This is a genomic window from Clostridium sp. C8 (assembly GCF_001010885.1).
GTDB lineage: Bacteria > Bacillota > Clostridia > Clostridiales > Clostridiaceae > Clostridium > Clostridium sartagoforme.
Genome location: NZ_LBMX01000103.1, coordinates 1 through 57,671, shown reverse-complemented (window position 1 = coordinate 57,671; position 57,671 = coordinate 1). Strand labels below are relative to the sequence as shown.

Sequence of the window (57,671 nt, the reverse complement as noted above, 5' to 3'; positions counted from 1 at the left end):
CAAACATTAAATTGGCACTGGAAAGTTTGAAAGTAAAAATAGATAATGATGTATTTAGAGAATGGATAGATGCAGTAATTGCCTGTCAGGAAGATAAAAATTTGAAAAATACTTTAACACCTATTGTATCTAAGCTTTCAGATATGAGAATAGTAGGAGCAGAGCTAGATTATCTTCTTTATGAGCCAATGAAAGAATTTATAACTATGACTATTCTTTTGATAGGAAATATACCATTAATGTATTTTCTAAATAAAGAATGGTACCAGACTTTGATGTTTACAAGTTTTGGTAAAGCAATACTTGCTATTTGTACTACTGTAATATTTGTATCATTAGCAGCTGTAATAAAGTTGACCAAGCCTGTAGAGTACAGGAGATAAAACATTGACTGATGTTATCATATATGATAACATATAATTAATAAATGCATATATTAAATAAGAGGGAGATATAAATGTGGATTGGAAGGTTGAATTCTACCAAAGAGAAAATGGTAACATCCCTGTAATGGAGTTTTTATCGTCACTCTCACCTAAAATGAGAGCAAAAGCATATAGTGAAATAGAACTTTTACAAGAGCATGGCATTTATTTAAAAGAACCTTATGTAAAACCGATTAAAGGGGAACAATACAAGGGAATATATGAATTAAGAATAAAATTGGGATCAGATGCATCAAGAATATTTTACTTCACTTATCATAGAGATACTTTTGTATTGCTGAATGGATTTCTTAAAAAGACAGATAAAACGCCAAAGCTAGAACTTGAAAAAGCAAAAAGATATAAAGAAGATTTTGAAAAGAGGTGTGAAGATGAGTAAAGCAAGTGTTGATTTCTCTATTATTAAAGAAGAGCTTATGGAGGATAGCGAATTCAAAGAAGAATATAATAAGCTAAAGCCACGATATGAGTTGATTTCTGAAGTAATAAGAGCAAGAAGAGAATTAAATTTAACACAAGAAGAATTAGCTTCCAGAATGGGAACTCAAAAATCAAATATTAGCAGGCTTGAAAGTGGAAATTACAATCCTTCTTTAGATTTTTTAAGTAAGCTTGCAAAAGGGCTAGGAAAAGAAATTCATATAGAACTAAGATAATATTTAATAATTTTACACGCAGAGCAAAAGCACTGCGTGTTTTTGCGAGGTGAAAAAATGTTAACTATATTTTTTATATTCTCCTGTCTATTTTCTTTTGGAATTTACATGATAATTGCAGATATATTAAAGTTTCCAGAGATTAAAGCTTCAAGGGCAATATTAAGTATTAGCAGGAGAGAAAAGAAAAAAACTCATAATTTTGAAGTATACATTCTCAGGATGTCAGTAAAGCTTTCAAAAATGATAAAGCTTAATGATTACAAAAGAAGAAAGATTATAGCAACACTAAAGTCAGCAGAAATAAATCTTACACCAGAAACATATATAGCAAAAGCTTATGTTAAAGCAGGTTTAGTACTTTTGAGTATTATTCCTGCTTTATTTATTTTTCCAATAATAGCACCAGTAACAGTGTTTCTATCAGTTGCGGTATATTTTAAAGAAATAAAAACCGCTGAGGATAAGGTTAAAAATAAAAGAGAAGAAATAGAATACGAACTTCCAAGGTTTGCAGCTACTCTTACTCAAGAATTGAAGGCAAGTAGAGATATACTATCGATTCTTGAATCCTACAAACAAAATGCAGGAGCTTCAATGAAAAGAGAACTTGAGATAACTGTAGCAGATATGAAATCAGGAAGTTTTGAGGGAGCTTTGACAAGATTTGAAACAAGATTAGGAAGTTCGGCATTGTCTGAAGTTGTAAGAGGTCTTATAAGTGTGCTTCGTGGTGATGATGGGGTTGTATATTTTCAAATGCTAGCTCATGATTTAAAGCAATTAGAACTTCAAAGACTTAAAACCATAGCAGCAAAACAGCCAGCTAAAATAAGAAAATATTCATTTGCAATGCTTATGTGTTTTGTTTTTATGTATTTAGCAGTAATGGGAATTCAGATAATGAATACAATGGGAAAATTGTTCTAGGGGGTGGTAGCAGTGAGATTATTAAAAGAGAAGAAAGGTGAAGGTTATGTGGATACAGTAGTAATTGTTTTAGCTGCTATGCTTGTAATTGCCTTTGCAGTTAAATTATTTCCTGTATTTGTAGCTAAAAATCAATTAAATACTTATGCCACGGAAATTATGAGAACAGCAGAAATAACAGGAAGGGTTGGAACAGAAATTAGTGTAAAGGCAGAAAGCTTAAATGAACAAACTGGTATAAGCCCTAAAATAACATGGCAAGCAGATTACATTAGTGGAACAAATAAAGTGCAGTTAAATGATGAAATGACTGTCAATGTATCAAGTACAGTTGATATAGGATTTTTTAGTTTTGGATCTTTTCCTATAGAGATCAATTCAAAGGCTACAGGAAGGAGTGAAGTGTATTGGAAGTAAAAAGGATATTGAAAGAAAAAAGAGGAAATGCACTACCACTTGCTTGTGCATTGGTTTTAGCTCTTATGATAATATTTAGTGCTGTATCAGAATATATGAGGCTACAGCTTATAGCTAAGGGAGTTCGTGATGCACTTCAAACTTCTATAATATCTATAGCCTCTCAAAACTATGATGAAATTTACAATGGACTACGTGAAGGATATAGCGGAGATTATACTTTATCTTCTTCGAATTTATGGGAAAGTAAGATTGATACAGGAGATGTTTATGGATATCTTGATAAGCTTTTAGGATTAGAAAAGCAAGGAGATTACCATACTAAATACACTTCAAAGGAAGAGGAGTATAAGCTTTCAAATTTAAAGATAAGTTTTGTAAATGCTCCATTAGCACCATCAGATCCAGAGAATGCTAAAAAGTTTAAAGCTCAGGCTATAATTGATTTAGAGGTACCTTCATCTTTTGGATGGAATAAACTGCCTACATTGCAAATCACATTAAAAGTTGATGCAGGTTATACGGAAAAATTCTAAGTTATAAACATATCCACAAAAGAGCGTGTGGGTAAAATGTGGATAAAATTTTATAAAAAATATCTGGACAAAGTACAAAAAATATGTTTATTTTTTAACAAGCGTAAAAAAACTGCTTATGTAAAAAAATTAAGGGAGGAAACGAGAATGAGAAAACTTAATTTTAATTTAAAGAAGAATATGACAGTATCAGTATTGCTTATTATTGCCTTAGGACTTGGAATAGGATTAATAGCTTATACTAATAAAGGCAGTGTAGCGAAAGATAATAAAGTTTTAACAGAGGAAAATAAAAAAGTTAATGTTAATGAGGTTACAAATGCTGATGATAAAAAAGAAGTAACTCCTGCTATTGATGATAGTGCAGAAAAGAAAACTCAAAATAATTCGGATGCTATAAGTCCACAGGTTGTAAGCAATGAATCAGCAAAAAAAGAAGAAACACCTAAAAAGCCAGATCCCCCAAAAGAAAAACCTAAAACGCAAGATAATATTACAGATAAAAATAAAGTACCAACATACACAGAAAAGGAAGTAAAGCCCAATGCTGATACAACACCAAAGGGTGGGGAGAAAAATAGCAGTGGTCAGGTATATGTCCCAGGTTTTGGATGGGTAAAGGATAGTGGCTCTAATAGTAGTGTTAAAGTAAACTCATCAGGAGATATAAATAAACAAGTAGGAAAAATGGATTAAATAAAACTGAATATTTTAATTTGTGAAGAGAGTATAGATAAAACTGTACTCTCTAATTTTTTGGAGGTGAAACTAAATGAAGAAAATAACAGCATTTCTAATTTGTTTGCTTATGGTGTTGTTTTCAATTCCTAGCAATGCTTATGCAGTAGGAGATGGAAATTTTGATGGTGGAGGAGGCGGAATGGGAAATGGCTCTTCTCAAAATTTCTGGAATCCAGGTAATGATGGAGTTAGAGTAACTATAATAAGAACAAAGGATCAAATGCCAGTTACAGAACCGATTGATTTTTCTAATCAGAATCAGCCATCATCTATTGTGCATTTTGGCAAAGTATCTAAAATTCAATATAGAAATGGAGATAGTCTAAGTCCACAAGTAAATAGATACGTTTCATATCAACCTTCAGAACCTTTGCCTAGAATAATTGCTTCAAGCAGTTATTCAATAAATATAGAAGCAACTAAAAAATATTTCTGTTCAGAATATGCATTAAAATTGATTTCTGATATAACAGGAATGAGCTATGAAAATCTTATAAATGGAGATTATAAAGTTTTACTTGAACCTATAGCTTATTTCACTTTTCAAGGTGCATATATGGCAATGACTGCACATGAAGCAGCTTTATACGATGAAGCTTTAGGAGGACAGCTTAGAGCTTATATGGTAAGTTTAACTCATAAAAATTTACCTTTAGCTTTATATTTACAAACTTCTGATATGGGATTTCCAGCATGGTCAGGAGGAAGTGATCAAAAGGTATCTGATGAAGAGATAAAAAGTTATCTAGGAATTGGAATTGTAAGATTTTCTGATGCGGATAAAGGTGTAGATGTTGATAGTAATACCTATGAATATAGATGCGATACAGATGTTATCAGTTCAATAACTGTAAAAACGGATAAGAGAAGAACACCTGATAATCCTATTTCAGTAACCTTTAGTGTAAACGGACAAAACTATACATTAAATAATATTTATATTCCTGAAGGAGAATCACAAAAAGTTTGGTTTAAATGGCATACGCCTAAAACACCACAAACATTAAGTATTGCAGTAAGTGTAAGCGGAGCAGCTGCAAAAAGTTCTTCTATTACTGCTAATATTGTTGAATTAAAAGAAAAAACGCCACCAAATCCAACAGCAAACGATAAAAATAATAATTTTTCTCAATCAAATATTCCAAGTAAAGTAGAAAAAACATCTGCAACTTGGGGAGAATGGGATTGCTATTGGGAGCCAAAATGGGTGTGGGAATCTGATTGGGATTGGGTCAGTGATGGTGATGATTCAGGGCATTGGGAAGATAATGGAGAGTGGGTTGACAGGGGAGATTGGAAATACAGGTGGATAGCATACTATGCTAATTTTTCAGCTACTATGAATGTTAAGCCAGATAGTAAAGCTCCTACCGCCTATTCAAAAACTATGAAGTCAGGATATGGGATAAATTTGAATGTAGTTACTAATTTAAATTCAAATGCACCAGCTTCAGCAATAACTGGAGCTCAAAATGTAATATCTTATTATCCAGAGTTTAATTATCAAACTTATGATAGAGTACTTGATATGATAAATAGCGGCTATTATTCAAGTTTTCAGCTTAGAAAAAATAAGTACTCTACTTACAACAATAGAACACATTTCACGCCAATATGGTATCCAGATGGAACATATTCTGTATATGCAGAAGTTATAGATGTATGGACACCAGATGGAATGCTTTCAACAAATGTAAATGATTATGTAAATATAAAGGGAAGCTTATATGATGATTGGCATATAGGCCCACAATTTTAAAGAGGGAGTTGAAAAAATATGAGAGTATTAATAGTACCACCTAAAGCAAGACCTTATGTTGCTGAAATAGAAAGTGGGTTGGAACCCATGCAGGAATTAGTTGGCGGTTCAATAGAAATGGTAGATTTAGATGATAATACAAGTCTTGTTTGTAATGAAGAAGGTAAAATACAAGGGCTTGAAGGAAATAGGCGTATCGGCAGAGATATAATTGCTGGTACGTTTTTTCTTTACGGATTTAATGAGGAAGGGGAATCAGTGTCATTAAGTGATGAACAGATTTCAAAGTACTATGAAAGGTTTAGGGAACCAGAGCATTATTCGCAGGAAGAAGTAGAGGATTCAGCTTTTATGGATGTCTATATACCAGACTATGAAGATGAAATGGGATTATAGGAGGGCTTTAAAATGCAGCGTATTATACCTATTCTAATAATATTACTTTGTTTAGTAGTTGGTGGGATAATATTATTTTTTCTAAAGAAAAGCAGTAGGAAGGCTAAAAATGCAGAAGATGAAGAACAAAAAACTGCTAATGAGTTTGTAAATGTAAAAGATATTAAAGAACGATATTTATATACACGAGATAGTCACATTATCATGTATATAAAAATTAATCCTATAAGTATTGATTTGTTATCAGAAAGAGAAAAAAAGCTTTTATGCAAAACTCTTACAGCAGAACTTTCAAGTGAACAAAAGTCTTACAAGTTTTTAGCGGTATCAAGACCAGTAGATATTTCCCCACTTATAAATGAGTATACTGGCATTATTTCAAATAGCGCAGATCAAAAGCAAAAGGATTTGCTAAGAAATGAAATGCTTGTAATGAGTAATTATGCTCTATCGGGAGAAGTTGTTGAAAGGCAGTTTTATATAATGCTTTGGGAAAAGTATGAAGAAGATATTGAAAGAGAAATATCTAAAAGATGCTATGAATTTAAGTCAAAGCTTGAAAGTGGAAATATACAATGTGAAATATTAAAGCAGCAGGATATAGTAAGGCTATGTAATCTTATTAATAATCCAGCTTATACAAATATTGAGGATAGTGAGTTTGAAGCCACTATCCCTATTTTTTAAGAGAAAAGGGCGAGTTATAAATGGCAAAGAAACAGTATTATGGGAAGATTGAATTTTACTCCATGACAGGTAAGGTTATGGAGACAATTTATTATGAAACAGAAGAAGCTTATAGAAAAGAAATAATGGATAGCTACGAGATAGGAAGGCCTATTAATCCTCAGAGATTGCCTGAAAATCAGTTTATAAAGGATGAATTTGAAGATGAAATGGAGATGTGAAAATGATAAAAAATAAAAATAACTTAAATCAAGAAATTTTGTTAAATAAATCCTTGCTAAATATAATTACTCCAATGGGGCTAGAAATAAAAAGAAACAGCTTAGTTATAGGTGAAAATACGGGAAAAGTATATGGAATAGTTAAATATCCTCAAAAAGTTGATTATGGGTGGCTTTCTAAAATTACCAATATACCAAGTACAATTGTCAGTATAACCTTTAAGCCAATTGATAATTCTTCTTTTATCGAAAGTCTTTCAAGAAATGTAATACAAAGTCGTGGAGCAGCTGAAAGTGCTAAAGATCCACTAGCTCAGAAAAGGGCAGAAAGGTCAGCTTTAGATGGAGAAAAGATAATGGTGCAAATAGACCAAAATGGTGAAACAGTTGGATTTATGGGAATTACTATTATGCCAATATCAAGAGAAGATGAAAGTTTTAATAAGGTTTGCAGAAAAACGGAAAGTACCTGTGCCATGAGTAAATGTAAGCCAAGAAACCTATCGAACTTGCAAGAACATGCATTTAAAAACTGTTCACCTTTTTATACTTCAGATGAAAATATTGAGCAGATTGTAAGCAGAATAGTTCCTCTATCCACCTTTGTAGGTGGATTTCCTTTTTCATCGAGCGGTTATAATGATGGAACAGGTTACTATTTTGCAAGAGATTCTAGTGGAGGATTAATTATACTGGATACTTGGAAAAGAGGAAATGATAGAACCAATACTAACATGGTTATAATGGGCGTAGCAGGAGTTGGAAAGTCTACAGCAGTTAAGCATATAGCCTTATCTGAATATATGAAAGGCAGTAAAATTATATTTGTAGATCCAGAAAGAGAATACAAAGAGCTATGCGAAGCTTTGAATGGAGATTGGATTAATGCTGGTGGAGGAAGTAATGGAAGAATAAATCCACTGCAAATAAGACCTACACCTGTAGATGAGGATGATGAACTTTACAAAGATGAAGGTTATGGCATGGGAGATATGGCAATCTATATTAAAAACTTAGAAATCTTCTTTAGCCTTTACCTTCCGTCACTTACAGACAGAGAAAGAGCTATACTTAAAAACAGCATTATAGAGCTTTACAACAATTTTAATATTAGCTGGGATACTGACATAACAAAGTTAAATAATGAAGATTTCCCAGTCTTTTATGACCTATTTAAATTAATTGAGAAGAAGGCAAAGAATAAAGAAAAAACACGCAAGGAAAGTGAACAAAACATATTTGCTGACATTGCTTTACTTTTAAAAGATATTGCTATGGGCAGCGATTCTTTTTTATGGAATGGACACAGCTCTATAAAAACAAATACTAGATGTATATGTCTTGATACTCATGATTTACAAAATACCAATGATAATATCAAAAGAACTCAGTACTTTAATATACTTACTTGGTGCTGGCAGGAGATGAGTAAAGATAGAAATGAAAGGGTGCTGCTTATATGTGATGAAGCGTACCTAATGATTGACCCTAATGTACCTCAAAGTCTAGTGTTTTTAAGAAACGTAGAAAAGCGTGCAAGAAAATATGAAGCTGGCATTGCTATAATAAGCCATTCAGTAGTAGACTTTCTAGACCCGCAAATCAAAATGTATGGACAGGCATTACTCGATATACCATGCTTTAAAATAATTATGGGTACTGATGGGCGAAATTTACAAGAAACTAAAGAGCTTTACAATCTTACAGATGCCGAAGAGGAACTACTTGCAAGCAAAAAGAGAGGAAATGCTCTAGTTATGATTGGTTCTAAAAGGCTGCATGTAGTATTTGAAATACCAGAGTACAAATTTGCTTATATGGGTAAAGCAGGAGGAAGATAATAAGGGGTGGTCTAATGGCAATTGATCCTAAAACAGCAGCAACTATAGCAAAGATTGCACTGCAGTCTGTAAAAGATGAAGAACAAAGACATAAAACATTATTAATTATTTTGGCACCGTTAATAGCGGTGCTTTTAATTTTGTCCTTTTTAGTTTATATACTGACTAATCCTTTTCAAGCAATATCTCACTTTTTTATAGGCAATGAATTAAACTACGTTCAAGACATAACAAGCAGTTACAGCTATGAACAGCTTGTAAATCCAAATGATGAGAGCTATATAGAAAGCAGTGGGTTAGACTTTTCTGGAGTTTCATTTAAAGATGGTAAAACAGAAGTTGTTTATTATAATCAAGCAGATTCAAGATGGAAAGATACACCCTACGGAAAAACAGGAACTATAGGAAGAAGTGGCTGCGGACCAACTTCACTTTCAATAGTAGTTTCAAGTCTTACAGATAAAAAAGTTGACCCTGTTCAAATGAGCAAATGGGCTTATGAAAATGGATATTACTTAGAAGGTGCAGGTTCTTTTCACAGCTTAATTCCAGATGGTGCAAAACATTTTGGCTTAAAGGTTGAAGGAGTTAAGCAAAATGAGCCTCAAAAATTAGTAGATGAACTATCACAAGGAAAACTCATAATTGCAATTATGGCAAAAGGGCATTTTACAAGCTCAGGTCATTTCATAGTGCTAAGAGGAGTAACACAGGATGGAAAGATATTAGTTGCTGATCCTGTAAGCAGAAAAAGAAGTGAACAAGTGTGGGATTTATCTATCATCTTAAACGAAACAAATAAAGGAGCTTCGGCAGGCGGCCCATTTTGGATTATCAGCAAATAGGATGGAGGAAAACAATGAAAAAGAAATTATTAATTGAGCTATTTGTTTACGTTATTATTGTGGTTATAGGCATAGTACTGTTATTTACTTATAAGCCACAAAGAGAGCCAATAACATTGCCATCAGATTTTAAAATTACTCAAGGGAGTGAGAGAAATGCTTCTTTACCTATCAAGTAACCAGAATATAGGCATATTTGATTTTCTAATAAAAGAAAAAGAATTTATAATAAAGAAATTAACTGGAGAGTTTTATCTTAAGAAGTTTGTTATTCATGATATGAGAAGCTTAAGCCATTATAGTTATGTAGCTGTAGATTTAAAATCTATTAAAGATAATGAAAATGAACTTATAGAAGCCTTAGTTGCATTTAAAACTATGTATGATATAAGAATAATCATCTTTGCTGAAGGATTACAGATAGAAGATAATCTTATACAAAAACTTACTAAGGAAAAAGTTTATAACATTATAATAGCAACAACAGTTTTAAAAATAAAAGAACAAATTTTAAAATGTGTTAGTGAACAGGGTATGACAATTGAAGATTACAGGGTAGCTGATGATACAAACTGCTTATCAAAATATATATTTAAACATAAGAATATAAAAATAGCAGTTGCAGGTGTACAAAGTAGAGTTGGTACAACCACAACTGCTTTTAACTTAGCTAATTATTTGCATGGGATAGGTGCTATGGTAAGTTACACAGAAGCAAATAATAATGAGCATTTAAAAGAAATAGCAGTATATCATGACCTTTCAAAGGAAACAGATAATTGTTTTAAACATAAAGGTATAGAGTACTATTTGAATAAGCAGTTTCCTGATGATTATAATTTTAATATATTTGACTTAGGAGTACTAAACATTTCTAGCCTATCAATATTTAAAGCTTGTGATGTAAAAATTTTATGTAGTGGAAGTAAACCTTATGAATTGTCATATCTAAATAGAGGATTAAAATTAATAATAGATGAAAAGATAAGCACACTTTTCACCTTTTCAAATGAAACAGGAAGAATTAATTTAAAGAAGCTTACCTCAAGTGAAGATAATAGAGTTTACTTTTTAGAATACAATTCTAATCTTTTTGACGGTAGTGCTAATGATAAAATATATAAAGATATTTTAATCGATTATATTATAGAAATTTAATTAAGTGAGGTGGTTTCAGAGAAAGAAAATGAATGCTGCAAGAGGTCTATAAATCAAAACTACCAAGTATGAAAAAAATACATTTTATCTTATAATCTTCTCAAAAATATTCCTCAAACAAAAACTTTCTAGATTATATATTGCTTCAACTTCTACCGCTATTCAATAGAAAAATGAAAGTGTATATGATAGAAAAAAGTGGACAATAGTATTAATATACAATTGAGTTTATAGAAGTTACTTTATATATATAGTATAATTATTTTGTATATTATTGTAGATAAATTTATTTTGATATATATGGGATAATAAACAATTAATAATTGTTTAATTAATTGGAGAAATACAGGAGGGTTATTATGAATCAAAATCCAGAACAGATTGCAAGAGATAAAATAGATAACATGCTAAAAGAATGTGGCTGGATAATTCAAAGTAAAAAGAAAATAAATATATATGCGGGATTAGGTGTAGCTGTAAGAGAATATCAGACAGATGCAGGTCCTGCAGACTATATACTTTTCATAGATAAAAAACCTGTGGGGGTTATTGAGGCAAAGAAAGAGGAAGATGGTTATAAGCTTACTGCAGTTGAAGAGCAATCAGGGGAATATGCTCACAGCAAATTAAAATACTTAGATAATGAGCCTCTCCCCTTTGTGTATGAAAGTACAGGAACCCTGACTAGATTTACTGATTATAGAGATCCAAAGCCAAGATCAAGGGAAGTGTTTACATTTCATAGGCCCGAAAATTTTAGGGATATGCTGAAAAAGCATAAAAATTTGCGAGCTAGGTTATTGGACTTGCCTAAACTGGCCTTAGATGGTTTAAGAGATTGTCAGATTAATGCTATAACAAACCTTGAAAAATCCTTTAAGGAAAATAGACCTAGAGCCTTAATTCAAATGGCAACTGGTTCAGGCAAGACTTTTACTGCGATAACTTTTATTTATAGACTGCTTAAGTTTGCGGGAGCTAAAAGAGTGCTGTTTTTAGTAGACACAAAGAACTTAGGTGAACAAGCTGAGCAAGAGTTTATGGCGTATATGCCTAACGACGATAATAGGAAGTTTACTGAACTTTATAATGTTCAGAGGCTTAAGTCAAGCTATATATCATCGGATAGTCAGGTATGTATTAGTACTATACAAAGACTTTATTCCATATTAAAAGGGGAAGACTTAGATGAGTCTTCAGAGGAAACAAATCCGGGAGAATATAGCTTTGTACCTAAGGAGCCCAACCCTGTAGTTTATAATAAGAAGATACCAATAGAATATTTTGATTTTATTGTTATAGATGAATGTCATAGAAGCATTTACAACCTTTGGAAACAAGTACTGGATTACTTTGATAGCTATTTAATAGGATTAACAGCAACTCCTGATAATAGGACCTTTGGTTTTTTTAATCAAAATGTTGTTAGTGAATATTCCCATGAAGATGCAGTAGCTGATGGAGTTAATGTTGGCTATAACATATTTGTAATTGATACTGAAATTACTAAAAAAGGATCGGTTATTTGGAAAGGCCAATATGTTGACCACAGAGAAAAGCTTTCAAGGAAAAAACGATGGGAGCAGCTTGATGAAGATATTCAATATACTTCTCAAAAGCTTGATGATGAAGTTGTAAATCCAAGTCAAATTAGAGCAGTTATCAAAACTTTTAAAGAAAGATTGCCTGAAATATTTCCCGGCAGAAAAGAGGTTCCTAAAACACTTATATTTGCAAAGACTGATAGTCATGCTGATGATATTATTCAAATTGTAAGAGAAGAGTTTGCAGAAAGTAATAATTTTTGTAAGAAGATTACTTACAAAGCTGAAGAAGATCCTAAATCTGTTCTAGCGCAATTTAGAAATAACTATAATCCTAGAATAGCTGTAACTGTAGACATGATTGCTACAGGAACTGATGTTAAGCCTCTGGAATGTTTAATTTTTATGAGAGGTGTAAGAAGTAAAAATTATTTTGAGCAGATGAAGGGTAGAGGCACAAGAACTATTAATTTAGATGATTTGAAAAAGGTAACTCCATCAGCAAACTTTGCAAAAGATCACTTTGTAATAGTTGATGCTATAGGTGTAACTAAAAGCTTAAAAACAGATAGCAGGCCGCTTGATAAAAAGCCTTCGGTACCTCTTAAGGACTTATTGAATGCAGTGACAGTTGGCGCAAAGGGTGAGGAACTTTATTCAACTTTAGCAAGCAGATTATCGAGGCTTGATAAACAGCTAACTGAAAAAGAGCAGAAAAAATTATTGGAAAAGACTGATGGGGTAACACTAAATCAGATTGTAAAGAACTTACTGAATGCTTATGATCCTGATAAAATAGAGAAACAGGCTAGAGCTGAATTTGATATAAAGGATAATGATGAACCAACCAGTGAACAGCTTAAAGAAGTTAAGGAAAAGCTAGTAGATGCAGCTGCTAGTGTGTTCAATGGAGAATTAAATGAATTTATAGAGAATGTAAGAAAAGCACATGAACAGATTATAGACAGTATAAATATTGATAAAGTTGAATTTGCAGGCTGGGATAAACAGGCCAAAGATAAATCAATTGAATTAGTAGAAAGTTTTAAAGCATATATACAGGAAAACAAAGATGAAATAACTGCACTTCAAATCTTTTATAATCAGCCTTATAGGAGAAGAGAAGTAACCTTTTCGATGGTGAAGGAGCTGCTTGAAAAGATTAAGGAAGATAAGCCAAGTTTAGCACCACTAAGAGTATGGCAGGCATATGAGGCACTGGAAAAAGTAAATGGAGACAGCCCTAAGGATGAGCTGGTTGCTTTGGTTTCTTTGATTCGTAGAATAACCAATATAGATGAAGTATTAACTCCTTATGATAAAGTAGTTAATAAAAACTTTCAGGATTGGGTATTTAAGAAGCAGGCTGGGGTATTAAAGTTTACTGAGGAGCAGATGGAATGGCTTCGTATGGTCAAGGATCAAATTGCTACTTCCTTTCATATGGATGTAGATGATTTTGACTACGAGCCTTTTGATGCTAAAGGTGGTTTGGGTAAGATGTGGCAGTTATTTGGGAAAAAAATGCATGAAATAGTTGATGAACTTAATGAAGGATTGGTGTCGTAGGATGAATGAAGACTTAATAAATGCATTACCTAGTGGATGGAAGGTTATTAAACTAGGTGATTATGCAATTACTCAAAAGGGTAAGAAGCCTAAGAAGCTTTCTAAAGTTAAAACAGATGAATTTAATATTCCCTATGTTAATATAAAAGCCTTTGAAAAGAATGAAATTGACGAATACACAGACGGAGAAAATTGTGTATTTTGTGAAGACGGAGACTTCTTGATGGTGTGGGATGGCTCTAGGTCGGGCTATGTTGGAAAAGCTATAAAAGGTGCTGTTGGAAGTACCTTAGTTAAATTGAATTTTCCTGGCATACTCAATGAATATGCCTACTATTTTTTACAATCCAAGTTTCTAGAGATAAACACTAGAGCAAAAGGAACGGGAACACCTCATGTAGACCCAAGCTTATTGTGGAATTATGATTTCCCTATACCTCCGATAGATGAACAACAACGTATTGTTGATAAAATTTCAGAGCTTTTTAGTGAAATTGAAAAGGGGTTAGATGGTTTAGCCGTTATATATAAGCAACTTGAGGTGTATCATTATGCTATTCTAAAAAGTGCTTATGAAGGGGGTTTTACTAAAAACTGGAGAAGTCAACATAATATAAGTCCATCTTTTGAAAATTTGTTAATTAAATATAGAGGAGATAAAAAAGATTTATCATTGGAAAGTTTAAGTATAAATGATTTAATAGAAGTACCTAAGCTTCCAGAGCAGTGGATGCTAGTAAGGATGGAGGAGTGTATTGAACAGCCTAAATATGGTACTTCTAAAAAGTGCAATTATGAAGTTACAAAAACACCAGTGCTAAGAATACCTAATATAGGCGATATTTATATAGACACCAATGATTTAAAGTATGCAGAGTTTGATGAAGAAGATTTTGATAAATACCAGCTCAGGGAAGGGGATGTACTCACAATTAGATCAAATGGAAGTATAAGTTTAGTTGGAAAGAGTGCATTGGTTAGAAAAGTTGATGAGCACTTATTTTACGCTGGATATTTAATAAGATTGAGACCAAAGACTAATATAGTTAATCCAAAATATTTACTATATGCTCTAAATTCAGGATTTCTTAGAAAGCAAATAGAGGATAAGGCTAAATCAACAAGTGGAGTTAACAATATAAATTCTAATGAGTTGAAGGATTTAATTATTCCTATATGTTCTGTACAAGAACAAGAAGTGGTAATAGAGGCGATAGAATCGAGGCTATCTCAATGTGATAATATACAATATGTTATAGATGAAAGTGTTAGAAAAGCGGAAGCATTGAAGCAGAGTATATTAAAGAAGGCTTTTGAAGGTAAACTTGTTCTTCAAGATTCTAATGATGAATCAAAAAACTAATTGAAGGATAACTAATAATTGCTTAAAAATCTATAATATTAAAGAAAGTAAAGGATGGAACTACAATGACTGAAAATAATACATCAAGCATAATTAGCAAGGTTTGGGGATTTTGTACCGTTTTAAAAGATGATGGCGTAAGCTATGGAGATTATTTGGAGCAGCTAACATATCTATTGTTTTTAAAGCTTGCAGATGAGTTTTCAAAACCTCCATATAATAGAGCACTTACTATACCTGATAAATACAAATGGGAAACCTTAACTGATAAAAGTGGAGCAGAGCTTGAAACTCATTATAATGAACTTCTTCGAAGCCTTGGTGTTTCTAAGGGAATTCTGGGACAAATATTTACAAAGTCACAAAATAAGATACAGGACCCTGCGAAGCTCTACAGATTGATAGACATGATAGATAAAGAGCAGTGGAGCATAATGGGTACTGATATAAAGGGACAGATTTATGAAGGTCTTTTAGAAAAGAATGCAGAGGATACAAAAAGCGGGGCTGGACAGTACTTTACTCCGAGAGCACTTATTAAGGCAATAGTTGAATGTGTAAATCCACTGCCAATGAAGACAATTAGTGACCCTGCTTGCGGTACTGGTGGATTTCTTCTAGCAGCTTATGATCACATTGCAAAGAATAAATTGAATAAAGATGAGAAGCATTTTCTTAAATATAAAACTTTCTTCGGCAATGAAATAGTTGCCAATACAAGAAGATTGGCTTTGATGAATATGTTTCTTCATAATATAGGTGATATAGATAGTGATAACTTTATATCTCCAGCAGATGCACTTATATCTGATACAGGTCTTAGAGTTGATTATGTTCTTGCAAATCCACCCTTTGGTAAAAAGAGCAGTATGACTTTTACTAACGAAGAGGGGGAACAGGAGAAGGATGACCTAACCTATAATCGTCAGGACTTCTGGGTTACTACAAGCAACAAGCAGCTTAACTTTGTTCAGCATATAAGAACATTGCTTAAAATTGATGGAAAAGCAGCTGTAGTTGTTCCGGATAATGTTTTATTTGAAGGTGGAGCTGGTGAAACTATTAGAAAGAAACTTCTTGAAACAACAGATCTGCATACAATATTAAGACTTCCAACAGGCATATTCTATAAGCCAGGCGTAAAGGCTAATGTTATTTTCTTTGATAACAAGCCTGCGAGTAAGGACCCATGGACTAGAGAAATATGGGTATATGATTTTAGAACTAATATACATTTTACTTTAAAGAAAAATCCGTTAAGGCTTGAGGATTTAAGTGATTTTATAAAATGCTATAATACTGAAAATAGATATAACAGAGTAGAGCTCTGGGATGCTGAAAAGAATCAAGAAGGAAGATGGAGAAAGTTTACCTACGAGCAGATTATTGAGAGAGATAAAACTAACCTTGATATAACTTGGATAAAGGATAAGAGCTTAGCTGACTTAGATAATTTGCCTGATCCAGATGTATTAGCTAATGATATTATAGAGAATTTAGAGGCTGCACTGGAGAACTTTAAGGCTATTATGGAGAATTTATAATTACCTGAGAAAAATACTTTTATCTAAATCATAGTATATTTGAAAGAGTATCTACTATCCATATAAAGATAAGAAATCTTTATATATTCTACATATTTTATTGATACAATACTTAGATAAGTAAACTAATAATATATAGGTGTGTCCTTATATAATTAGATAGTTTAGATATTGTATTTGGGGGTGTCAAATATTACTATTGAAGTTGTAATAACTATTATTTTAGTTGGGGTTGCCGCTTATACTCTTTTTAATAGCTTTAGGAAAAAGTCATCAGGTAAATGTGATTGCTGCAGCGATGGAAAGTCTAAAAGAAAGTTCAGTAGATAATTAAACTGAAGAACTTATGGATTAGATAGAAAACAATAAAAGGAATATTATAAACATATAAAATGATATTAAGAGTGCAGAGAAAGATTTAAAAGAAGAACAAGAAATATTTAGTTAGAGAATGAGAGCAAGGTATATAAATAGTGTTGGGGGGATATGTAGATAAGAGACAGATTTAAATCTGTTTCTTATTTTTTTGTTTTTAGACAATATTCACAAATATATATTATAAATCTTCATATTATCTTTAAATTAAGTTGCTATAATAACACCATAATTAAAAACAAATGATAAATTACTTTGATATTTTAAATACTAACAATATCTAGTAAGAGGTGATATAGTGATGAACAATATACTTATTATTGAGGATGAGCAAAGCGTTTCAGATGTGTTGAAAGCATATCTAGAAAAGGAAGGTTATAAGGTTTATTCTTCTACCAAAGGATTAAAAGGTATAGAAATATTCAAATCAATGGATTTTGATTTAGTTATTTTGGATTTGATGCTTCCAGATATAAGTGGGGAGGAAGTATGCAGAATAATACGTCAAACATCGAACGTGCATATTTTTATGCTCACAGCAAAAGCAGCTTTAGATGACAGGATAGAAGGTTTGAATATTGGTGCTGATGAATACCTCATTAAACCTTTTAGTCCAAGGGAGTTGACAGCAAGAGTTAATGCTTTATTTAGAAGGTTAAATGTAGAAAATGAGTCTTCTGATTGCATTTTTGATGATGGAAATTTAACTATAGACTATGAAAAAAGAATAGTAAAAGTAAAAGGTGAAGAAGTACCTTTTACCCCTAACGAATTTGATTTATTATACTTTCTTATAGTAAACAAAGGTAAAGTATTATCAAGAGAACAGATAATAGATAAGGTTTTTGGAATGGATTTTGAAGGATATGATAGAACTATTGATGTTCATATAAAAAATATCCGTAAGAAGATAGAGGAGGATACAAAGAACCCTAAGTATATAATTACGGTAATGAAGGTAGGCTATAAATTTGGTGGTGAGAATTAATTGCAGACAATAAGAAGAAGGTTAAGTATTCTATTTTTCACATGCTCTATTGCAGCGATTTTATTAATTACCTTGTTCGTGAATATAACAATAAGCAATAAATTTAATCAATACATGATAGATACTCAAAATAAGAGATATGAAAGAATAGTTGTCTATTTTGAAGAGGTTTATAAAAGACAAGGAAAATGGACTGAGGATTCAGGTGTTGAACTGATGCATGAAGCCTATATGGGGAATTATTGCTTAACTCTAATGGATAACAATAAAAAAACTATCTGGGGAATGGACCATAATGAAATAAAAAACAATCTACATTTAAATACGATGATTAAAAAAGATATAGGAATATATAATGCTAAAACTTTTGAGATTAAATCTGATGGCAAGATAGTAGGTTATGTAGAAATAGGTCAGTATTCATCTGTTCTCCTATCTGAAGAAGATATAAACTTCAAAGTATCTATAAATAAAAGCATTATTGCAAGTGGTGTATTAACACTTGTTATTATAGTTACAATTAGTCTTTATTTTTCAAAACAATTTTCAATTCCGATAAAGGAGGTGTCAAGTATGTCTGTTAATCTATCAAAAGGTAACTTTAATGCAAAATCTAGCACGAAAAGCAATATTGAGGAACTTGAAGATTTGAGAAAAAGTGTAAATATCCTTGCTGAGAAATTAAAGTACCAAGATAGTCTTAGAAAAAGGTTAGTTTCTGATATCTCTCATGAAATTAGAACGCCATTAAATGTACTGCAGAATAACTTAGAGGCTATGTTAGATGGAGTTTTTCCAGTTACTCAAGAAAGATTAAACTATCTCAATGAAGAAGTAATTAGATTTGGTAGACTATTAAATAATCTAAATGTGTTAAAAGAGTTTGAGTCTGAGAGCATAAAACTAAATTTTGAATCAGTGTTCTTAGATGAAATAATTGATGATATAAGCAAAGAATTTTATGTGTCTGCAAAAAATAAAAAGGTTAAATTAACTTATAAAGCAGAGCCAAATGAAAAATATCTTATAACTGGAGATAAGGATAAGTTAAAACAAGTATTTATTAATCTGCTATCCAACGCAATTAAATTTACTGGAGAGAATGGTACAGTTTATGTGAATCTTTCTAGTACCGATAAAAAATTTATAGTAGAAATAAAAGATAGTGGTATAGGTATTAAGGAAGAAGATTTACCTTTTATATTTGAAAGACTTTATAGAGGAGATAAGAGCCGACAGCAAATTGAAGGTAGTGGTATTGGATTAACAATTGTAAAAAATATTTTACAACTTCACTATGCGACTATTGATGTAAAAAGTGAAGAAGGTAAAGGCAGCATTTTTATTATTAGTTTTGATAAAGAAATAAATAATTGATGAAAGGAAGTTAAGTGATGAAAGAACTTATTAGTTTTGGACCAATTCATATATACTTTTTTGGAGTAATGATAGCCTTAGGTATAATTGCAGGCAGTATATTTGCAATTAAGCAAGCAGAAAAACGAGGAATAAATGAAGACACAATGCTAAATTTAATAATGATAGTTGTAGTATCTGGGGTTATAGGAGCAAGACTCTTCTATATCTTATTCTATAATCCATCCTACTATTTTAATAACCCTTCTGAAATTATAAAAATAGATGAAGGAGGATTATCTATACATGGAGGTATTTTTGCAGCAATTTTAGCAGGGTATATATACTCAAGAAAAAGTAAGATATCATTTTTAAAACTTGCAGATATTACAGTTATGGCTCTTCCGCTTGCACAAGGTATAGGTAGAGTAGGATGTGATGTTTTCGGTAAACCTATGGCTAATATAATGCCATGGGCTATCAATTACAATGGACAAGTATTGCATCCAGCACAAGTATATGAGTTTGTTTTGGATTATATATTATTTGTAATACTATGGAAGAGAAGTTATAAGAAGAGGTTTGAGGGAGAGCTATTCATAATTTATTTAATTGCTTTTCCAATAATAAGAGGTATAGTTGAATTCTTCAGAATAAATCCTGTTGTATGGGGTCCATTTTCGATTTCACACATATTAAGTCTGATTTTAATAGTTATTGCATTAATCGTGTATAAAGTGCTTCTAGGTAGAAATAGAGATATAGTTGAGAAGCTAGAAGTAAACGAAATAAAATCAAGCACTTTGGCAGTATATTTAATTACTCTAATTGCTATTTCTGTATTTGTATTTTATTTTGTACAAGGTTAATAGTAAGAAACTTTAACTAGAAATTGTATGAAGAAATAAAAAATATTTGAATTTATTTATTTCTTCATACAGTCTTCATAAGATTTGATTATTATTGTATGTGTAAAGCAATAAAATACATACAAGGGGGGGATATAATTTTATGAATAGTAAAAAGAAAATACTTGCATTAACTATTTCTACAGCAATGCTGATATCTTTTGCTGGATGCAGCAGAAAAGTAACTGGAAGTAAAGAAGCCGATAATGCACTTAACGCTATAAATGAAATAGTTAAGGCTTATCCTGATAAAAAGGGGTTTCATGAGTCACTTAAACATTGGGGATTTGAGCTTCCTACAGGAGAAAAGTTTGAATGGAGCAAGGATATGTCCGCAAACAAAGCAGACTTTGCTATGGTAATGCTTGCAGATCCGTTAGTTAAAGCAGGATTAGATGTGAACAAGTTAGATAAAAGTGAATGGCTGTATGAGCCAGCAGGAAAAGATGATATGGGAAAAGAACTTCCTAATCGTTTGATAAAGCCATACAATGTTAGTGATAAAAAAGAAACCTCAAGCGGATCAGAGGATTCTATGAGAAGACTTCTTAAAGCAAATTCAGAAATGATAAAGTATCATGAGGATCAGAAACACTTTGGCTTAAAACTGGGTGATGGTAATGAAGTACAATGGACTGAGAAGCTAGGTTTAAATGATGCTGACATGATATTCGTTTTAAAGGCTGAACCATTAGTTAAAGCAGGATTAGATCTAAACAAGCTTGAAGGTAGTGGTTGGGTTTTTAAAGAAGCAAGTAGTGATGATATGGGAATGGGAGCAAATCCAGATCAAATAGTAAAGATATATGACATTAAGAAATAAGTTCTTTTTTATTTATTATTTAACCTCCCCCGCCATGTGGGGTGGTTAAATAATAAATTATTAAATTCTCTAATAATAGGTAAAATATTTTTATAATTACAATAGCGAAACTAGTAAAGGAGAAATTATGAACGAAGAAAGAAATAAAGCTTTGGTGTCACTTAAAACCTCAAAAGGTCAAATTGAAGGTATTATCAAGATGATTGAAGAAGGGCGATACTGTGTCGATATATCAAATCAAATTATTGCAGCACAAGCCCTTTTAAAGAAAGCCAATATGCTAATACTAAAACAGCATATACACCATTGTGTAAAAGAAGCTGTAATACACGATAAAGGTGAAGAAAAAATAGATGAAATAATAGATATTTTAGAAAAGATTATTCATAAATAGATTTAAAAGAGGCGATTATATGTTTAAGTTTCTAAAAAAGCTTATTAAAAAAATTGAAGAAGAAAATAATAAAACCTTTGGCGCTGGTAAACTTGATTGTTGCGATTTAAATAAAACTACAAACATTAGTAACAAAGGTTTTAATAAAAATAAATAATTTATTTTAGGAGGCGTAAAGATTAATAATCTTTACGTACTATTAAAGAATACAGGAGGGATTAAGATTGGAAAAGAGTCTTAAGATAGAGGGGATGACCTGTGCTGCTTGTGCAAAGGCAGTGGAGAGAGCATCCAAGAAACTTCAAGGAGTTACTGAGGCAAATGTTAATTTTGCTACTGAAAAACTTAATATAAACTTTGATGAAACAAAGGTATCCTTAGGAGATATTCAGACTGCTATTGAAAAAGCAGGATATAAGGCTATAGTTGAGTCTAGTGCTAAAACGCTTAAAATACAAGGTATGACTTGTGCAGCCTGTGCTAAAACTATTGAGAGAGTTACTAAGAAGCTTGATGGTGTTATGGAGTCTAATGTTAACTTTGCAACTGAAAAATTAAATATCAGCTATGACCCTTTAAAAGTAAGAATATCAGATATAAAGAAAGCCGTAGAAAAGGCAGGTTATAAGGCTTTAGAGGAAGAAACTACCGTAGATGCTGATAAGGAAAGAAAAGAAAGAGAAATAAAGACTCTTTGGAAGAAGTTTGTTATATCAGCAATTTTCACAGTTCCACTTTTAGTTATAACTATGGGACATATGTTTGGTGAACCGTTAGGCTTCCATTTACCTGATATTATAGACCCTATGAAAAATTCTAGAAATTTTGGGATGATACAATTAATCCTTGTATTACCTGTTATAGTAGCTGGATATAAGTTCTTTACAGTAGGATTTAAGTCTTTGTTTAAAGGTAGTCCTAATATGGATTCTCTTATAGCCATAGGTACTTCAGCAGCATTTTTATATGGTATTTTTGCTATAATACAAATATATGGCGGTAACGTAGACTATGCCTATGATTTATACTTTGAAGCAGCAGGTGTTATTATTACACTTATACTTCTAGGAAAGTATTTAGAAGCAGTTACAAAGGGGAAAACTTCTGAGGCAATTAAGAAACTAATGGGACTCGCTCCTAAGACAGCTATCATTATAAGAGATGGTAAAGAAGTTGAAACTCCTATAGAAGAAGTTGAAGTAGGAGATATAATCGTAGTTAAGCCAGGTGAAAAGATGCCTGTAGATGGTGAAGTAGTAGAAGGTATCACTTCTGTTGATGAATCTATGCTTACAGGAGAAAGTATGCCAGTAGAGAAGAATATTGGCGATAAGATTATCGGTGCAAGTATAAATAAAAATGGTTCTATAAAGTATAAAGCAACTAGAGTTGGTAAAGATACTGCCTTAGCACAGATTATAAAACTAGTAGAAGATGCTCAAGGTTCTAAAGCTCCAATTGCTAAAATGGCAGATATTATTTCAGGTTACTTTGTTCCAGTGGTTATATCAATTGCTGTTCTTTCAGCAGCTGCCTGGTATTGGTTTGGTGGAGAAACAGGAGTATTTTCTTTAACAATATTTATATCGGTGCTTGTTATTGCCTGCCCATGCGCTTTAGGACTTGCAACACCAACAGCAATTATGGTTGGTACAGGAAAGGGTGCAGAGTATGGTGTTTTAATAAAGAGTGGTGTGGCACTTGAAACTGCTCATAAGGTAAAGACAATAGTATTTGATAAAACAGGTACAATCACAGAAGGAAAACCAAAGGTAACAGATATAGTAGTTACAAATGGTATAACAGAAAATGAATTATTGCAATTAGCCGCATCAGCAGAAAAGGGGTCGGAACATCCTCTTGGAGAAGCTATAGTTAAAGGTGCTGAAGAAAAAGAGCTTGAGTTTAAGAAACTTGATTTCTTTAAGGCTATACCAGGGCATGGAATAGAAGTTAAAATAGATAGTAAAGATATTCTATTAGGTAACAGAAAACTTATGGTTGAAAGCAATATATCACTGGAAAATCTAGAAGAGACTTCACATAAACTTGCAGGAGAAGGCAAGACTCCAATGTACGTAGCTATAGACAATAAGATAGCTGGTATAATAGCTGTTGCAGATACTGTTAAAGAAAACAGCAAGAAAGCAATTGAACAGCTGCACAAGATGGGTATAGAAGTTGCCATGATTACTGGTGATAATAAGAGAACTGCAGAAGCTATAGCTAAGCAGGTTGGAATAGACAGAATTTTAGCAGAAGTCCTTCCACAGGATAAAGCAAATGAAGTTAAAAAACTTCAAGCAGAAGGCAAGAAGGTTGCCATGGTTGGTGATGGTATAAACGATGCGCCAGCACTTGCTCAAGCAGATATTGGTATAGCAATAGGTTCAGGTACAGACGTTGCTATGGAATCAGCAGATATAGTTCTTATGAGAAGTGATTTAATGGATGTGCCAACTGCAATTCAACTAAGTAAGAAGACTATATTAAATATAAAAGAAAACTTATTCTGGGCATTTGCTTACAATACCCTTGGAATACCGGTAGCAATGGGAATACTGTACATCTTTGGCGGTCCAAGATTAAATCCAATTATTGCAGCAGCTGCCATGAGCTTTAGCTCAGTTTCAGTTTTATTAAATGCTTTAAGATTGAAGGGCTTTAAACCTGCGAAGTAATTATATAAATAATTGACTATATAAGAAGATAACTTCTTATCTTCTTATATAGTTGTTTTAAATAAATATAACTAAATGGAGGGAACCAAAATGAAAAAGAAGATATTAATTGAAGGAATGAGCTGTGGACATTGCGTAAATCATGTTAAGGAGGCATTGAGTGAACTTAATGGAGTAACTAATGTTGAGGTTAACTTGGCATCAAAAACAGCAATAATAGAAGCAACTGTAGATATTGAAGATAAGGATATTAAATTTGCAATAGATGATGCAGGCTATGAGGTTGTAGGAATAGAAATACTATAATTTTTGAGAGCATTGATAGTGATATCAGTGCTCTTTTTATGGTTTTATAATAATTCTATCCTCTTTAAAGCTTTAGCTTTTGGAACTTTTCTTCATTTTAAAATAATATTTAAATACAAGGAATAGCATGAATACTAACATCCCTGCAAATAGAGTGTAGCTTTTTATATATGCTAAAATTGCATCTCCAAATATGTATATAAGAATACCTTGGGGTAAGTACCTTATAACTCTACTTAAAATTGAGGCAGTCATAAATACTGATAAATTAATATTGAACGCACCAGCAGATATAACATAGGCTTCATAGGGTATTGGTGTAAAGGATGAAGTCAAAATAGTTAAGAATGCATTTTTAGAGTACATTTCTTTAATTTTATTAAACTTATCCTTATAAATTAACTTATTTAATAGAGGAGTGCCTAACAATTTTCCTGCATAGTATCCAGCTATGGAACCGAAGGCAGAAAATACTATTAATGTAATAGAGTGTAAAAGTGCTTTAGATGTATCTAATAAAACAATAGGTATAAATATAAATTCCATAGGCATTGGTAACAAAACGGCTTCGGAAAATCCAGCAATTGCAATTCCAAGTATACCGTATTTAATGAGTATATTTGTTATAATCTGCATTTCATCAATCTCCAGTTTTATATTCTACAAATACTAAAATAATCCTAGCAATAAAAATAACTAGGATTATTATTTACTATATATCTATATTTATTTTCCTGCTGCTTTTAATACAGCAGCCTGATGCTGAGAATCTTCTTGTCCATCTTTATGACGTGTACTATTTAAAAAATGTATGTCAAAATGTCCATCCATGCCATTTCCTTTTATAACATCAAGATTTTCACCTCTGCCATATCCATCAGAACGGTTATTAACTACAGCATAAGCTGGCTGTGAATCTAAACCAGCATGGGGCATAGCACTCATAGAAGCAGCATATCTCTTACCATTTATAGTTAGGATTACAGGTCTTCTAGCCCATGAAAATCCACCCCATATGCTTTTTATTATATCACTATCTGCCTTAGTTAAAGTTTCGGTATCGGCATGGTTAGTGCCCATAGTTCTTTTAGCCATAAAAGTTTTTCCTGTATAAACGTCTTTAATTTCAGCTACTGTTCCAACAGAGAAAACAGTTCGTCCACTTTTCCACCAATCAACAAGCTCTACATTTGAAGAATATGTACTTTGTTTCTTTTGAGCAGTGCTATTGCTTACAGTAGTTTGTTTAACAGGCTGCTTTTTTTCTGCAGGTTTTTCAGTGGTTTTACTTTGAGCTTGAGGCTTAGTTAAGCCTGTGCCTCCTCTTGATAAAGAAGGTGTAGTTTTAACTTCTTTATTTGTAGAAACTGAGTTTACAGCTACTGTGGCGAGGGTAGATTCCTTCACATTAGTTTCTTCTTGTTTCTTTTCCTCTAATATTTTTTGTTGCTGAGTTAATAATAAATTATCCTCAATCATCTGAGTATCCTGTTTAGCTGATACGTACTCAACTGGTTTGGTTTCAGAAACAGTTTGAAGATTTCTTAACGCTAATTGGGAAGGTACAGTTAAGCTCAGCGTTAATAAATAATAGGTAATAAATCTTTTGTTCATATGTTTTTCCTCCTTTGAGCCTGCGAAGTTAGTTGACGGGTTCGGGAAGAGGATTTCCCTACATAAATATGATTCACCCCAAGTATATATCCTCCGCTGCAAAAGCATTAGGCTTTTATAGTTTAATATTATTAATGAGATACTTTGAAAATAAATCTCAACGATAATAGAATTATAAACTAGAATTATGTAGACAATATGAAGAGAGGGATTTTTATACTAGGATTTTACTGGAAATGAGTACTATGAAAATAAAAGAAGTCTGTTTTGTGAAACAGACTTCTTTAAATAAAATTGGGTTTGGGGATATATCTTTGAAAAAAACAATTTTCAATTAGTTAATGTAAGGATGGGTGATTAACTAACTGACTGTACTTATAGTATAATATCGAATTGTGGAGGAATTATGAAGACAATATAAATATAGAACGAATACGTATATCTAAATAATATAAAAAGCCTGATACCTCAGGCTTTTTATATTATTTAATTGTTATCACCTCACTTAAAATAGGCTTTTTGCTCTACAGTTAAATTAACTAAGGATGTGTGTGTATTGTGCATTTTGTGTATGTTTGTTTTAGTATATTTATTGACTATTATAAGATATATTTATGTAGATAATGTGAAGATGACTTAGGTAAAGTTACCCATCACAGGGATGAGTATTTTAAAAATAAAGTTGAAAAGACATGCATATCTTACAAATCAATACATGTCTTTTTAGAAATATTTATTTAAATATTTATGGGGATCTTCATCTTATATACTTGTTTCTAACTTCTTCAAGATTCACAGTTTTTATGTCATCAACAGCTTCAACTACTCCTAATAAATCTTGATTAACTAATAGTGCATATACTCCTGAACTATTTATAGTAAAGTCAATATCAACTATACCTTTCTTTCCGGTAAACTCCTTTACAATAGCTCCAGTATTTGCATCTACTATAGAAAAGTCGCTATCATAATAATCAAAAGAAGTTAAGTCCAGGGACATCTTAGTATTTATTCCCTTATTAACTACAATTATCAGAGGTTCTAATTCATAACCAGTTCCTTTTATTTTTATGATTTGATTATTTTTTGAAACTTGTGCTTTTTTTACTAATCTATCAGTAGGCACCTTACTAATATCATTGCCATAAATACTTGGCTTAGATTGCTCAGATGGTCCATCAGAAGAACTGCTGCTTGAAGAAGCCACGGAGCCGAGATCATCTACAACCTTAATAGTACCACGTATCATTCCCATCCAGCAGCTAAAACTTAGATCCTTATCTCCAGGAGTAAACTCTATTATATTTTCACCACTCTTAAGCTTTTGTTGTTTCTTTAGAGAAGGAATTACTATAGCATTATTACATGAAGTTAGCTGAGTTGCATTAACTACCCATTTAACAGGGACTCCTTTTTGTACATATAAAACATTAGGGGTGTATCCTCTACCACTAGCAGTCATATTCAAAACTTGTACACCATCTTTTAGGATTGCTTTATTTGCATTTGAAGAAGAGGATGAAGTTTTATTATTCTCTGTAGTTCCTGTATTATCTGAACTAGCTAAATAGTTAGATATATAAGTTAATGGATTAATACTCATTCCCGTTAGAGCTAGGCCTCTATTTCCCATAATAAGACCAAGAACTATAATAAGTACACCGCTAAATTTAAGAATTTTTTTTGTATAACCTTTACTTAATATCCCTGAAATAGCTCCAAAGGTAAGCATTAATGGTGCTGTTCCTATAGCAAACATGAACATAGACAACGCACCTTTAACAGCACTGCCTGTACCTAATGCAAACAGCTGCATTGTTTGAAGCGGTCCACAAGGCATAAGCCCATTTAAAAGTCCAACTATAAAAGGAGAACCAGATTTATTTTTAACTTTGCATGCGGCATGTGGAAGTTTAATGCTAAATTTTCTAAATATACTGAATCCAGCCATATTAAAGCCCATCATTATCATAAATACTGCTGCAAATATTTGCATACCTGCTTGGGCGGTAATTGAAAGAGTAAACACTGATCCAAGGGCACCAATTATACCACCTAATATAGTGTAAGATACAACTCTTCCTATATTATATAAAATTGCGGGTTCCATGGCTTCAAACTTATTCTTGCTTTCCTTTGATAAGCTTTGTGAAAGCATTATACCGCCGCACATACCCACGCAATGAATTGATGTAAGCATACCAACTACAAACAAAACAGCATAAGAAGCGTTTTTCAGTTTTGCTTCCATATCAAAACCACTAGTGTTTATACCAAGAAGTACAATAGCAGCGACTACTATAAGTATTCCCATAAACTTATAGTCATTTGAACTTTCTGTAGTGTATCCAGCAGACTTAATCGCAGTTTTAATTTTATTTATACTGCATAATTCATCATCGTATTCAACTTCTGCAAATTGTCCACTATAGCTAGCCTTTGCATTTAGCACACCACCTACCTTTTTACAAGCTTTTTCAACCCGATTTTCACAAGATGTACAGGTCATTTCGTACACTTTAAATTTTTCTTTCCTAATGCTCATAGACAACCTCCCAATATGTAACTGATAGTTAAAAAGGTTTATTTTTATAGACAATAATAAAAGTATATAAAATAGATATGTGGATTATATGAAGAGAATTGAGAAAAAGGTAAATAAATTGTTAACATATTATGGAAGTAAATTGAGTTTGATTATGGATTATTAATTATACATAAATAAGTATTGTAGAAACGATCATTGATTAATTTGAAAAATAGAAAAGTGAACATAAAAATAAAATATATTTTTATAGCTTCATAATTACTCCACAATTCTAGACTACTATATAAGCACAGAGACAAACAAATGAAAGGAGATAGATAAAATGATGGGATACGGATATGGAAATATGATGGGGGGATATGGTTACAATATGATGGGAGGAGGCGTATTTGGATTTATATCCATCGTAGTAATGGTTTTGGCTGCTTTTGCTGTTTATAAAATTATCACTAATGATAGCTCAATTAAAAATGGTGATTCATTACAATTGTTAAACAAGCGATTTGCATCTGGTGAAATAAATGAGGAGCAATATAAAGCAATGAGAAATACTTTAACAATGAAATAGTTTAAGATAGATAAAAAAGACCAATATTAAAAATCTAATTTAAAATTATAGGAGGAAATGTTATGAAAAATTCAATATTAGCTGTGCTGAGTGCAGTAGTAATCTCTGCAGGAACAATAGGAGGAGTTGCCTTTGCAAAAGGTGTTGATGATAGCTTTAAGGCAAATCAGCAAATTGCAGCAGTAAATACTAATGATAATACTAACCCAGTAATTATAGATAATGGGAATATATCACTTAAAAATGATGGACAGACAAGTAGTAATACCAGCACCGTTAAAGTAAATGATCAAGCTAAGGAAAAAGAAAATATTATTAATACAGTCTCAAAAACAGTGGACAGTAGTGCTGTAAAAATAAATAGTAATATCGATACTGCTAAGTATAATGAAAATAGCGCCAATAACCAATCTAAAGATGTTTATAAGAATATGACTAATATAATGAGAGATAATGGTTTTAAAGATGCAGCTAGATATATGCAAACTGGGGATTTTGATGCAATGAATGACTATATGAATACTCTATCACAGGAAGATTATGATAAGATGATTGAAATTATGAAAAATAATGGATATGGTTATATGGCTCAAATGATGGAGTCCATAGGTAGAGAAGGTATGGTTGAGATGCATAATTCAATGGGGTCCATACCTGGTAGGGGAGCAAACAGTAGAACTTACAATAATATGATGGGTGGTTTCTAAATAAAATAATACCTAATTTTAAAAACACAATGTTCTAGTGTTAAAGCTAGGATATTGTGTTTTTGTAATGGAAAAAATAAATATCTTCTATTACTTATCAATTTAAGGCATAACTAAAACCAATATATTAAGGTGTCTATAAAACCAATTGCTAAAAGAATCAAACCACCCAAAATTCTCAAGAAGTTCTGAAGTTTTCTTACTAGCTTTACTGAGGATTTACCATCACCTTTACCTAAAAGCAATAAAAAGATTATTATAAGCATTGGTATTGTTGTACCTACAGCAAAGATTACAGGCAATAAAAATCCACCGGAGGCTTTTATGGTAATTGGCACTGCTAATCCAAAGAACAACCAAAATAGTGTTGGGCAAAATGCAAGCGAGAAAACAACACCTAGAATAAAAGAAGAATTAAATTTATTATTGTTATTAAGGTACTTTTCAATTCTATAGGATAAAGAATTACCTAAGGAACCTCTTAAATGAATAACACCTAGAATATATAGACCAATAAGAATAACCAAAGGGCCTATAAACTTCCTTGTGAATTTAAATACTGGTATAGAGGTTTGCTGTAACTGAATATTAAATACCGCTATTAAAATACCATATAACAAGAACATAACTAGTTTACCAGAAATATACCATACGGTATTGTTAATAATTTTCTTTTTATCATTTGAATCTTTTGAAAGATAACCTATAGCTCCTAAGTTAGTAGTGATTTGGCAGGGAGCTGTAGAGCCTAAAACACCAAGTAAGAATACTGATATCATAGGAATACTTGTATCCTTACTTAATTCAATTAAAGGTGTACTAATACTTTGACTTAAAATATTAAGAATTTGATAAAATCGAATTGTAAAATCGCTTATTATAATCAACTCCTTCATTAAAGAGATATTAATTATTAAATAATATTATCACTTATATGTAAAGATTATATGAAGAAAAAAAGAGTATCTACTCTTAAGTAAACACTCCATAGAAGGGGGGGATTTATTTATAAAATTAATATTTAACTATTTAATATGGATCTTCTCTTTAAATACTCATCTTCAGAGATTTCCCCATTAGCGTATTTTCTGCCTAAAATGTCTAATGCACTATCAGACCTTCTGACTTTTCTGTAGTTTAGATTATTCTCAGAAGGACTTACATAAAGAACTATAAAAATAGTTAGAATTACTAACGGTAAAAACATCATTATTATCATCTCTCCTCTCAGTGACTTTATTATATTTTAAGATTGTGAAGGAAATATGAAGAATAATTTATAAATTTATATACAATAGGATTCTGTACCAATGATTTATAATCTAACATATAATAATAAATGAAAATAATATTTAGGAGAGTTGATTAATGGTCATAACGCCTGATCTTCATAACCTTCCTTATAAGGAGATAAAAGGAGTTAAGTATTTTGAGTTAGTGGCTGAAGAAGTTGAGAGAGAACTGCTCCCAGGATTATTTATAAAAGCTTGGGGATACAATGGAAGCACACCAGGACCAACTATTCAAGTTTGTCCCGGTGATTATGTTAACTTTAGGGTTTATAATAAACTATCTGAACCAACTAGTGTTCATTGGCACGGGTTAGATGTACCTGTTGTTATGGATGGTGTGCCAGATGTACAGCCATCACCCAAAATTGAACCTGGACGCTATTTTGATTACAGATTTAAAATAGTTAATCCACCTGGAACTCATATGTATCATACCCATCATATATCACATACTCAACAGATGATGGGACTGATGGGAGGCTTAATAATATTAGACCCTTATGATTTAAAAACAGATAGAGATTATTTTATTATGCTTCAGGAATTTAAAGTTGAAGGATTGCCTATGGGAGTAGTAAAACCGGGTAAATATGAAATAGATCCCCATTCACATGACTTCAATTTCTTTACAATGAACGGCAGAGCATTTCCTTTTACCACTCCATTAGAAGTAAAATGCGGTGAAAATATAAAGATAAGACTAGGAAATGCTATGGAAAATGGTCATCCTATTCATATTCATGGTCATCAATTTATGGTATCCGCAGCTGACGGAAATACTATAGAGCCACGTAATAGGATGATAAAAAATACAATACACGTAGCATCTGGGGAAACATGGGATATTGAATTCTTTACTAATAATCCGGGAATATGGCCATTCCACTGCCATATACCTCATCATATGACTAATAATATGACGAAACCTACAGGAGGTATGTTTACTACTATTGTATATAAAGATGTTCAAATGAAATGATTGTTAAATACAATTCAATAAATCTTGGGGGAGTTTATAATGGACCCCGATTAGAAAGTAAACTCCTATAAAACATAAAGAAATACACTGAAATTATTCTGAATATAGTATTTTAAAAATAAGCCTAACATTTATTTGTTGAGCTTATTTTTTTAGCTACAATATAATACCATATATACTTTCATAATTCCTTCATAATTTGAAGATAAGATATTAGGCGAAAAGATAAACTTTTTGAATTATACATTCTACCCTCAATAGTTTTAAACAAACTTAAAATTATATAATAAAACCTTTATAAATGAAGGATAATACATCCATATAGCAGGGTTACTGATTACTAGCTTATATAAATTATAATTAAAGAAAATTACTATAAATTATAGTTGGAGGAACTTATATGAAGGAATTAACAACTAATGAAACTAAGGTAATAATAAATAGATTGTCAAGAATTTCAGGTCAGGTTGAAGCAATTAAACGTATGACAGAGAATCATAGAGATTGTAATGATATACTTACTCAAATATCAGCTGCGAAATCTGCACTTGATAGTACGGCTAAAATAATTTTACAAAATCATATTAATTCTTGTATAGAAGATATCATAAAAAGAAATGATGAAACTGCAATAGACGATTTAAACAGCACTTTAAACAAACTTTTCAAGTAGAGGATATAAATAATTAAATGTTAAAAATAAGAATTAAGCCACAGCAACATGCACTAATTAAAAATAACATGTTGCTGTGGTTTTTCTATTAACTTGATTATATTTAGAAAATTATCGTCTTACATAATTCCTCCACAATTTATTTGTAGTATATATCCATAGCAATTAAATCAAGCAAAACAAAAAGAGGTGTAATTATGAAATCAAGAAAATTTTTATGGTCTGGGGTGCTAATCCTTTCAGTATTGCTATTTGCAACTTATCTAGTGCCTAATATTTATTTAGGTGGAAACAAAGTATTAAGAGAAACTAATATCAATAGCATTTACAGAAGTGATAACTATAATTATAGCAATAGATGGGGTAGTGGTTATGGGATGATGGGCTCCTACAGAGGAAGAGGAATGATGGGGGGATATGGTGGAATGATGGGCAGAAACTTTAGGTAAAAATCAAATTAATACCTAAAGAATTAAATTACTCTAAAGGTGATGCTTATATTAACATGCTAGATAATTTTATATATTAAAATCTAAAGGAGATAAGTCTATTATGTCAATTATAAAAGCAAAATAGAAGATCCAAGGAAAATTTATATTTATCTCTAACTGAAGCAAATGAATAGTTCAGAACGAAAAGTAGATAATAAAGACTATGGAAATGATTGCACAGGGAATATTATATCTACAGGAGATGATTTTATGGAAAATATTAAATATGAAGTAGTAACAAATAAATCCTTTGATGAAGCTGTTAACAGTATAGTAAAGAGCCTTGAAGAGCAAAAATTTGGTGTGCTTTGGAAGTTGAATTTTAAAGATAAGTTAAAAGAAAAAGGTATAGATTTTGATAGCAATTTTATGATATTAGAAGTTTGTAATCCTCATAAAGCCAAAGAGGTACTTACACAACATATTGATGTAGGCTATTTTCTACCCTGCAAATTAGTGGTTTATGAGGAAAACAGTGAAGTAAAAATTGGTATGATGAGTCCAGATAAACTTATTGGATTGCTTAACCACAAGGATTTAGAAGATACAGCAAAGGAAGTTCAAAATATATTAGTTACTGCAATAAACAATGCAAAATAAGAAATATGGTAAGAATGCTAAAAGGATAGAAAAACTCTATCCTTTTTTATAATAAAAACAAATGGAGAGGTATAAATGGATATTAATTCAGAAAAAATACGTAAAAGATACAATAGAGCATCAAGATTTTATGATATATTGGAAAGTCCTATGGAAATGATGTCATTAAAAGAGTGGAGAATTAATTTAATGAAGGAGCTTAAAGGAAAGGTATTAGAGGTAGGAGTTGGTACAGGTAAAAATATAGAATATTATCCAGATACTATTGATATAACAGCCATAGACTTTAGTGAAAAAATGCTTGAAAAAGCTAGAGAAAAGGCTCAAAGATATAATAAGCAAGTTACACTTCTACAAATGGATGCACAAGATATGGATTTTCAGGATAATACCTTTGATATGGTATTTACAACTTGTGTTTATTGCTCAGTTCCCGATCCTATAAAGGGATTGAAGGAAATGAAAAGAGTTTGTAAGCCAAATGGCAAAATAATAATGATCGAACATGTTAGAAGTGAAAAGAAGATACTAGGTCTTATAATGGATATTTTAAATCCTATTGTAGTAAACACTTATGGTGCAAATATAAATAGAAAAACAGTTCAAAATGTGCATAATGCAGGATTTAGTAGTATAAAGGTAAAAGACATATATAGCGATATTGTTAAAAATATAGTAATTATAAACGATAAGTAAGGTATAGTAGTTTATATTTTGCATTTAGAAATTACACAGGGATTAGCCTTATAGGAAATACATCCCTGTGTAATAAGTTGTTTATATCCATAGCTATTATGTAAGAAAGCCTACAGCAACATAAGCAATTGTGGTGATTATTGCACCTGCTATGACAAATGGAAATGATGTAGTCAGATGCTTCCCAAAAGATGTATCCGCCATTTGGGCAGAAAGAGGAGATATTATATCTGTTACTGCACCACCTGCCCAAACTGTACCTATCATTATGGAAATTGAAACTCCTGAGTTAATTGAAAAATTAACAGCAAGAGGCATCATAAGTGCCCAAGTTGCCCATGATGAACCAATGGTATAGGAAATAATCCCGCTTATTAAAAATAAAATTGCTGGTATAAGAAATTTTGGTATACTTTTAATTAAGCTTTCACTAATTAAATTATTAAATCCCATATCTTGAGTAACTGAGGTTAGTGCCCAGCTGAGAATAAGAATAATAACAAGTGAAAGTATCTTTTCTCCGCCTTTAACTATATGAACTTCAATTTCAGCCAGACTTATTTTTTGTATCATAAAATAAGCAGTAGTTATAAAAAGGGTAAATATTACACCTGAGAATATGGAAACGCTGAATTGAGCAGCACTTAATGCCCCCCAAAAGCTAGTAGCTTTGCTTTTTCCTGTCCACCAGAAAAAGAAAATAGTGCTTATAAGCAATATTATAACAGGAACTATTAAATTCTTACTGTTTTTAGGATATTCTTCAACTGATTTTCCTAGTAGCTCTTCCTTTTCAATGTGTCCTTTTGTAAATTCTTCTTTTTCTTCTGTAGCTTTTCCTATTTTAAATTTACCAAAGCCTAATCCAAATAAAGTAACTCCAACAGCTATAACAATCATAATCCAGGAGAATAAATTCCAAAAGACACTTTTAACAACAAGGGTATATGCATTTTCAGTTATTCCTGTATCCTTAATATTATTTGTAACTAGTGTTACCATATAGCCTAAATAAGCTGTGGCTATTGGAATTAGCAAAATAAGTTGAAGGCTTGTTACAGATAAAATAAAGGCAAACTTTTCTTTTGATCCCTTAACTTTGTTTACAAGGGGAGTCAGTACAGTTCCAACTGCAATAGTATGAAACGAACTGTCAAAGAAGGTTATAATACTTAATAGCCAAGCCCATCCTAGAACACCTTTTTCACTTTTAGCCCACTTGCTTACTTTCTCACTAAAGCCTGAAATCCCTCCGCCCATTTCAATTAATTCTGCCAGAGAACCAAATGCAATCAAAAAGGATAAAGTATAGGCACTTTCCTTATCTGCAACAGCATCCATCATATATTCCCCAACTGCTGTAATGCCGCCTATTAGACCCTTACTAATTAGAGTACCTGCCAAAACTCCTGCAAATAAAGAAACTATAAGTTTTTTTGTCTTAAATGTTAAAATTATTGTTACTACAGCAGGAATTAATGATAACCAAATCAAGATATCAACCTCCCTTAAGAATATTTTTTATCAATGATCCTAAAATATATGTAAAAAACCAGCTATCAAAGCTAATTGATAGCTGGTTTTGGTAGCAATTACATATTAGCCATTTTTCTGCACTCGTCAGCACACATTCTGCATACGTCAGCACATTTTTGGCAGTGTTCGTCTTTGAACATGCTGCAATCTTTTGCACATGCATCACAAATATCAGCACACATCTTGCAATGCTGTTTTGCATAGTGAGAATTCATAGACATTAATCCTGCAGACATTTCACACATCTTTGCACATTCAATAAGCATTTTCACACAATGATTTCTTGCAGTTAAGTCAGGCTCGTTAAGACAAGCTTCAAAGCATTCATAACATGCTTGTGCGCATTTATTGCAAGCATCTATACATGATTGCATATTATTTGTTACCATTGTTGCTACTCCCATTTAAATCACTCCTCGTATAAATTTATTCACGATTTTTATTATGTACTTTAAATTTTGTATTATACCAATTTAGAATAAGTAATTAAACCTCATTAAATTATTTATAAGAGTTTTTTATTTTAAATTATGTTTATATTGAAATAATTCATTTAACATTAAATCTACATAATGTCTTCATAGTTATAAGATATATTAAAAGTACAATATCATTTAATAACTAGGAGGAGTACTTATGCAAATAACAAGAAGCAATATCTTATCAAACCTGCAGACAGCCTATGGAACAAGACAAGCTGGGGAAAACATATCTAAAAGTCATTCAAATCATAACATGACTAAAATGAGTAATCAAAATCAAATGGACCCAAACTGCAATATGAAGGGTATGCACAATCAGACAGGCTCTATAGATTCAAAGAATACAGCAAAGGATAGTAATTTAGGTTCAAAAATCGATATTAAAGCATAGTTAATTTAGAGATATGATTTTTATAAATTGTATCTCTTTTTTATTACCATTAACAATAGTATTCTTCATATTTCCTTCATAATGATAAAGTATAATTATTATTAATTAGTATTAATAATTCATGGAGGAATAAAAATGAATAAGAATAAACATATGTTATTAGGTATTGGACTTACAGTGGGATTAACTGCAGTTGGATATATTACACTTTTAGAACCAATGATAAGTTATTTTAAAATAAACAAGAGTGCAGTTAATATAGATATTCAAACAAGCAAAACAAAAAGTACACTTCCTATACCACAGCTATTAGAGGATAAAAATCCAGATCCCAATATTGCGGATTTTACTTTAGAACCCCAAGAAGGAGAAACTTCATTTTTACCAAATACCAAGACACGAACTATGGGTTACAACGGAAGCTTCTTAGGCCCTGTCATCAGAGTAAGTAAAGGTGAGCAAGTAAATGTGCACGTAAATAACAAGCTAAAAGAAGCAACAACAGTTCACTGGCATGGACTAGAGGTAGAAGGAGAAAAAGATGGGGGTCCTCATCAAGGAATTGAACCAGGAACAACTTGGGAGCCTAGTTTTACAGTAAATCAACAGGCTGCAACATTGTGGTATCATCCGCACTTTGGAGGAAATACAGCTACCCAAGTTTATAAAGGTTTAGCAGGACTATTCTATGTGGATGATGAAGTATCAAAAAACTTAAATATTCCTAAGGAATATGGAGTAAATGATATACCTTTAGTAATTCAAGATAGAAGCTTTAGTAGGGATGGCAGTTTTATTTATAATACAAATATGATGGATGGAGCAACAGGGGATACTATCATAGTTAACGGAGCTATTAAACCTAATTTAGAGGTTAATAGAGTCAAGATGAGATTTAGAATAGTTAATGGTGCTAATGCAAGTAACTTTAATTTAAAGTTAGATAATAGAGATGTATTCTATCAAATAGCATCTGACGGTGGATTTTTAGAAAAACCGGTTAGCCAGAGGAATATTATGTTATCACCTGGGGAAAGAGCAGAGATAATTGTAGACTTTTCAAAGTATGAAAAGGGAACGCAGCTATCACTTATGAGTGATAAGGAAGCCATTATGACCTTTAATGTTAAAGGTGATGGGAAAGATGATACTGAAGTACCTAGCACTTTAACGAATATAGAAAGAATGTCAGAAGCACAAGCTACTAAGATAAGAAGCTTTGAGCTTCAAGGTATGGGTCATATGGTATCAATAAACGGTAAAAAGTTTGATATGAATAGAATTGATGAAACAGTAAAACTTGGAGATACAGAGATTTGGGAAATTACAAACCCAGGGTCTATGATGCATCAAATGGGGCACCCCTTCCATATTCATGGCACACAGGTTCAAATTTTATCAAGAAACGGTAATGCTCCTTCTCCAGAGGAGAGCGGATGGAAAGATACTGTATATATTGAGCCTAACGAAAAAGTAAGACTTATAGTTAAGTTTAATAAGAAAGGTACTTATATGTACCACTGTCACATTCTTGAACATGAAGAAGCAGGTATGATGGGACAAATTAGAGTAGAATAATAAATAATATTTTATATCTTCATAATGCTCCCACAATTTAAGTGTAAGATTCTAATATAGAAATTACGAGGAGAGGATAAGGATATGAGAATATTAAAAATGTTGTTCAGTAAAAAATTTAAAGAAGAATACTCAAGAAAAATTGCAAATGATTATAATGAGATAAATAATAGAATTGAAGAAATATATACAGAAGCTATTACTGAATATAATAAATTAAAAGAACAAGCTGCTTAAACTTAGTAGAATATATGAATTGATATTAACTAGAGATATGGTTTTAAAGATCATATCTCTTTTTGTATTAATTTTTTAGTGTGATAAAAGTTACAGAAACAATAAAGTTTATGATTTATAATAACTTATAAGATAAAGAATAAGCCTATCAAAATGAAATATTGATATCTAAAAATAATATTAATATCTTTTTAATATCATATATTAAAAAATAAAGTTTCTTCATATCATCTTCATAACTATATAATACAATAATCATTGTCAGATGAAGATGAACATCAAAAGGAGGAAACATATGTTTAAATCAAAATATTTCAAGCTTATAGGAAGTTCTGTGGTACTAACTTTGACTCTTGCAGCCTGCAGCAATTCTGTAAAAAATACTCAAACGCCTGTGGCAGCACCTGAGCAAAATAAAGCTGAGACTAAGGTAGAACAAAAATCTCCATCTTATATATACACAGCCAATGAAAGTGGAAGCATATCTAAAATAGATGCTGCTACAAATAAAGTAGTTGAGACCTTTAAGGATGAAGGCTCTCCACATAACGTTCAAGTATCACCAGATGGCAAGGTGTTTGCTTATACATCAGCAGTTAAAATGGAAAAAGGGCAAACAGACCATGGTTCCATGAGTATGAATGGATCAGCCATATTTTATGATGTAGAAACAGGAAAGCAAATTAAAAAAGTTGAAGTAGGCAAGCATCCAGCTCATATAGTATTTACTGAAGACGGAAAGTATGCCGTAGTTACAAACAATGAAGATAATAATATATCTATAATAGATGCAAAAACTTATAAATTAATAAATAACGTAAAAGTTGGAAAAGGTCCACATGGTTTTAGAATATCTGCTGATAGCAAGTTTGCTTATGTAGCAAATATGGGAGAAGATACAGTAAGTGTTGTTGATATTGCAAGTAACAAAGAAATTAAGAAAATAAAGGTTGGAAAAACACCTGTAACCACAGCGATAACTAAAGATGGTAAGACTTTAGTTGCAACAGTAAATGCTGAAAATTACTTAGCTGTAGTAGACCTAGCTACAGATAAAATTGAAAAGGTAGCGGTAGGGGTAGGACCAGCTCAAGTATATCTATCAACTGATGATAAATATGCCTTCGTTGCAAATCAAGGAACAGAGAAAAATTCTTCTAACACTGTTTCAAAAGTTGACTTAACTACAAAGCAGGTTGTAGCTACAATAGAAACAGGCAAGGGAGCTCATGGAGTAGTAGTAAGTCCAGATAACAAGTTTGTATATGTAACTAATATGTATGAAGCAACAGTTAGTGTAATAGACAATGAAACAAATAAAGTAATTGCAACAATACCAGTAGATGAAGAGCCAAATGGTATAAGCTTCAAAAAGTAATATATAACTAACAATATTAATGACTATATTTCTAAGACTAATTTTAATCTAGAAATATGGTCATTATTTTTTTCTTGCTTTAACATCATATTTTCTTCATATTTTATTGATATAGTAAAGTGTGGTTACTCATATTAAAAAAAGAACTAGTGGAGGATTTTAATGAAAATATTAAAGCTAAAAATATTAGATAAAATAGTTATTATAGTACTTCTAATATTAAGCATCTTACCTACAGGAATTGTGATGCTCGCGAAGTCAAATAAGGAAAATAGTAATATAGTTATTAAGGTAGACAATAAAGTTGCGAAGAATATTCCATTAAATACAACAAGTAAAAGTAAAACTTATGAATTTGAGTTTAATGGAAATATAGGTTATCTTGAAGTTAAAGATGGAAAGGTAAGAATGCTTGAAATGGATAAGGAAATATGTCCAAATGCTATTTGCTCAGATACAGGTTGGATAGATAAAGGCTACCAGAGCATAGTATGCCTTCCTAATAATATTATTGTCACAATTGAGGGAAGTAAAGATGATGTTATAGATGCACAAACATAGTAAGAGCCTACCTGTAATTTTATCAGGTAGGTTTTTATCATCTTTTTTTATTTAAATATATCTTTCATAATTCCCCCACAATTTAAAGTTATTATATATACATAGAAACGAACTAAATAAAAATCAAACAAAAAAGGGAGAGATTCTAAATGAAGAAGAAAGTTTTAGTAATAATGACAACAGCTATATTAACTATAGGAGCAGTAACTGCTGTATATGCAAAGGAGAATAATACTCAAAACAACTTTGGTTTTGGCAGAGGGATGATGTATCAAAACAATATAAACTCAAACGGAACTTATAACCAAATGATTGACTTAATGAAAAACAATGGATTCGAAGATGCTGCTAAAGCTATGGAAAATAGGGATTTTGATTCTATGAACAACTTTATGAATAATATTACAGATGAGCAATATAATCAAATGACAGATATTATGAAAAATAATGGTTACGAAGGCATGGCTAAAATGATGGGTTCAGTAAGCAGACAAGAAATGGTTGATATACACAATTCTATGATGGGAAGATAACTTCCTGCAAAGAAGAACTAGCATAGCAGTCTAGTTCTTCTTTGCTATAAAGAATAATAGAGGAGGAAAAAACTATGCCACAAAATAATAGTTTATATGGCAAGAATAAAAATACAATATATATTTATCTTTCTATGTTTTTTACTGCAATGTCTCTTTTTATATATGAGACGCTGCTAACTAGATTATTCTCAGCAATATTAAGTTACAGCTTAGTTTTTATAGTAGTATCCTTTGCAATTCTTGGAGGTGGTATTGGGGCCATAATAAGTTATAAATTATCTAAGAAACAGAAAAGCATGGAAAAAATACTGGCATGGACTTCTGTACTTTTACCTGTAAGCTTTATTTTATCTATAGCCTTAATGTACTTCCTGCCCTTTACCCCTACCTTTTTGTTATACATCCCTGCTGCTCTTTTTCCGTTTATTTTGGGAGGTATAATAACCTCAATTATATTTAAAGAAAGAACAGGCAGCAGCAATAAACTTTATTTAATGGATTTACTAGGCGCTGGACTCGGAAGTCTTCTTATCATTAAACTCATGAACTCTTTTGGATTCTTAGGAAGTGTTATTATAGTTACTGCATTTGGAATTGTTTCAGCCATAGGGATTAGTCTGTATTATAGAATAATAAAAACTACTATTATATCCTCAATTGGTTTCATAGTAATGAGTATACTGCTTATAAGCGGAAATTTAATAGATATTGTAGGAAAGAATTTTAGCTCTTATTATACAAGCCCTGTTACAGTAATAGGAAGTTATAAAAACTCAAAGAACCCTGCTGAAATTGTATTTTCAAAATGGGATGCTATATCGAAGACAGATGTAATTGATATTAAAAGTGATAATGAAAAGCTTATAGTTACTGATGGCGGTGCAGCTGCTCCAATTGTAAAGTTTAATGGGAACTTAGATTCAGTTAAAGAATTAAAATCAGAAGTTAATTATATTCCTTTCTCCTTTGGGAAGAATGAAAAATCACTTGTTATTGGTTCAGGCGGAGGAAAAGACGTTCTTTTTGCACTGCTTGGAGGAAATATAAAAATTGATGCAGTAGAAATAAATCCTTCTACTATAGCAGCTGTAAATGAGTTTAAAGAATTTAGCGGTAACATATATAACTATCCAGGAGTTAATTTGTATAACCAGGATGGAAGATATTTTATAGAAAACAGCAAGGATAAGTACGATAATATATATTTATCTATGGTAATGACAAATTCCGTGGAAAATACTATGTATTCTTTAGCTGAATATTATATATTTACAGAAGAAGCATTAAATCAGTATTTAAACCACTTATCAGAAGATGGCAAGCTAACCTTTATGGTTCATGACTCAAAGGACCTTATAAAGGTAGTGAATACAGGTATTAAAGTATTATTAGACAAAGGAATAAAACAAAAGGATGTTACAAACTATTTTACTATAATAAATGGAGTTACAAAAACAGAAAGTGAAGTTCATGGAAGTGGAATAGCTATGCCATTAGTTATATTTAGAAATAAGCCTTTTACTCAAGAGGATATTAATTCAATAGTGAATACTGCAAGTATACAAAATAGAGACATGATTCACTTTCCTGGAAATGAAATAGAGCCATATAAATCTTTAAAAACTGAAAAAATGACTTATGAGCAGCTTATAGACAACATAAGCTTTAATTCCAAGCCAATTGCTGATAATAGTCCATTTTTCTATAATAATTCTAAATTTATTCCTGTGGAAATGATTTTCATATTAGCTTTAATCTTAACTATAGTATTAGTAGTTAAGAAGAAATTTTTAACTACGGCTGAATATAAAAAGACATCATTGTATTTTGCATCTTTAGGAGTGGCTTATATGCTGGTTGAAATTCCTCTTATACAGAAGATGGTGTTATACTTTGGAAGTTCTTCTATAGCCTTTAGTTTTATAGTATTCAGCTTACTTATTTCAAGTGGCATAGGAAGCCTTATTAGTGGAAATAGAATAGTTGAAAAATATGTTTCAAAATCACCTTATTATATTCTAGCTGCTGGAATTATGATTTTAGTAAATCAGATGGGGTTAAGCTCTATTTTAAATCTTACAAAAGATTGGCAAACAACGTATAAATTTATAGTTGTATTTTTGGATTTATTACCTATGGGACTTCTTATGGGAATGGCTTTTCCTTCAGGACTTAAAAAACTTGGCAGCCTCAAAGGGGAAGAGGGTATAGTTCCTCTTATGATTGGGATAAACGGTATTTTCTCTGTGTTAGGTTCAACTTTAGCTGTTATTATATCCATGAAACTTGGGTTTAGCATAACTATATATATTGGTGCAGCTATTTATATTACATTATTTATATTTAATCCATTGGCTATTCTTTCTAAGAGTAAGTGAAAATAAAAGCTAATTTAACTTAGGAGGCTTTAGTGATTTAAGCCTCCTAAGCATTATACAAAAGCTTTTATATTACAACATACTTACAATTTGTTTCATAATTTCTACATATAGAATTGATATAATCTAATTAGGTACATAAGCGTGATTTAATGCTAAAAGTAATTTGGAGGGTACTGATTTATGAAGTATCGTATAGAGGTTATTTTATTTATCTCAATGATATCAACAGGTTTTATATATGGAGTAGCTTATCATTTTATGATTATGCCTTTATTTGGTGGAATAGCACTTCACTGCATTTCCACGGGGATACTGTTCCAAGCTGTAAATTATCTTATAGTGCTGTTCTTCTACAAAAAATATGCTGCCTTGAAACAAACAAATAAATTATTGCATACAAACTTGGAAACCGATAAGCTGACCGAACTTTATAATAGAAGAGCATTTGACAATCACATTAAGTCATTAGAAGAACATAAAAAGTTTTCAATAATATTTATAGATATAGATAATTTTAGAGATTTTAATAATAAATATGGACATCAAACAGGGGATATTGTACTCAAGGATGTAAGCACAGTAATTAAGTCTACAGTTGATAGTGAAGGTGATGTTTATAGATATGGAGGTGAAGAGATAGTAGTATTACTAAAGGATTGCTCCAAAGATAAGGCAGAGAAAATAGCTGAGAATATCAGAATAGGAATGAATAAATTACATACTAACTCATTTTTAAGAATAACACTATCATTAGGAGTAGCAAGTTATCCAGAAGACGGATGTGATGTTTATGAAACGATAAAAGCATCTGATAGTGCATTGCTGCAGGCTAAGTCTAAAGGAAAAAATTGTGTTGTAGCTTGTTAAAAACAAAGAAGAACTAGCATATTTATTCTAGTTCTTCTTTGTTTTGGTTGTCTATTTTTAAGAAAGCGTCCACAACTAATCCATCAAATTGTATGTTTTTAAACTTTATTAACTCAGAAATAGCTATATCTTGAGAAAGCCCTCTTCTATAAGGTCTATCGGAAACCATAGCATCGTAAGAATCCGCAACTGCTATTATTCTAGCTTCTAAAGGTGTTTCATAACCTTTTATTCCTAATGGGTACCCACAACCATCAAATCTTTCATGATGATGAAGTATAAAGGGGACAGCATTTTTAAGAAAGTCTATATCTTTTAAAATGTTCACACCTATAGAAGGATGCTCTTTAATCTTTTCATATTCATACTCATTAAGCCTGCCTGTCTTATGTAATATATCATCAGATATTCCTATTTTGCCAATATCATGTAACAACGCTGCTATTTCTAACATATCTAATTTATCCTTATTTAAGCCTAGCTCCTTACCAATATCTAATGAAAGACGCGCTACACGTTCAGAATGACCAGCAGTGTAGGGATCTCTTGCATCAATAGAGTTAGATAGAGCAATTATAGTATGTTTATAAGATTCATTAAGTTTTGAATATGCTAATTCAGTCTCCAATTTACTTACTACTAAATCCTGATTTTGCTTTATTAAGGTTTTTGAGCTATTGTTTATAACTCTTATTAAAAGAAAATATAGTAATATTAATCCTAAAAATATGCTTAAAGAAATAATGATTGTTAATTCTCTAATATGAAATTTTATATCACTGTAGGATTTTACTACTTCATATGTAGCCACAGTTTTATTATTGTAATTGATGGGCAAATAAAATTTAATAACTTTACCACTGTCATTAGTTATCATGTAGGTTATGTTATTTTTTAAGGCTTTTTCTAAACTATTATTATCAATATTAGTTTTTTTATCATTAGAAGAATAAATAAGCCTTTTTTCTCTATTCCATATCCGAACATAAGAAATAGTTCCATCCTCTATAAGTGGCTGTAACTTACTATCTAAAAGGTTACTCTTTGGCTCTGATATATAGGCTTGAAAATCTTCAACATTTAGTTCAGGTTCAACTATATAATGTAAAGTTAAATGAATCATTTTTTGTTCAGAAGATATCTTGTCCTTTTTTACATGAAAACTTATAAATGCTATTAACATGATGGCAGTAATAAAACATGCTATAAAGCTGTAAGCTATAAAATTTTTTGTTAAATAATGTACTTTCTTCATAGTCTATATTTTACCTCGTATATAAATTCAGCATCTCACTACTAATAATAGGAAATTATTATGTAGATAGTATGAAGAAAACTGTTAGTTTTAAATAGATGTTAAAAACAACTTTCATAATGTGCTTTTATAATTTCTTAATTGATAATATTTGAGTGTAAAAATGTAAAAACTACTTTTATCAAGAATGAAAGTAGGGATGAGAATTGAAAACCAAAAATAAGTGGATAACTGTCTTAATAACTTCTGTTTTCCTACTAGTTGGATACAGTGTATTGGCCATAACAAGAATAAGAGCAGGAGTAAATTTTCAAAATACTATTAAAGGAAGTATTTCAAGTACTAGCGAAGAAAATAAGCTTCCAATTCCACCTATACTTGAGGATTTAAACCCTGGAGACAACATAGCGGATTTCAGATTAAATGTTCAAAAATCATCTAAGGAATTTATTAAGGGGAAATCTTCAGAGACTTATGGGTACAATGGTGATTTTTTAGGACCAGTTATTAGAGTTAAAAGAGGCGACCAGGTAAATGTATCAGTTTCAAATTCTTTAGATGAAGCAACTACACTACATTGGCATGGTTTAGAACTTCCTGGAAGAGTAGATGGCAATGTGCAGCAGTCTTTTATGCCCAGCGAGACTTATAATGCAACTTTTGTTATAGATCAGCCAGCTGCAACACTTTGGTATCATCCTCATTTATTACATAAAACAGGTGAACAAGTATATAAAGGGTTAGCTGGGTTATTTCTTATAGAGGATGATGTGTCAAATAATTTAGATATTCCTAAAAAATATGGAGAGAACGATATTCCAATAGTTGTTCAAGATAGGAGATTTTCAAGTGATGGAAGCTTAGTATATGCAAATAGTATGGCTGATATGATGAATGGTATGATAGGTGATGTAGTTCTTATCAATGGAGCTATAAATCCTACCTTAGATGTGAAAACTGAAAAAGTAAGATTAAGATTACTTAATGGATCAAATGCAAGAGTTTATCAGTTTAGCTTTAGTGATAACAACAAGTTTTATCAAATTGCTACTGATGGAGGATTTTTAGAAGCACCAGTTGAAACGAATGAACTTATTTTAGCACCTGCAGAAAGAGCAGAAATTATAGTAGATTTTTCAAAATATAAAGTAGGAGATAAAATTACCCTTAAGAGTAATAATGCTAATCTTATGAATTTCAAGGTTACTGAAAGTAGCAATGATACGAGTATACTACCCAAGCAATTAACAAAGATAAGTAAAATTCCAACTGAAAGTGCAACTGTAACTAGAACCTTCTCTTTTCAAGGAATGGGAAGAGGTGTAAATATTAATGGAAAACAAATGAATATGGATAGAATTGATGAAAGAGTAAGATATGGAGCTACAGAAATCTGGCAAATAAAAAATGACACTATGCATATGATGCACCCGTTTCATGCTCATGGAGTTCAGTTTTTAATTTTAGATAGAAACGGTAAAAAGCCACCTGCTAATGAACAAGGGTTTAAAGATACAATAGCTGTTGCTCCAGGAGAAACAGTAAAGGCTATTACTACTTTTAGATATAAGGGCATTTTTATGTATCACTGCCATATACTTGAGCACGAAGATTTAGGAATGATGGGGCAGTTTTTAGTTGAATAGTATAACGATATTCTTATTATAGAAAGGATGATATAAATTATGATGGGATATAGATATGGACGTGGATATGACATGATGTCATGGGGAGGTTTGTTTTGGCTTATTCCTTTAGTTCTTATTATTATAATTGCTATAGCAGCATACAAAATAACTACCAGTGGAAAAAGAAATTCCAATATAACAATTAACGATAATTCAATTGAAATATTGAAACAGAGATACGCAAGGGGAGAAATTGATGAAGAGCAATATAGAAAAATGAGGGATACTATAGAAAGTAAATAAAATAGTAAAGAGAAGATTGGTTTGGGAGAAACTAATCTTCTCTTTACTATGAAGTAAATGTTTATCAAACTGAGGTCTATATAAGGTTGTATTATAACTTAATAACCTTATACACATATATTATCACCAAATTGTGTAGGAAATATGAAAAAGACTATTTTGAAATAATAATTTTTTACATAACTCCTATACTTGGAAGTTCAACAGTAAATGTAGTACCTTCATTTACCTTGCTTTCTACATATATTTTTCCGCCATGTACTTCAACAAAAGCCTTTGTAATAGTAAGACCTATGCCAGAGCCTCCAGTATTTTTATTTCTTGATAAGTCGCTTCTATAAAAACGTTCAAATATAAAGGGCAGATCTTTCCCTGGTATTCCTATACCATTATCTATAACTTTGATTACTATATTACTATTTTTCTTTTCTAGTATTACATGTACTTTTCCCATTGGTTTTAGATATTTATAAGAATTTGAGAGTAGATTGTTCATTATTTGTTTGAATTTATCTTTATCTACCATTGAAGTTATTTCAGGGGTTATGCTGCTAGTTAACTCATAATTTTCTTTAATATAAAGAGGCTTAAAAGTATCTATAATTTTTTCTAACTCCTCTGATAGGTTAATTTTGCTCTTATTTAAATTTAGATTAGTCTGCTCAAGCTTTGCTAAGTTACGAAGATTGTCTACCATTTTTGTTAGTCTTTCAATTTCTTCATAAAAAGCTTCAAACCTTTCAGTAGTTGGTTCCCAGATACCATCCATAAAAGCTTCAATGTGAGTCTTAAGGGTAGTAAGCGGAGTTCTAAGTTCATGAGCCATATCAGAAGTTAATCTTTTTCTGAGCATCTCTTGAGTTTTTAAAGTTTCTGCTAAATAGTTAATGGAATTTGATAGCTCATCTATTTCTTTAGTATTTGTATTTACGTTAGCTCTTACTTCTAGGTCTCCAGTTCTCATTTTATTTGCCGTATCTGTAATTTCAACAAGAGGTTTTGAAAGTTGTTTAGAGATAATTACACTGATAGCAAAACCGAAAGCCAATGCTGCAATAGCTGAGAGTATAAAGGAATGATTTAAGGTGCTTATAAATGTAACTGATGCAGAAGATAAATAAGAGGTTCCAAAATAGCCAATGATTATAGTACCTATATTTTCATTATTTACAATCAAAGGATGCTTTTCCTCATTATATTCACCTATATTCATTTCAGAAAAATTATGCATCATACCTCTCATCATATTTTCCATCATGGGGTTATGCTGCAAATGAGAATTTCCTGAAGTGTATATTGTATTGTTATTTAAGTCTTTAACTTCAATATACATTTCCTGAAGCTGAGCATACCTTTGTATTTCATCAGTATCAATATCTGTCGGATTATTTTTATTACTATATACATCATCTATTATTTTTACAGCATTATTTACTTTTGTCTTATGTTCATCTACTAAGTAATCTTTAAACTTTTTTCCTACCGTATAATTTGATATAAGGCTTGCCAAAATGATTGAGCCTAAAACAGCAATGAGAAAACCTAAAGACAGCTTTTTCATTAAGGATGCTTTCATTATTTCCCTCCATTTCATTTTTCTAATCTAGCCTAGATAGACAGCTTAGCTTGGAATAAACTTATATCCCATTCCATAAACAGTTGTTATATATATAGGGTCTTTAGGATTATCTTCTACCTTTTGGCGAATGTTTTTTATATAAGTGTCTACAGTTCTATCAAAGCCCTCATAATCCATTCCAAAAGCCTTTTCCACAAGTTGATCTCTTGAAAACACTTGACCAGGGTTAGTTAAGAGTATTGTTAAGACCTTAAACTCATTTGTTGTTAAACCTACAGCTTTACCTTGTTTTTTTACTATCATTTTTTTTATATCAACTTCTAAATCTCCGTGATTAAAGGTTAGAATGTCTGCCATAGGGGTAACATCTCTGTAGGCTCTTCTTAAGAGAGCCCTAACTCTTACTACAAGTTCTCGTGCACTAAAAGGTTTAGTTAAATAGTCATCTGCTCCAATAGATATTCCTTCTATTCTTTCATCTTCCTCGGCTTTTGCAGTAAGCATAATGATAGGTACACTGGAAGTGGTTCTTATCTTACTGCACACTTCTTCACCAGTTATTTTAGGCATCATTAAATCTAAAACTATAAGATGAATATCTTCATTATTAAATATGTTTAAAGCTTCTTCGCCGTCCTTAGCTGTAACTACTTCAAAACCTTCCTTTTCAAGATATGCTTTAACCACATCTACAATTTTTTGTTCATCATCAACAACTAGTATTTTAAATTCATTACTCATCATGTCACCTCTACCTACAAATATTGTGATTTTATTATAGTTTATACTTATTAAAAAAACTAGGGAGCTAGCTCTCTAGTTTTTTTGTGAAAGAATTGTTCTTCTTCTTATATATTCTTCTTCGCTAATTTCACCTCTAGCAAATCTTTCATTAAGTATTCTCATATTATCCTCGGATTTATTAGTATAGCTTTTAAACAGTTTCACAGCTAGAACTACCAAACCTATGAATACTAACAATCTAAATCCCATAGCTAAGAACATCCAGGTATAACTTAAAGGACCTGCAGAACCAAAACCATATCCTCCAAAACCACCACAAAACATAATTAAATTCCTCCTTTTAGTCGTAAGCACAGAGCAGTTTTAACCCACTCGCTCTCCTCATTTGATTAAATTAAATATCTCTTATGTAACTAATTATATAGAGAAACTATGGAGGAATTATGAAGAAGTTAATATTTTATGAACCTTATTAAAATCTATTTTTCTTCATATTGTCTTTATATTAATATTATAAAATTTAAACATAAGATATTTAATTTTAAAATTATCTATTATACAGGAGGAACATTTATGAATTGTCACGGAAACAACAAGGAAAATCACAAAGGTCATAATCATAGTCCATTAAAGCATATGCTTCATATGATTCTCTGCTGTGGACTACCTATAGTTATTGTAGGGTTTCTACCATTAATATCAAGAATAAGTCCAAACGCTGGAAGCTTTGTGTCAAAGATAGTACCATTTCTATGCCCGATAATGATGATTGGAATGATACCAATGATGTTTGGTGGCAATAAAAAATCAAGTTGTTGTGAAACTAAGGATGAAACTAAAGCACTTGAGCTAAATAAACCTGTTGAATAGCTACTCATTATAAATTGTTAATATTTATAATATAATATGGTTCATATATTTAGCCTGCTTTTAAAGATTGCAGGCTTTTATATTTAGTTTTTGGATGAAGTTAAAGGGAAGTTCAAATGAAGAAAAGAATAAGAGCTGTAATACTAGCCGTATTATTTACTGTTTCAATACCTTTTACTACTTATGCAGAAAGTGTCACTGATAAGAAAAACGAGTTAAACAAGGTAAATGAAGCTATTAATGATATTAAAGAAAAAATTGAAGATGTAAAGGAAGAAAAAGAAGATACTTTAGAAGAACTAAATAAAATTAATAAAGATGCAGACAAGCTTCTTGATGAGATAAGGAAAAATAATGAATCTATCTTAATTGTACAAAAGGAAGTTGCTGAGGTAGAGAAGAAGTTAAAATTGCAAGAAGAAGAGTACAACTCATATAAAGAACTATATGGTAAAAGACTTAAAGCTATGTATTTAAATGGCGCAACAGGATACTTAGAAATAATTTTGACTTCAGAAAGTTTTTCGGATTTTATATCCAAGTTTGATACCATAAAAAAGATTATAGAATTTGATAAAGCCACACTCAATAAAATTAAAACTAAGCAAATTGAAATAGAGACTAAAAAGAAAGAATTAGAGACTAAGAAAACTAATTTAGAAAGTTTAAAGAAAGATTTATCTGATAAGAAGTCCCAGCTAGATGCAGCAAATATAAAAAAGAAAACATATTATAAAGAACTTGACAAAGACTTAGAAAAATTAGAGAAAGCATTAGATCAGGAAGTTCAAGAATCAAACAATTTAGAAGCACAGATACGGTCTTTAACTTCTAAGTCATCTGGTAGTAGCAGCAGTAATGAATCTTATTCAGGAACTAGGGGGCCTATTTTAAAAGTTAGTGATATTGGACGAATGCCTGTGGTAACATCACCATTTGGTATGAGATTGCACCCTATACTTAAGAAGTACAAGATGCATACAGGAATAGATTATGGAGCACCAAACGGAACACCCATATATGCTATGTCAGATGGGGTAGTAATTATTTCTACCTATTCAAGCGGGTATGGAAATTATATAGTTGTGGATCATGGTGGGGGAGTATCTACACTTTACTCACATAATTCAGCTAACTTAGTATCAACAGGACAAACTGTTAAAAAGGGACAAATGATAGGTAAAGTTGGACAAACTGGCTACGCAACTGGACCCCACGTGCACTTCGAGGTTAGAATTAACGGTACTCCTGTAAATCCTGAGTCTTACGTTATTATAGGAAAGTAGGACATAAAAGATACATTAATCTTTTATATGTCTTTGATATATATCTATATTTAATAAGCCTGTCAGCTTTTATTAGAAAAGCGACAGGCTTTAATTAATTTTATATTCTTGTTTCTTATACTTTAAAATATTCAACCATAGAATTTAGAGTTTCTGTCATGTTAGCAAGAGTTTCAGATGTTGAAGTAATCTCTTCTGTAACAGCTATTTGCTCCTCTATATTAGAGTTTATCTCTTGGGATACTGTAGACAACAATTGAACATTATTTACTATATTGTTCATATTTTGTGATATATTTCCCGTTGATAAAGCTTGGTTGCTTACTTGAGTAAATATTTTTTCAAAGCTGCTAACTAAGGTGTTCATATTTTCTATTATTAAATTAATTTGACTTTCTGCATCATTTGCTACTGTAGTACCTTCTTTAACTTTAGACTCTGTGATCAATATATTTTTTACGGCAATATCTGTTTTAGATTTTACTTCAGAAATCATATTTTCTATACTGTTTGCTGCAGATGCACTTTCTTCTGCAAGCTTTTTTACCTGTTCAGCAACTACAGAGAATCCCTTACCTTGCTCGCCAGCTCTAGCAGCTTCAATAGCAGCATTTAGCGCTAACATATTAGTTTGCTTAGCAATATTACTAATCATGGAAGTTATATCACCTATTTTATTTGATAATGTATATAAATCGCTTATTGTACTTTTAACTTCCTTTGTTGCATTTTCAATATGATTTATTGCTGAAACTGTTATATCAACAGATTGTTTACCTTTATTAGCATGCTCTCTAAAGGTAAGTGAATTATTCTTAGCTTCTTCTGTAAGATTGGAAACCTTACTTGAGCTTAGCGTTATAGCTTCAAGATTGCTATTTACATCTTCCACGGAGGTGGCAATATCTTGCATATTGTCTGAAACATTTATAATTTTTGCACCTATATCGTTTGTTGAGCTGCTTACACTTTCTAGAGCAGATGCAAGCTGATCACTACCTATATTAACCTCTAAAGATGTTGCTTTAATTTTAGCAACAATTTCTTTAAGTCTTATGCCCGTGGTATTTAATGCATTTGTCAGTATTCCTAGCTCATCTTTTGATTTTAATATGAGACTATCAGTTAAATCACCATCTGCTAAGCTTCTAGCAAAAGATATACTTTTCTGTAGTGGCTTAATGATAGAAGAAGATATAATAACTGTTAAGATTATGCTTAAGACTAAAGCAATAATACTAATTAAAATAACGAACTTAGTTATATCAGTATAGATTTTCATGCTATCATTATGCTTTTGTTCAGATACTTCAATGCTGCTTTCGGCAATATTAACTATTTCATTTTCTATATTTTTAAATAAATTAGCATTATTATTTGAAAGAGCCAATGCTTCATCATTTTGATTGTTCATACTTTTTTCTATAAGTTCTTGCTGTTTTTTTCTAACAGTATTAACATTTTCAATTAATAAATCTATTTTATCCTTGTTACTGGAATGAGGAAGCTCTTTATACATATTAAGATTTTTAATAATCCCTTCATCGTAAGCCTCATCAATATGCATTACATGCTCTTTTTTCTCTTCTAAGGTTGAAGCTAAAAGCACATTTTTTTCAGCTCTTTGTACTCTAGCAACATTAAACTGGGCATCTTTTATGTAGTTAACAGCATTTACCTGTTTGTACATATCTTCTACATTATGATTTATTTCTCCTATTTCGTATAATCCTAAGGTTGCTAAAAGAGCCATTAGAAGTAATGGAGCTCCAAAACCAAGGAATAATTTTTTTCGAATAGTAAACTTCATATATAATTCCTCCAATATTAAATATAATTATCCACACTTTTGATTATAATAAATTATTATTAGCTTGTCTAATTTCTGGCTCACCTGAACTATTTCGTCGCTTTGTTTAAGATTATTTTCTAGAATTAGACTTTCAAGCTTTTGTCTGAGCGAATCAATTTTTTCATGTAAACTGGTATCATAGTTAGATTTCACCCCATATTCCTCCCTATGTAGATACATTATTTTATGAAATTTCTTAATAAAATAAAAGTGTACATATAAATTGTGGAGGAAATGTGGAGAAATAGCATCCTAAATACATTTATGTATAAAAATAAACTCATGTTTATAAGAAACAGGTATTCTAGACCTGTTTCTTATAAAGTAGTTTTTTATGAAGTAATCTTAAGAATATAATGCTTAAGATTATTAAGATAACAATTAATAAAGCAGAATGATAGAAAAATTCTTGAGGTAATATATTTATGATTGGATCTATTTCAGGGTCAAACTGCCAATAATCATTTCTAAAAAATATTTTATGAAATATTACAAAAGCTTTATCAAAATTAACAATTAAGGCAGCTGATAGGGTTGCTGGAAGCAATACCAGCATTAAAGAAGTCTGTCTAATGAAGTTAAAATTTCTACGTTTGATATTAAGTGTTAAACCTATAGCACTAAATATGCCAGTAATGATTAAAATCATATCTATAGAAGTAAAAATTCTCTTAACATCTTTAAAATGAATTTGTCCATACTTTGAATAAGGTATAGAGGGTAGTTTAAATTCTTGTTGAATTGGGCTTAATAAGTAGTTAATAACATAATTATAATTTTCTACTATTTCACTTCTGCTAAAGCCTGATTGTTTTTCAATGTTTAGATATTGGATATCAAAATAATATAAAGGCTTGAACATCAATGTTAACTTTACGGATACTAAAATTATTGATAAGGATAAAGCTAGAGTAAGTAATATTTGAAGTATCTTATGCTCTTTTCTGGTATTTCCGTTAATTGTATACACATAATTAGGGTGATTCATTTGTTAACCTCCGATAGATATATTTTGGTCTATAGCAACTATTATAAAGAGGAATTATGAAGACAGTATGAAGTAATTATAGTAAAGCTATTTCAACATAGGAATTAACTATAAATCTTTTTTGCAAAAAGTATTTCTCCATAATTGCTTCACAATTTGGGGTTATATTTTTATTAAAGAAAGCAAGGAGGAGATCAAAGTGAAAAGAAATGCATTGAAATTTAAAGAGGACAATATCCTTTGTTATAGATGTGTTATAAATGCATCAAAAGCAATCAGTCATATACCAACTGTCGAAGAATTTAGTATTGATATTAATACAAAGGTAATTGAAGTTATATATAAGAATGATAGAATATCAAAAGAAGAGATACGTGATATTATTAATGATTCTATAACTAGTGGAAAGGTGAAAACAATATTACAATAAAAAGTTAAATTTAACAATTAAGATAGAAATAGAAGGAGGGTTTTACAATGGAATTTATATTAAATAACTGGATATATATTTTATTTGCAGGTCTAATGGTGTTTATGATGGTTAAAGGAGGCGGATGCTGCGGAGGACACTCTAATGAGACTCACTCAACCAGTGGACATTCTCACGGTGGAGGATGCTGCAACGGAGGCTCTGAGCACAATTATAATGGTGAATATAGTCAGCAAACAAACCAATTGAATGCTGTGAAAGACCCAATATGCGGCATGACAGTAAATCCTGATACTGCAATAAAACAAACAATTAATGGGCAAACCTATTACTTCTGCAGTGAGTCCTGTAGAAAAGAATTTATTAGAAGAGAAAGTTAATGGAAATTATAAGGTAAATGCAAAATGTATTATGAATCAGCTATGATAGAAGATTAGTTAGTTATTTAATAGTTTTATTTGATTGAAGGTTATTGAAGAAAAAAGTTTGTTAATTGTAAATCTGAGTAACAATATTTATATGAAATAAACATAATATTATTTAAACAGCATTTAATATAATAATAAGGTACTGCTTCAAAAGAATTTGAAAAATCATTTTGAAGCAGTACCTTTTCTTTTCCTAAAAAGCCTAAGAGCGTACCTGTTTTGCCTTATAAACCTTAAAGTCTTATTTAATTTCAATATCTGCTTTAAACTAAGTTAAATATTAAGTCTATGGTAATACAGAATAATGAATTTATAAAGAAGCTTTTGGAAGATTTATGCATATAATATGCTATTGTTTACCAATACTAAAATATCTACACTATTTTAATATTCAAAACATCTAAGCTATTGAAACTGTTACTGAATAACTTCTAGTAAAATTTCGGTAACTTTATGTTCTTTTAACTTGTATTCATAAGATTAGTAACGGCTTATACATTTACTACATAATTATATAAGACAATCAGCCATATAGTGTGGTTTTCACATACTATATGGCTTTTTGCGTTTTCCTGGATTTTATCAATAATTGCAAAAGTGTTGCAGCTGTTACTTTGAGTATTTAAAAGAAATTTTTACTCTTGGTTGCTTTTTTTGATACTCATAAACAATTTACTTTATAGAAAGGAGTTTTTAACATGGGAAAAAATGATGAACTGTTACAGGATATTGAAAAGGGTTTTAGTAGTTATGTTAAATCAGCTCTATATTCTACATCACAGAACTACTTTGGTAAGTATTTTAGAAATATTTGCAGTGTAGTAAGTATCGATAGTGTTGATACTTGGGAAGAAATGAATTTTATACCCACCATTACATCAAACAGCGTAGTATATTTGGAATGGTATCTGGAAGATGACTTGCTATCTAAAGCGGTAAGCTTGCTTAGCAAGAATGAAAAAGAGTTATTGTTTATGAAATTCTTTGAGGAGAACACTGATGAGCAAATTGCTAGGAAATTTGGTGTTACAAGGCAAGCCTTAACGAAGTCAAAGAAGAAAATATTAAGTAAACTTAAAAATCGAATGAAAAGCTAAGTTATTTATACTGGTACATATCCGTGCCCCTCCCCCTTCTGTTGAAATACATTAAATTTTCACAGAAGGGAGAAATAGATATGTACGATATTATGGAAACAGCTCATTTAATTTCACTGTCCCAAAGAGGAGATAGAAAAGCAGAGGAGGAATTGATTAAGAGGTATGAGCCATTAATCAATAAGCTTTCCATCCGAGATGGAGCATTTTTTGAAGACTGTAAACAAAATTTAATGATTGAGTTTGTCCTATGTATTAGAAGATTTGATATGGAAAGATACACTAATAGAAAGAAGTAATTAAAAAACATAATTATTTGGATTATAGCCCAGCAGCTGATTTTACTGACTTGGGCTATTTTCATAATAAATTATATAAAAATATTTTAAGGTTGGTTGCTTTTTTGGTGAAGAAAACACAATTTACTTTATGTAATAGCTTTTAAGGATATTAATCCAAAACTATTCCGAATTAGATAATTCCTGAAGTTTCTGATGGTAGTAAGGAATTTAATGGATTTGAAATGTTCTTTGAAAAATATATAGCTCAGTACTCCAGATACTTTACTTATGTGGTCCCATTGGGAAAGCGGCATATAAATGCTAAGATAAG

At 31.1% G+C, this 57,671-nt stretch carries 64 protein-coding genes and 1 riboswitch (1 of these 65 running past the window's edge); of the genes, 50 read left to right on the top strand and 14 right to left on the bottom strand.

Annotation, left to right across the window (positions count from 1 at the left end; all coding sequences use genetic code 11):
- The 27 genes from AAT22_RS16695 to AAT22_RS16580 all read left to right on the top strand — a co-directional run.
- Positions 1-383, top strand: the final stretch of a protein-coding gene (locus AAT22_RS16695) for a hypothetical protein (protein WP_016207422.1). The gene continues 547 nt to the left of window position 1, outside the view; only the last 383 of its 930 coding nucleotides appear in the window; its start codon lies off the left edge, out of view; it ends in the stop codon at positions 381-383.
- Between the two features lie 76 nt (positions 384-459).
- A complete protein-coding gene (locus AAT22_RS16690) occupies positions 460-825 on the top strand; it encodes a type II toxin-antitoxin system RelE/ParE family toxin (protein WP_016207421.1) in 366 nt (121 codons plus the stop codon).
- Entirely contained in the window at positions 818-1,102 is a 285-nt protein-coding gene (locus tag AAT22_RS16685) for a helix-turn-helix transcriptional regulator (protein ID WP_016207420.1), read from the top strand. Before AAT22_RS16690 ends, AAT22_RS16685 begins: the two co-directional genes overlap by 8 nt.
- Positions 1,103-1,159: 57 nt before the next feature.
- Positions 1,160-2,032 (top strand): hypothetical protein, encoded by an 873-nt coding sequence (locus AAT22_RS16680; RefSeq protein ID WP_016207419.1) that lies wholly within the window; start codon positions 1,160-1,162, stop codon positions 2,030-2,032.
- 3 nt (positions 2,033-2,035) lie between these two features.
- On the top strand, positions 2,036-2,449 hold the full coding sequence (locus AAT22_RS16675; protein ID WP_156174352.1) for a DUF4320 family protein: 414 nt from the start codon (positions 2,036-2,038) through the stop codon (positions 2,447-2,449).
- Positions 2,440-2,985, top strand: a complete 546-nt coding sequence (locus tag AAT22_RS16670; RefSeq protein WP_016207417.1) for a hypothetical protein — start codon at positions 2,440-2,442, stop codon at positions 2,983-2,985. Before AAT22_RS16675 ends, AAT22_RS16670 begins: the two co-directional genes overlap by 10 nt.
- Positions 2,986-3,132: 147 nt before the next feature.
- Complete coding sequence (locus AAT22_RS16665; RefSeq protein ID WP_016207416.1) at positions 3,133-3,681, top strand: DUF6550 family protein; 549 nt, start codon at positions 3,133-3,135, stop codon at positions 3,679-3,681.
- Between the two features lie 76 nt (positions 3,682-3,757).
- Positions 3,758-5,485, top strand: a complete 1,728-nt coding sequence (locus AAT22_RS16660) for a hypothetical protein (protein WP_016207415.1) — start codon at positions 3,758-3,760, stop codon at positions 5,483-5,485.
- A gap of 18 nt (positions 5,486-5,503) precedes the next feature.
- Positions 5,504-5,881, top strand: a complete 378-nt coding sequence (locus AAT22_RS16655) for a DUF3846 domain-containing protein (RefSeq protein WP_016207414.1) — start codon at positions 5,504-5,506, stop codon at positions 5,879-5,881.
- Positions 5,882-5,893: 12 nt separating this feature from the next.
- Positions 5,894-6,568: a hypothetical protein gene (locus AAT22_RS16650; protein ID WP_016207413.1), complete on the top strand. Its 675-nt coding sequence runs from the start codon at positions 5,894-5,896 to the stop codon at positions 6,566-6,568.
- A gap of 20 nt (positions 6,569-6,588) precedes the next feature.
- Positions 6,589-6,789 (top strand): hypothetical protein, encoded by a 201-nt coding sequence (locus AAT22_RS16645; RefSeq protein WP_016207412.1) that lies wholly within the window; start codon positions 6,589-6,591, stop codon positions 6,787-6,789.
- Positions 6,790-6,791: 2 nt separating this feature from the next.
- Positions 6,792-8,630: a DUF87 domain-containing protein gene (locus AAT22_RS16640; protein WP_047002079.1), complete on the top strand. Its 1,839-nt coding sequence runs from the start codon at positions 6,792-6,794 to the stop codon at positions 8,628-8,630.
- Positions 8,631-8,644: 14 nt separating this feature from the next.
- On the top strand, positions 8,645-9,475 hold the full coding sequence (locus AAT22_RS16635) for a C39 family peptidase (protein ID WP_047002078.1): 831 nt from the start codon (positions 8,645-8,647) through the stop codon (positions 9,473-9,475).
- A 14-nt stretch (positions 9,476-9,489) separates the two neighbouring features.
- Positions 9,490-9,654 carry a hypothetical protein gene (locus AAT22_RS19330; RefSeq protein WP_172655033.1) on the top strand — a complete coding sequence of 55 codons (165 nt, stop codon included), beginning with the start codon at positions 9,490-9,492 and terminating at the stop codon, positions 9,652-9,654.
- Entirely contained in the window at positions 9,632-10,633 is a 1,002-nt protein-coding gene (locus tag AAT22_RS16630; protein WP_047002077.1) for a hypothetical protein, read from the top strand. The genes AAT22_RS19330 and AAT22_RS16630 overlap by 23 nt, the downstream gene beginning before the upstream one ends.
- Before the next feature lie 359 nt (positions 10,634-10,992).
- Positions 10,993-13,746, top strand: a complete 2,754-nt coding sequence (locus AAT22_RS16625) for a DEAD/DEAH box helicase family protein (RefSeq protein ID WP_172655032.1) — start codon at positions 10,993-10,995, stop codon at positions 13,744-13,746.
- Positions 13,718-15,109, top strand: coding sequence for a restriction endonuclease subunit S (locus AAT22_RS18665; protein ID WP_081316968.1), 1,392 nt, complete (start codon positions 13,718-13,720; stop codon positions 15,107-15,109). Before AAT22_RS16625 ends, AAT22_RS18665 begins: the two co-directional genes overlap by 29 nt.
- Before the next feature lie 65 nt (positions 15,110-15,174).
- Positions 15,175-16,653 carry a class I SAM-dependent DNA methyltransferase gene (locus AAT22_RS16615; RefSeq protein WP_047002076.1) on the top strand — a complete coding sequence of 493 codons (1,479 nt, stop codon included), beginning with the start codon at positions 15,175-15,177 and terminating at the stop codon, positions 16,651-16,653.
- Between the two features lie 183 nt (positions 16,654-16,836).
- On the top strand, positions 16,837-16,983 hold the full coding sequence (locus AAT22_RS18895; protein ID WP_242849839.1) for a FeoB-associated Cys-rich membrane protein: 147 nt from the start codon (positions 16,837-16,839) through the stop codon (positions 16,981-16,983).
- Between the two features lie 346 nt (positions 16,984-17,329).
- Positions 17,330-18,016: a response regulator transcription factor gene (locus AAT22_RS16610; RefSeq protein WP_047002075.1), complete on the top strand. Its 687-nt coding sequence runs from the start codon at positions 17,330-17,332 to the stop codon at positions 18,014-18,016.
- A complete protein-coding gene (locus AAT22_RS16605; RefSeq protein WP_047002074.1) occupies positions 18,017-19,393 on the top strand; it encodes an ATP-binding protein in 1,377 nt (458 codons plus the stop codon). It begins immediately after the preceding gene.
- 17 nt (positions 19,394-19,410) lie between these two features.
- Positions 19,411-20,241, top strand: a complete 831-nt coding sequence (gene lgt / locus AAT22_RS16600; protein ID WP_047002073.1) for a prolipoprotein diacylglyceryl transferase — start codon at positions 19,411-19,413, stop codon at positions 20,239-20,241.
- Between the two features lie 142 nt (positions 20,242-20,383).
- Positions 20,384-21,103 carry a hypothetical protein gene (locus tag AAT22_RS16595; RefSeq protein ID WP_047002072.1) on the top strand — a complete coding sequence of 240 codons (720 nt, stop codon included), beginning with the start codon at positions 20,384-20,386 and terminating at the stop codon, positions 21,101-21,103.
- A gap of 127 nt (positions 21,104-21,230) precedes the next feature.
- Entirely contained in the window at positions 21,231-21,497 is a 267-nt protein-coding gene (locus AAT22_RS16590; RefSeq protein ID WP_047002071.1) for a metal-sensing transcriptional repressor, read from the top strand.
- A 19-nt stretch (positions 21,498-21,516) separates the two neighbouring features.
- A complete protein-coding gene (locus AAT22_RS19325) occupies positions 21,517-21,654 on the top strand; it encodes an LDCC motif putative metal-binding protein (RefSeq protein WP_164880545.1) in 138 nt (45 codons plus the stop codon).
- Between the two features lie 67 nt (positions 21,655-21,721).
- Positions 21,722-24,178, top strand: a complete 2,457-nt coding sequence (locus AAT22_RS16585) for a heavy metal translocating P-type ATPase (RefSeq protein ID WP_084820797.1) — start codon at positions 21,722-21,724, stop codon at positions 24,176-24,178.
- 90 nt (positions 24,179-24,268) lie between these two features.
- The gene (locus AAT22_RS16580; protein ID WP_047002070.1) at positions 24,269-24,484 is read left to right on the top strand and encodes a cation transporter; all 216 of its coding nucleotides are present in this window, start codon (positions 24,269-24,271) and stop codon (positions 24,482-24,484) included.
- A 72-nt stretch (positions 24,485-24,556) separates the two neighbouring features.
- On the opposite strand, the gene AAT22_RS16575 is transcribed toward AAT22_RS16580, so the two are convergent.
- The 3 genes from AAT22_RS16575 to AAT22_RS16565 all read right to left on the bottom strand — a co-directional run bounded on the left by AAT22_RS16575 (position 24,557) and on the right by AAT22_RS16565 (position 28,643).
- Positions 24,557-25,120, bottom strand: coding sequence for a VTT domain-containing protein (locus tag AAT22_RS16575; protein ID WP_047002069.1), 564 nt, complete (start codon positions 25,118-25,120; stop codon positions 24,557-24,559).
- A 90-nt stretch (positions 25,121-25,210) separates the two neighbouring features.
- On the bottom strand, positions 25,211-26,098 hold the full coding sequence (locus AAT22_RS16570; RefSeq protein WP_052954000.1) for a hypothetical protein: 888 nt from the start codon (positions 26,096-26,098) through the stop codon (positions 25,211-25,213).
- Between the two features lie 2 nt (positions 26,099-26,100).
- Positions 26,101-26,222, bottom strand: a riboswitch (cyclic di-AMP (ydaO/yuaA leader).
- Positions 26,223-26,855: 633 nt separating this feature from the next.
- Positions 26,856-28,643, bottom strand: a complete 1,788-nt coding sequence (locus tag AAT22_RS16565; RefSeq protein ID WP_047002068.1) for a sulfite exporter TauE/SafE family protein — start codon at positions 28,641-28,643, stop codon at positions 26,856-26,858.
- 325 nt (positions 28,644-28,968) lie between these two features.
- Here AAT22_RS16565 and AAT22_RS16560 point away from each other — a divergent pair, with 325 nt between their 5' ends.
- The gene (locus AAT22_RS16560; RefSeq protein WP_047002067.1) at positions 28,969-29,214 is read left to right on the top strand and encodes a hypothetical protein; all 246 of its coding nucleotides are present in this window, start codon (positions 28,969-28,971) and stop codon (positions 29,212-29,214) included.
- A 62-nt stretch (positions 29,215-29,276) separates the two neighbouring features.
- Positions 29,277-29,921 (top strand): hypothetical protein, encoded by a 645-nt coding sequence (locus tag AAT22_RS18660; RefSeq protein ID WP_052953999.1) that lies wholly within the window; start codon positions 29,277-29,279, stop codon positions 29,919-29,921.
- Between the two features lie 113 nt (positions 29,922-30,034).
- On the opposite strand, the gene AAT22_RS16550 is transcribed toward AAT22_RS18660, so the two are convergent.
- The gene (locus tag AAT22_RS16550) at positions 30,035-30,817 is read right to left on the bottom strand and encodes a sulfite exporter TauE/SafE family protein (protein WP_047002066.1); all 783 of its coding nucleotides are present in this window, start codon (positions 30,815-30,817) and stop codon (positions 30,035-30,037) included.
- A gap of 125 nt (positions 30,818-30,942) precedes the next feature.
- Positions 30,943-31,131 carry an SHOCT domain-containing protein gene (locus AAT22_RS16545; protein WP_047002065.1) on the bottom strand — a complete coding sequence of 63 codons (189 nt, stop codon included), beginning with the start codon at positions 31,129-31,131 and terminating at the stop codon, positions 30,943-30,945.
- 158 nt (positions 31,132-31,289) lie between these two features.
- On the opposite strand from AAT22_RS16545, the gene AAT22_RS16540 reads away from it, so the two are divergent.
- From AAT22_RS16540 to AAT22_RS16520, 5 genes are all read left to right on the top strand, one after another.
- On the top strand, positions 31,290-32,192 hold the full coding sequence (locus AAT22_RS16540; RefSeq protein WP_047002064.1) for a multicopper oxidase domain-containing protein: 903 nt from the start codon (positions 31,290-31,292) through the stop codon (positions 32,190-32,192).
- A 400-nt stretch (positions 32,193-32,592) separates the two neighbouring features.
- Positions 32,593-32,865 (top strand): metal-sensing transcriptional repressor, encoded by a 273-nt coding sequence (locus AAT22_RS16535; protein WP_052953998.1) that lies wholly within the window; start codon positions 32,593-32,595, stop codon positions 32,863-32,865.
- A gap of 197 nt (positions 32,866-33,062) precedes the next feature.
- Positions 33,063-33,314 carry a hypothetical protein gene (locus AAT22_RS16530; RefSeq protein WP_047002062.1) on the top strand — a complete coding sequence of 84 codons (252 nt, stop codon included), beginning with the start codon at positions 33,063-33,065 and terminating at the stop codon, positions 33,312-33,314.
- A 168-nt stretch (positions 33,315-33,482) separates the two neighbouring features.
- Positions 33,483-33,956 carry a DUF302 domain-containing protein gene (locus AAT22_RS16525; protein WP_242849838.1) on the top strand — a complete coding sequence of 158 codons (474 nt, stop codon included), beginning with the start codon at positions 33,483-33,485 and terminating at the stop codon, positions 33,954-33,956.
- Positions 33,957-34,031: 75 nt separating this feature from the next.
- Positions 34,032-34,652: a class I SAM-dependent methyltransferase gene (locus AAT22_RS16520; RefSeq protein ID WP_047002061.1), complete on the top strand. Its 621-nt coding sequence runs from the start codon at positions 34,032-34,034 to the stop codon at positions 34,650-34,652.
- A 96-nt stretch (positions 34,653-34,748) separates the two neighbouring features.
- Here AAT22_RS16520 and AAT22_RS16515 read toward each other — a convergent pair whose 3' ends face one another.
- Together AAT22_RS16515 and AAT22_RS16510 are read right to left on the bottom strand one after the other, a co-directional pair.
- Positions 34,749-36,146 carry a Na+/H+ antiporter NhaC family protein gene (locus AAT22_RS16515; RefSeq protein WP_084820796.1) on the bottom strand — a complete coding sequence of 466 codons (1,398 nt, stop codon included), beginning with the start codon at positions 36,144-36,146 and terminating at the stop codon, positions 34,749-34,751.
- A 98-nt stretch (positions 36,147-36,244) separates the two neighbouring features.
- Entirely contained in the window at positions 36,245-36,592 is a 348-nt protein-coding gene (locus AAT22_RS16510) for a four-helix bundle copper-binding protein (protein WP_047002060.1), read from the bottom strand.
- A gap of 232 nt (positions 36,593-36,824) precedes the next feature.
- Here AAT22_RS16510 and AAT22_RS16505 point away from each other — a divergent pair, with 232 nt between their 5' ends.
- The 8 genes from AAT22_RS16505 (at position 36,825) to AAT22_RS16475 (ending at position 44,599) form a co-directional block, all read left to right on the top strand.
- Positions 36,825-37,061 carry a hypothetical protein gene (locus tag AAT22_RS16505; RefSeq protein WP_047002059.1) on the top strand — a complete coding sequence of 79 codons (237 nt, stop codon included), beginning with the start codon at positions 36,825-36,827 and terminating at the stop codon, positions 37,059-37,061.
- A 135-nt stretch (positions 37,062-37,196) separates the two neighbouring features.
- Positions 37,197-38,639, top strand: a complete 1,443-nt coding sequence (locus tag AAT22_RS16500; RefSeq protein ID WP_047002058.1) for a multicopper oxidase domain-containing protein — start codon at positions 37,197-37,199, stop codon at positions 38,637-38,639.
- A gap of 84 nt (positions 38,640-38,723) precedes the next feature.
- Positions 38,724-38,876 carry a hypothetical protein gene (locus AAT22_RS19200; protein ID WP_155594204.1) on the top strand — a complete coding sequence of 51 codons (153 nt, stop codon included), beginning with the start codon at positions 38,724-38,726 and terminating at the stop codon, positions 38,874-38,876.
- A 295-nt stretch (positions 38,877-39,171) separates the two neighbouring features.
- Entirely contained in the window at positions 39,172-40,254 is a 1,083-nt protein-coding gene (locus tag AAT22_RS16495) for a YncE family protein (protein ID WP_047002057.1), read from the top strand.
- A gap of 162 nt (positions 40,255-40,416) precedes the next feature.
- A complete protein-coding gene (locus tag AAT22_RS16490; RefSeq protein ID WP_047002056.1) occupies positions 40,417-40,815 on the top strand; it encodes a NusG domain II-containing protein in 399 nt (132 codons plus the stop codon).
- 149 nt (positions 40,816-40,964) lie between these two features.
- Positions 40,965-41,348 carry a hypothetical protein gene (locus AAT22_RS16485; RefSeq protein WP_047002055.1) on the top strand — a complete coding sequence of 128 codons (384 nt, stop codon included), beginning with the start codon at positions 40,965-40,967 and terminating at the stop codon, positions 41,346-41,348.
- 74 nt (positions 41,349-41,422) lie between these two features.
- Entirely contained in the window at positions 41,423-43,729 is a 2,307-nt protein-coding gene (locus AAT22_RS16480) for a class I SAM-dependent methyltransferase (RefSeq protein ID WP_047002054.1), read from the top strand.
- Between the two features lie 183 nt (positions 43,730-43,912).
- Entirely contained in the window at positions 43,913-44,599 is a 687-nt protein-coding gene (locus AAT22_RS16475) for a GGDEF domain-containing protein (protein WP_047002053.1), read from the top strand.
- A gap of 22 nt (positions 44,600-44,621) precedes the next feature.
- Here the strand turns inward: AAT22_RS16475 and AAT22_RS18655 are convergent, their stop codons facing one another.
- Positions 44,622-45,854: an HD-GYP domain-containing protein gene (locus tag AAT22_RS18655; protein WP_052953997.1), complete on the bottom strand. Its 1,233-nt coding sequence runs from the start codon at positions 45,852-45,854 to the stop codon at positions 44,622-44,624.
- Between the two features lie 206 nt (positions 45,855-46,060).
- Here AAT22_RS18655 and AAT22_RS16465 point away from each other — a divergent pair, with 206 nt between their 5' ends.
- Entirely contained in the window at positions 46,061-47,500 is a 1,440-nt protein-coding gene (locus AAT22_RS16465) for a multicopper oxidase domain-containing protein (RefSeq protein WP_052953996.1), read from the top strand.
- Positions 47,501-47,539: 39 nt separating this feature from the next.
- On the top strand, positions 47,540-47,785 hold the full coding sequence (locus AAT22_RS16460) for an SHOCT domain-containing protein (protein ID WP_047002052.1): 246 nt from the start codon (positions 47,540-47,542) through the stop codon (positions 47,783-47,785).
- Between the two features lie 175 nt (positions 47,786-47,960).
- Here the strand turns inward: AAT22_RS16460 and AAT22_RS16455 are convergent, their stop codons facing one another.
- From AAT22_RS16455 to AAT22_RS16445, 3 genes are all read right to left on the bottom strand, one after another.
- Positions 47,961-49,361, bottom strand: coding sequence for a HAMP domain-containing sensor histidine kinase (locus AAT22_RS16455; RefSeq protein WP_047002051.1), 1,401 nt, complete (start codon positions 49,359-49,361; stop codon positions 47,961-47,963).
- A 45-nt stretch (positions 49,362-49,406) separates the two neighbouring features.
- Positions 49,407-50,105: a response regulator transcription factor gene (locus tag AAT22_RS16450; RefSeq protein WP_047002050.1), complete on the bottom strand. Its 699-nt coding sequence runs from the start codon at positions 50,103-50,105 to the stop codon at positions 49,407-49,409.
- 75 nt (positions 50,106-50,180) lie between these two features.
- The gene (locus AAT22_RS16445; protein WP_047002049.1) at positions 50,181-50,432 is read right to left on the bottom strand and encodes an SHOCT domain-containing protein; all 252 of its coding nucleotides are present in this window, start codon (positions 50,430-50,432) and stop codon (positions 50,181-50,183) included.
- A gap of 249 nt (positions 50,433-50,681) precedes the next feature.
- Between AAT22_RS16445 and AAT22_RS16440 the strand changes: the two genes are divergently transcribed.
- Both AAT22_RS16440 and AAT22_RS16435 read left to right on the top strand, forming a co-directional pair.
- Positions 50,682-50,978 (top strand): hypothetical protein, encoded by a 297-nt coding sequence (locus AAT22_RS16440; RefSeq protein WP_047002048.1) that lies wholly within the window; start codon positions 50,682-50,684, stop codon positions 50,976-50,978.
- 116 nt (positions 50,979-51,094) lie between these two features.
- On the top strand, positions 51,095-52,264 hold the full coding sequence (locus tag AAT22_RS16435; RefSeq protein ID WP_047002047.1) for a M23 family metallopeptidase: 1,170 nt from the start codon (positions 51,095-51,097) through the stop codon (positions 52,262-52,264).
- A gap of 115 nt (positions 52,265-52,379) precedes the next feature.
- Here AAT22_RS16435 and AAT22_RS16430 read toward each other — a convergent pair whose 3' ends face one another.
- The 3 genes from AAT22_RS16430 to AAT22_RS16425 form a co-directional block, all read right to left on the bottom strand.
- Positions 52,380-54,074, bottom strand: a complete 1,695-nt coding sequence (locus AAT22_RS16430; protein ID WP_047002046.1) for a methyl-accepting chemotaxis protein — start codon at positions 54,072-54,074, stop codon at positions 52,380-52,382.
- A 27-nt stretch (positions 54,075-54,101) separates the two neighbouring features.
- Positions 54,102-54,269, bottom strand: a complete 168-nt coding sequence (locus tag AAT22_RS18890) for an aspartyl-phosphate phosphatase Spo0E family protein (RefSeq protein WP_164880547.1) — start codon at positions 54,267-54,269, stop codon at positions 54,102-54,104.
- Between the two features lie 151 nt (positions 54,270-54,420).
- Positions 54,421-55,104: a TIGR01906 family membrane protein gene (locus AAT22_RS16425; protein WP_047002045.1), complete on the bottom strand. Its 684-nt coding sequence runs from the start codon at positions 55,102-55,104 to the stop codon at positions 54,421-54,423.
- A gap of 199 nt (positions 55,105-55,303) precedes the next feature.
- Between AAT22_RS16425 and AAT22_RS16420 the strand changes: the two genes are divergently transcribed.
- The 4 genes from AAT22_RS16420 (at position 55,304) to AAT22_RS16405 (ending at position 57,358) form a co-directional block, all read left to right on the top strand.
- Positions 55,304-55,534: a cation transporter gene (locus tag AAT22_RS16420; protein ID WP_047002044.1), complete on the top strand. Its 231-nt coding sequence runs from the start codon at positions 55,304-55,306 to the stop codon at positions 55,532-55,534.
- 95 nt (positions 55,535-55,629) lie between these two features.
- The gene (locus AAT22_RS16415) at positions 55,630-55,914 is read left to right on the top strand and encodes a YHS domain-containing protein (protein WP_084820799.1); all 285 of its coding nucleotides are present in this window, start codon (positions 55,630-55,632) and stop codon (positions 55,912-55,914) included.
- A gap of 746 nt (positions 55,915-56,660) precedes the next feature.
- The gene (locus AAT22_RS16410) at positions 56,661-57,059 is read left to right on the top strand and encodes a sigma-70 family RNA polymerase sigma factor (RefSeq protein WP_047002042.1); all 399 of its coding nucleotides are present in this window, start codon (positions 56,661-56,663) and stop codon (positions 57,057-57,059) included.
- A gap of 80 nt (positions 57,060-57,139) precedes the next feature.
- The gene (locus AAT22_RS16405; protein WP_207642019.1) at positions 57,140-57,358 is read left to right on the top strand and encodes a helix-turn-helix domain-containing protein; all 219 of its coding nucleotides are present in this window, start codon (positions 57,140-57,142) and stop codon (positions 57,356-57,358) included.
- Positions 57,359-57,671 lie beyond the last annotated feature (313 nt).

What these genes read in the sequence shown, in the direction of transcription:
- AAT22_RS16685 (WP_016207420.1), top strand. Translation starts at nt 818, where the DNA reads ATGAGTAAAGCAAGTGTTGATTTCTCTATTATTAAAGAAGAGCTTATG.
- AAT22_RS16680 (WP_016207419.1), top strand. Translation starts at nt 1,160, where the DNA reads ATGTTAACTATATTTTTTATATTCTCCTGTCTATTTTCTTTTGGAATT.
- AAT22_RS16665 (WP_016207416.1), top strand. Translation starts at nt 3,133, where the DNA reads ATGAGAAAACTTAATTTTAATTTAAAGAAGAATATGACAGTATCAGTA.
- AAT22_RS16660 (WP_016207415.1), top strand. Translation starts at nt 3,758, where the DNA reads ATGAAGAAAATAACAGCATTTCTAATTTGTTTGCTTATGGTGTTGTTT.
- AAT22_RS16655 (WP_016207414.1), top strand. Translation starts at nt 5,504, where the DNA reads ATGAGAGTATTAATAGTACCACCTAAAGCAAGACCTTATGTTGCTGAA.
- AAT22_RS16650 (WP_016207413.1), top strand. Translation starts at nt 5,894, where the DNA reads ATGCAGCGTATTATACCTATTCTAATAATATTACTTTGTTTAGTAGTT.
- AAT22_RS16645 (WP_016207412.1), top strand. Translation starts at nt 6,589, where the DNA reads ATGGCAAAGAAACAGTATTATGGGAAGATTGAATTTTACTCCATGACA.
- AAT22_RS16640 (WP_047002079.1), top strand. Translation starts at nt 6,792, where the DNA reads ATGATAAAAAATAAAAATAACTTAAATCAAGAAATTTTGTTAAATAAA.
- AAT22_RS16635 (WP_047002078.1), top strand. Translation starts at nt 8,645, where the DNA reads ATGGCAATTGATCCTAAAACAGCAGCAACTATAGCAAAGATTGCACTG.
- AAT22_RS19330 (WP_172655033.1), top strand. Translation starts at nt 9,490, where the DNA reads ATGAAAAAGAAATTATTAATTGAGCTATTTGTTTACGTTATTATTGTG.
- AAT22_RS16630 (WP_047002077.1), top strand. Translation starts at nt 9,632, where the DNA reads ATGCTTCTTTACCTATCAAGTAACCAGAATATAGGCATATTTGATTTT.
- AAT22_RS16625 (WP_172655032.1), top strand. Translation starts at nt 10,993, where the DNA reads ATGAATCAAAATCCAGAACAGATTGCAAGAGATAAAATAGATAACATG.
- AAT22_RS18665 (WP_081316968.1), top strand. Translation starts at nt 13,718, where the DNA reads ATGAACTTAATGAAGGATTGGTGTCGTAGGATGAATGAAGACTTAATA.
- AAT22_RS16615 (WP_047002076.1), top strand. Translation starts at nt 15,175, where the DNA reads ATGACTGAAAATAATACATCAAGCATAATTAGCAAGGTTTGGGGATTT.
- AAT22_RS16610 (WP_047002075.1), top strand. Translation starts at nt 17,330, where the DNA reads ATGAACAATATACTTATTATTGAGGATGAGCAAAGCGTTTCAGATGTG.
- lgt (WP_047002073.1), top strand. Translation starts at nt 19,411, where the DNA reads ATGAAAGAACTTATTAGTTTTGGACCAATTCATATATACTTTTTTGGA.
- AAT22_RS16595 (WP_047002072.1), top strand. Translation starts at nt 20,384, where the DNA reads ATGAATAGTAAAAAGAAAATACTTGCATTAACTATTTCTACAGCAATG.
- AAT22_RS16590 (WP_047002071.1), top strand. Translation starts at nt 21,231, where the DNA reads ATGAACGAAGAAAGAAATAAAGCTTTGGTGTCACTTAAAACCTCAAAA.
- AAT22_RS19325 (WP_164880545.1), top strand. Translation starts at nt 21,517, where the DNA reads ATGTTTAAGTTTCTAAAAAAGCTTATTAAAAAAATTGAAGAAGAAAAT.
- AAT22_RS16580 (WP_047002070.1), top strand. Translation starts at nt 24,269, where the DNA reads ATGAAAAAGAAGATATTAATTGAAGGAATGAGCTGTGGACATTGCGTA.
- AAT22_RS16575 (WP_047002069.1), bottom strand. Translation starts at nt 25,120, where the DNA reads ATGCAGATTATAACAAATATACTCATTAAATACGGTATACTTGGAATT.
- AAT22_RS16570 (WP_052954000.1), bottom strand. Translation starts at nt 26,098, where the DNA reads ATGAACAAAAGATTTATTACCTATTATTTATTAACGCTGAGCTTAACT.
- AAT22_RS16565 (WP_047002068.1), bottom strand. Translation starts at nt 28,643, where the DNA reads ATGAGCATTAGGAAAGAAAAATTTAAAGTGTACGAAATGACCTGTACA.
- AAT22_RS16560 (WP_047002067.1), top strand. Translation starts at nt 28,969, where the DNA reads ATGATGGGATACGGATATGGAAATATGATGGGGGGATATGGTTACAAT.
- AAT22_RS18660 (WP_052953999.1), top strand. Translation starts at nt 29,277, where the DNA reads ATGAAAAATTCAATATTAGCTGTGCTGAGTGCAGTAGTAATCTCTGCA.
- AAT22_RS16550 (WP_047002066.1), bottom strand. Translation starts at nt 30,817, where the DNA reads ATGAAGGAGTTGATTATAATAAGCGATTTTACAATTCGATTTTATCAA.
- AAT22_RS16545 (WP_047002065.1), bottom strand. Translation starts at nt 31,131, where the DNA reads ATGATGTTTTTACCGTTAGTAATTCTAACTATTTTTATAGTTCTTTAT.
- AAT22_RS16540 (WP_047002064.1), top strand. Translation starts at nt 31,290, where the DNA reads ATGGTCATAACGCCTGATCTTCATAACCTTCCTTATAAGGAGATAAAA.
- AAT22_RS16535 (WP_052953998.1), top strand. Translation starts at nt 32,593, where the DNA reads ATGAAGGAATTAACAACTAATGAAACTAAGGTAATAATAAATAGATTG.
- AAT22_RS16530 (WP_047002062.1), top strand. Translation starts at nt 33,063, where the DNA reads ATGAAATCAAGAAAATTTTTATGGTCTGGGGTGCTAATCCTTTCAGTA.
- AAT22_RS16525 (WP_242849838.1), top strand. Translation starts at nt 33,483, where the DNA reads ATGAATAGTTCAGAACGAAAAGTAGATAATAAAGACTATGGAAATGAT.
- AAT22_RS16520 (WP_047002061.1), top strand. Translation starts at nt 34,032, where the DNA reads ATGGATATTAATTCAGAAAAAATACGTAAAAGATACAATAGAGCATCA.
- AAT22_RS16510 (WP_047002060.1), bottom strand. Translation starts at nt 36,592, where the DNA reads ATGGGAGTAGCAACAATGGTAACAAATAATATGCAATCATGTATAGAT.
- AAT22_RS16505 (WP_047002059.1), top strand. Translation starts at nt 36,825, where the DNA reads ATGCAAATAACAAGAAGCAATATCTTATCAAACCTGCAGACAGCCTAT.
- AAT22_RS16500 (WP_047002058.1), top strand. Translation starts at nt 37,197, where the DNA reads ATGAATAAGAATAAACATATGTTATTAGGTATTGGACTTACAGTGGGA.
- AAT22_RS19200 (WP_155594204.1), top strand. Translation starts at nt 38,724, where the DNA reads ATGAGAATATTAAAAATGTTGTTCAGTAAAAAATTTAAAGAAGAATAC.
- AAT22_RS16495 (WP_047002057.1), top strand. Translation starts at nt 39,172, where the DNA reads ATGTTTAAATCAAAATATTTCAAGCTTATAGGAAGTTCTGTGGTACTA.
- AAT22_RS16490 (WP_047002056.1), top strand. Translation starts at nt 40,417, where the DNA reads ATGAAAATATTAAAGCTAAAAATATTAGATAAAATAGTTATTATAGTA.
- AAT22_RS16485 (WP_047002055.1), top strand. Translation starts at nt 40,965, where the DNA reads ATGAAGAAGAAAGTTTTAGTAATAATGACAACAGCTATATTAACTATA.
- AAT22_RS16480 (WP_047002054.1), top strand. Translation starts at nt 41,423, where the DNA reads ATGCCACAAAATAATAGTTTATATGGCAAGAATAAAAATACAATATAT.
- AAT22_RS16475 (WP_047002053.1), top strand. Translation starts at nt 43,913, where the DNA reads ATGAAGTATCGTATAGAGGTTATTTTATTTATCTCAATGATATCAACA.
- AAT22_RS18655 (WP_052953997.1), bottom strand. Translation starts at nt 45,854, where the DNA reads ATGAAGAAAGTACATTATTTAACAAAAAATTTTATAGCTTACAGCTTT.
- AAT22_RS16460 (WP_047002052.1), top strand. Translation starts at nt 47,540, where the DNA reads ATGATGGGATATAGATATGGACGTGGATATGACATGATGTCATGGGGA.
- AAT22_RS16455 (WP_047002051.1), bottom strand. Translation starts at nt 49,361, where the DNA reads ATGAAAGCATCCTTAATGAAAAAGCTGTCTTTAGGTTTTCTCATTGCT.
- AAT22_RS16450 (WP_047002050.1), bottom strand. Translation starts at nt 50,105, where the DNA reads ATGAGTAATGAATTTAAAATACTAGTTGTTGATGATGAACAAAAAATT.
- AAT22_RS16445 (WP_047002049.1), bottom strand. Translation starts at nt 50,432, where the DNA reads ATGTTTTGTGGTGGTTTTGGAGGATATGGTTTTGGTTCTGCAGGTCCT.
- AAT22_RS16440 (WP_047002048.1), top strand. Translation starts at nt 50,682, where the DNA reads ATGAATTGTCACGGAAACAACAAGGAAAATCACAAAGGTCATAATCAT.
- AAT22_RS16435 (WP_047002047.1), top strand. Translation starts at nt 51,095, where the DNA reads ATGAAGAAAAGAATAAGAGCTGTAATACTAGCCGTATTATTTACTGTT.
- AAT22_RS16430 (WP_047002046.1), bottom strand. Translation starts at nt 54,074, where the DNA reads ATGAAGTTTACTATTCGAAAAAAATTATTCCTTGGTTTTGGAGCTCCA.
- AAT22_RS16425 (WP_047002045.1), bottom strand. Translation starts at nt 55,104, where the DNA reads ATGAATCACCCTAATTATGTGTATACAATTAACGGAAATACCAGAAAA.
- AAT22_RS16415 (WP_084820799.1), top strand. Translation starts at nt 55,630, where the DNA reads ATGGTGTTTATGATGGTTAAAGGAGGCGGATGCTGCGGAGGACACTCT.
- AAT22_RS16410 (WP_047002042.1), top strand. Translation starts at nt 56,661, where the DNA reads ATGGGAAAAAATGATGAACTGTTACAGGATATTGAAAAGGGTTTTAGT.
- AAT22_RS16405 (WP_207642019.1), top strand. Translation starts at nt 57,140, where the DNA reads ATGTACGATATTATGGAAACAGCTCATTTAATTTCACTGTCCCAAAGA.